Raw genomic sequence first — 49,889 nt, forward strand, 5'->3', positions numbered from 1 at the left:
AAAGCGAGCATCTGGAGGGGAAATCAACCACAACTCACTACCTGGTAAATAGCAACAAAGTATGTGAAAACAGCCTAGTTATAAGACTTATAAATCTTTAGGTTTTACCACTTTTGTATTATTTTGCTGGTGGGTATACTAATATGATTGAAGCTATAGGCCAATTAGGTATGGCTAACAAAAAAATATTCAGGATTATGAAAATGCTGGTAAATGACAGCTTGCAAGGGATACAGTGTCATGGGTTCCAAGAGAGTGGGGAGAGAAATTATGAAAGGAAGAAAGTGGACCCTACAAGCGACAATAACGATATTGGTTTGTAGTGTAGTAGCTCTTTCATTGCTCGTGACTGATTTATTAATCAGTAGAACAATAGCGGCGAGCATAGAAAAGGATCAGGAAGAAAAAGCAACCAATGTGGCGCGTATGGTAGCACATTCACAACTTGTAACGGAAACTTTGGGTAAGCAAGAAAAGGAAAGTTCTATTCAAGAGTTTGCAGAGGAAACCCGCCGTCTTACTAATGTACAATTTGTTGTGGTGATGGATATGAATAAAATCCGTAAGTCGCATCCCGATCCTGCCAAGATAGGAAAGCAATTCGTCGGCGGGGATGAGACGATTGCCTTACATGGAAAAGAACATATTTCTGTATCAAAGGGCACTTTAGGGACATCCCTTCGTTCCTTTACACCAATTTTCGACCGTAAGGGTAAGCAGCTAGGTGTTGTAGCGGTAGGTATTTCCTTAAATGACGTTCAAAAAGCAGTAAGTCAAGGTCGAAAAAATACCTATACGGGAACCTTATTTGGAATAGCAGCGGGTATTTTAGGTGCTATACTATTGGCAAGGTATGTCAGGAGAATTCTTTTTGGTCTGGAGCCCTTTGCTATAGCTAAGTTATTTCAAGAGCGAGATGCTATCTTGCAATCAGTAAGGGAGGGAATTATAGCCGTTGACCAGGAGTCCCGGATTACACTGGTAAACAAAACGGCTTTACGTTTATTCAATAAGGCAGGGTTAACTCAAGACCCGTTGGGAATGAAACTGGAAGAATACTTGTCGAACTCAAGACTGTGCTGGATATTGGAGACCGGGAAAACCGAGTTAGACGAAGAGATGGTTTTAAACGGTATCACTTTGGTGGTAAACCGTGTGCCGATCTTTTTAAATGACAAGATAGTGGGAGCAGTTTCGACATTCCGTGATAAAACAGAAATTCAACAACTGGCTGAACAATTGACTGGGGTACGTTCGTATGCAGAGGCGCTCCGTGCTCAATCTCATGAGTTTATGAATAAGCTGCATGTAATTTTAGGAATGTCACATATGGGTTATCATGATCAACTGTTAAATTATATAAAGGAATTGGTAAATCATCGAAACAATGAAATTGATGCTATAACCAGAAATATAAAAGATCCTGTCCTGGCAGGATTTCTGATAGGAAAATTAAGTCATGCTCGTGAAGCCGATGCGGAGTTAAATATAACGAGTGAACGTCAAGTGCCTGAGCCGCTTAATTCTTATATGTCCCACGAGCTAATTACAATATTGGGGAATTTAATCGACAATGCTCTAGAATCACTAACAAGCTGTCCGCGTAAGCAAATAGAAGTGCATTTTGATTACGGAGATGATATTTTAACAATCGAAGTAAAGGACACCGGAGTCGGGATGGAAAAGGGAACGCAAGATTATATGTTCGATAGAGGATTTTCTACTAAGGGAAAAGAAAGGGGATTAGGACTTTTTTTAGTCAGTCAAAGCCTGGAAAGGCTTGGTGGAGATTTAGAAATCTCCTCTAAGCCATCTCAAGGAACGAGATTTGTTGTTTATATACCATATGATTGCAAGGGTGATACAGAATGATACGTGTGCTCATCGTAGAGGACGATCCGATGGTAGCGGAGTTTAACAAACGCTATCTGGAGCAAGTAGAAGGATTTCAGCTAGTGTCTGTTGTTTCTTCTGTAAATGAAGCTTTAAACCTATTGGAGAAACAGACAATCGATTTAATTTTACTAGATATTTTTATACCTGGGATGAATGGATTGGATTTGTTGTTGCTTATAAGGGAAACAGGGATGAAAGCAGATGTAATTTTTATTACAGCTGCTTCGGATATGAATAGGATTCAAACAGCACTGCGGTACGGAGCAGTTGATTACTTAATTAAGCCCTTTGAATTTGACCGATTTAATGAAGCTTTATCAGCCTATCGAGAGAAATTCATGTTTATGAAAAATCAGCATGTATTAAGTCAAAAGGAGTTAGATCGGCAAATCCTTCACAAGAATCCTAGAGTAATGGCAGAAGAACTGCCGAAAGGATTGACACAAGGTACGTTACAAATAATATGGGAAACAGCACAAAGCATGGGTGGGTCTCCGTTTTCAACTGAAGAGATCGCAGGCCGTGTCGGCATCTCAAGGGTATCGGTAAGAAAGTATTTAAAATTTTTGAGTGACATGGATGCTCTTTATGTTCAAGTTCATTATGGAACCATAGGGAGACCGATTTACCAATATAAGTATAATGAAGCAAAAGAAAATATAATTAAAAAATTCCTTTAAGCGGTCAATATTGTCCGCTTACTTTTTTTAGTTAACATTCGGATATTTTGATATAGTAGGGTACCAAATGGACTCATTTAATATACGGGAATCAGGGGTTAAGAATCGGTGGACCGTGAATGACAGAATAACCGAATCCAAAAGGTGCTTGAAGGTGCAAATATCAAATTAGGCTCTGTCGTAGCATTGCAAGGTCAGTATCATCGAGGACAGATTAACTCACGACTTCGAGCAGATGGTTTTGAAACTGTTAATATTGACTTTATTCTTTTGTGAGATAGATGTATTCGGGGTAGCCTTGTTAAATATTAGTTTATGATATATGCGTCTATGTTCCCCTAACAGGTACGTTCGTATTATAAGATCGGCCATAACAAGCGAAGCTATGACACTACATGGAGTACTTGGGCTGCTGGTTAATTAGTAGCGGAGAAAAAATAATGAATTCAGGTAGTTGGTCTGGATGTGGATTTAGAACCTCATAAGATTAGAGGAAATCAGTTTTTAGACCTTCGGAATTTGACAAGACAACAGGAAATCGTAATAAATATGTATGTGGAAGCTAAACTTCCGTTTCATCCCACTTTAGATCAAGTGTTTCCTGAATATCGGAAAGTTTTTGCGATCTATATTCAAGGGCTTCTTTATTGATATAAAAGTACTTCTTTATCCATACTATTCCTCCTTCAAAATTGATACATACTTTATAAATAATCATGCTTATAGCAAATCAACTTTTATATTCAATACATGGAAACAACTATAGACATGGTGTCTGCTCAGTTCTAGGTGATTAAATCACATAGCTAATCCCATACTACCAATGAATATTTAGAACAGATTCACTACAAGCATGATCACTAATAAATTGTTCGGAATTCTTTATTTTTCATTCAGTGATTGACATTATGATTTCTTAAGTCTCTTTGATCATAACTTTTTGTATTTTAGCACCAGAATCTTCCTCAGAGACTTGCCCCACACGTTTTATAAAAAACGAAAGAATTAATCCAATTAGTCCAATTCCGATAATTACAACATAAGCATCATTAATGCCCTGAATGGTGGCTTCTGTTATCATATGTTTTTGACTTGCCATATTTCCGCCAGTGGACATCATTTCCTTAAAATGTGTTTCGGTGCGGTTCGTCATTACTGTTACAAGAAGGGAAGTACCAACTGCGCCTGCTACTTGCCTAATGGTATTGGAAATTGCTGTGCCATGAGCAGTCAAGCTTGAAGGCAATTGATTTAAACCTGCTGTTTGAATAGGCATAAGCATCAGCGCCATTCCAATTCGACGGCCCGTAGACATGAGAACTAAATAGGTATAGCTAGTTGAATCTGTCAAATCAATAAAGCCGATAGTTGTAATAATCGTAATTATTAACCCAATTATGGACAGCCATTTTGCACCATATCGATCAAACAGCCTACCTGTAATTGGCATTAAGAAGCCCATCACAAGCGCACCGGGGAGAAGTAACAATCCGGATTCTAAAGCTGTATAGCCGCGTGCACTTTGCAAGTACAGTGGAAGCAACATCATATCTGCATACATAACCATGGTAACCGCAATGTTGATAATGGTTGTAAGGGAGAACATATTGTACTTGAAGGCCCGCAGATCCAACAGGGGATTCTGAGAAGTTAACTGCCTCCGGGTAAAAAGTCCAAGTGCTGAGACTCCTACGGCAATAGATACAAGCACTTCACTGCTGGACCAGCCTTCACTGCCGGCTCGGCTGAAGCCATATAACAGAGTGCCAAACCCTATAGTAGAAAGGATTACACTTATAATGTCCATCTTGGTGATAACTTGTTCCGAGACGTTCTTCAGGTAAATGAAGCCGAAGATAATCACCAAAAGGGTAAACGGAATCATGCCGTAGAACATTAATTCCCATTCATAGTTTTCCAGGATATATCCTGCTAGAGTAGGACCGATGGCAGGCGCAAAAATGATTGCAAAGCCTACCATTCCCATGGCTGCACCTCTTTTATTGGGAGGATAGATTGTGAAAATGACATTCGTAAGTAGTGGCATAATAATGCCAGCTCCCGCTGCCTGAATCATGCGCCCAGTCAAAAGAACCGGAAAGGTTGTTGCTACAGCAGATACTATCGTACCTGCAAGAAAGATTAGCATCGAAGCTAGAAAAAGCTGGCGGGTGGTGAACCTTCGCATGAAATACGCTGTGATTGGAATTAGAATACCATTCACTAGCAAATAGCCAGTTGTCAGCCATTGTGCAGTTGCCGCCGAAATATTAAAATCAACCATTAGTTCTGGGGTTGCAACGCTCATGATTGTCTGATTTAGCGTGGCTAGAAAAGCCCCCAAAATCATAATGAACAAGATAGGTCCTTTTTTAATCGACCTACTAGTTGTATTGATACCTTTACTCAACCTACAAACTTCCTTTCTATTTCTCACTAGATTTATTTTACAATGTGTAAGATAATTAACACTGCATAAAACAGATTATAGTTAGGAATTCCCGTTCTTACAATTTACAATAAAATGCAAAATGTAAATTAGTTTACACTAAACCTAATTGTGTTGTTTATTTGGGGAATATAGTACATTACCTAAAGAAATTGTATATTTTAATACCAAGAGAAAGGAAAAGTAAAATGATGGATAATTACAAGGGTCATACAGATCCCCGAATTCTTCGTACGCGGCTTTTAATAAAAGAGGCTTTTATTGATTTGCTGCAGGAAATGGATATTGAGAGAATGTCTGTTAGCCGCATAGCGGAGCGCGCTACAATTAGCCGTGTTACGTTTTACCTCCATTATCGGGATATACCCGATATGTTAGAAAAAATGGCTGATGATATGATTGAAGATATTCAGCCCGCTGTGAACAGTCAGCCTGTGAACGAGGGTGCTGCCGACGATACGGATTTTGTAATGCTGGTGCGGATGCTTGATCATATTGCTAAACATGCTAAATTTTATAAAGTGATATTAGGTTCGAAGAGGGTACCTATCTTTACTGAACGCTTGTTAAATATGCTAACTGAAATAATAACTGCAAGGTTAGAGGTTTTGGGAAATGATTCTTTCTTTTATAAAGCAGGAATTCAAAAGGATATAGCTATTTGGCACGGATCTTCAGCATTGATAGGCACTATAGTTTCTTGGCTGCGAAACGACATGCCGTATACACCGCATTTTCTCGCAAAACAGCACTTCTTGCTCTACCATTTTCAAGATAAAAATTCTTAATTCGTTATAATTAGAATTCCTGGTATTTGTGGGCGATAAGAAAAGTCGTTCTTTTTAACGAAACAAGGTATGTAAAACAAATAATTTTTGGAAGATCTTCTTTACTGAATTTTTTCCAATATCGTGAGTTGGGTTATGATTTCCTGGATGCCTTCTTATTTGGTAAGTAAAGGGTTAGACTTGTTGTCAGTAAGTGCCTTGATGTCCATTCCATATCTCGCTTCCTTTCTTATGTTTAATGTGAACGGCTGGATTTTAGATAAATATATGACAGGAAGAGAAAATACCTGGAGCAGGATCCATATCATCTGACTCGAACTGCAACAATGTGGCAGGGAATGCATTGGCTACATGTTGAACAAGAGGAATAACAAGCTCTTAAGACTTTGAGCAGGCTTCCCCCTATGGGGAGTCTGCTTCATTTTATATATATGCATGGCTTCTACTCAGAAGCCATGGCCTTTACTTCTTGAAAAAATATAAATCCTAACATCGTCGAACATACTTGATAAAACGAATTATGTTATTCAATTTGGTCTTCTTTAATAGTTAGGACGGTTGTATAAAAAGTCAGAAAAATATAAAATATATTTAAGATTATTAGAGTATGTTCCTGTTACTATCGAATCATTACATTTTTTAGCATGAAATTACATTTAAAGAAAAGAGTGAGTTTAGTAATGAAAGACATTAAAAATATCTATTGTGTAGGTCGAAACTACGCTTTACATGCAAAAGAATTAAATAATGAAATCCCAACTTCCCCTTTTTTATTTTCAAAACCAACTCATTCACTTGCAGAAGCAAATGGCCAGTTAATTACGTTGCCAAGTAATCAGGGTTCCATTCACTATGAAACAGAACTTGTCATACATATCGCAAAGCAGTTCCAAACAGGAATGAAAGTAGATGAAATAGTTGATGCTATGGCCATTGGGTTGGATTTAACACTTAGAGATGTTCAAGCACAGTTAAAGCAAAAACAGCATCCTTGGCTTTTGGCTAAAGGATTTAAAAATTCAGCGGTTGTTAGTGATTTTATTCCATTTCAGGGTGTCGAAGCATGTGAACAATTAGATTTTTCTCTTTTAAAAAATGGAGAGCGTGTACAAGTCGGAAATATTAAAGACTTACTTTTTGATTTGCAAACGATAATCGAGTTTACAGCAGAGCATTTTGGGCTTGGAAAAGGAGATATTATTTTTACCGGAACTCCAAGTGGCGTCGGTCCTCTTTCAGATCAAGACAAGCTTTCACTAAACTGGGGTGGAAATGAAATTGGATCCTGTTCAGTCACACTATAACCATAAAGAAGAGCAGTCATTTTTGACTGTTTTTTTATTAAGTCCCCAGATGTCATTGCAACTAAATGGCAGGATAGAGTAGCTAATAAAGAGGTAATATCAGTACTCGGAAAATTAAATAAGGGAGCAAATGATGTAGAAAACCATTGGCTTTGTTGATAATAAGTCTAATATAGTAGTGAGGAATATAATTCACGTGATGGTATTCTAGTTCTAACGTCATTGGTCTGTTGTAATTATGTTTCCTGTATACAAAAATATCTGAAACAGTTTCTTCTGAATAGTCCATAAATCCTCTTTTTTTCATAAAGGCTCCCAGGCCTTTTATATTCCACGAACTCAATTTCCTTTGTTTGGATTGATAATAAAAACCATAATTAATGCATATCATTCTCAATGGTACTATTTTTGTGACTATGTTATAAGAAAATGACTACTTTTAAAAAAATGTCTAACACTATAATATTAGGTAAAGTTTAATAATCTAATGAAAATTATTGAATACTTGGAGGATATTTAAAATGAAGCACCTAGTTGTTAATGCACATCCAAACCCTGAAAGCTTAAATCACTCTATTTTGGAAACAGCAGTTCATGCATTAAAGAAAAATGGTCACGAAGTTGTTGTCCGTGATTTATATGCACTTGATTTTCAACCTGTACTGACACCAGAAGATACAGCAGCTATGAAAGCAGGAAATACTCCAAATGATATTAAAACGGAACAAGAATTTATTACGGATGCAGATGTTATAACATTTATTTACCCTATATGGTGGACTGGTCTTCCAGCAATTCTTAAAGGGTATGTAGACCGAGTATTTGCATTTGGGTTTGCTTATTCTGCTGGAGAAGAAGGTGTAATTAAGTTATTAAAAGGTAAAAAGGGTTTTATTATCAATACACATGGAGCGCCTAACGAGGTTTACGATAAGGTGGGTATGACAGCAGGCTTGAAAGTTACCTCCGACATTGGGATATTCGATTTCACTGGAATAGAACCTGTGGAACATTTACTATTCGGAAGTATTGGTTACCTTGATGAAGACTCATATAAAGGTATGTTAAAGAAAGTTGAAGATACAATTAATTCCCATTTCTCATGATCATATACAAATGTTGAAAAAAAGCCTGCTCACTACTGGGGAGTCTTGAAAGGTTTTGAACCACAGGTGCTTTATTAAAAGAAATTGCAGAGGCAGCTTTCTTTCTTTACAACAAAAGGGAAGCCCCCTCTTCAGAATGAGAAGAAGGGGCTTCCCTTTTGTGAAAAATTGCTTCATTAACCTTATGATCTCTTGTCTTAAGTAAAGGTTAATCTTATTTCCTTCAAATTAGGTTGGAGGAAAGCGCATAGTTCTGAATGAATAGAGCCGATGATTCTTTCGTAGGAATCATCGGCTTTTTACAATTAACCTGAAACTAATAGAAAGGAGAATTTTAAAAGAATTATCCCTCTCTCCTTCATTGACATCGCTTAGAAGCGGAGGACCTATCTTTTAGCCTCATTTAACTAATAAGGGCCTCCTACCTGAGTTTTTAATTCGCATACAGGCGATATTGGTCACTTAATGTATCTCCATTACCGTAAATATAGGCTTTTGAGCCTGATGTATAAGAAGAATCGTCGTACTTCCATTTGATTCTGAGACCCATGTACCCGCCTGCTCCATAGGTGTTCTCGCCATTCTTTTTAATATATTGCGAGAAACTGGTCCACGTCTTGGGGCCAACCACACCATCCACTATCAGATGGTTTTCTTTTTGATATTTCTTTACACCCGCTTCGGTTTTCGGCCCAAAAATCCCATCAACGTCAACCACTGCTGAATCAGTATAAAAACCCATGACATTGAGGATATACTGCATATTTTTGACTTCCACCCCATGAGTGTCCTTCCGCAAAATCGAGTTTTTATCCCAGCTTTGCGGGTGGTGAAATCCTCCGGCAGATGCTGAAGCAGTGGAAAAAGATATCCCCAGGACTATTGCTAATACTATCAAACAGGTAAGTAATTTCTTCAAAGCGCCATCTCCCTCTTTTTTATTTTCAATACACCTTACTAGTTCCCCTCAGATTTTATATTCCCCTTCCGACAAATGTCCTGTTTATTTTGAAACTGCTAAACAAACATAGTCACCAGTAGGACCACAAAATTGGATAAGTTGTACGAACAATAGAGAAAATCCTTAAAGCTTTAAAAGAAGATGCTAGCTCTTAATCATTGTGTTCAAAGGAGAAACAGATCATCTGATACCTTTTTACGCTGTTGGAGTATTTATCCCTTTTCCCTTATCCCAAACAGGAATGATGCTTAAATGGGTTAGAGAAAAACCTAAAGGTTGGATTCCAAAACTAATTATTAATTCAATTGGCGGGTTAATTAACTTTATCATCACAATGATGTTCTTTTTTTACTAAATTCCACAGGTTTTGTAGGTATTGGTATTTCTACCTATCATTATTTTAACCTTTCATCGAATTAGAAAGCACTATGAAGCTGTTGGCGATCTGTTGCGACTTACAACATGCGAGCCTTCTAACCTAAAATATATATATAAATTTTATAAAAATGATAATTCATGTAACTTAAACAGTATTATTTGATGGTTTCTAATTACCTCTCTAAATCTTTATCCAGTATAAAAACTTCAATTCTTTCACCTGTTTTAGTGCTAATATCACTATGGGAAGAAAGAACTTTACATCCAGTATGATCTTCAACTATTTTTTCGTAATCCTTAGTGTACATTTCACGAAGAAGCGAGCGCATTTTTTTTACAAGTTTTTTGCCGGAATTGTGACTGACAAGATGCTTTTCTTCCACAGTCAGGACCCCTTTAAAACGAGTAATCAACATGTCATTAATTATATATGTTTTTGCTTCCTGTGGTCCTCTGCCTATCAGATCACGCTGGAACTTAATAAATGCTGCACTTATTTCTGCTTCAAGTTTCTTTTTTGGATTTAACATAATGCCTCCATTTTATCTCGGGAATTTATGGGATTTATCATAATGCCCAACCTTAGTTATTGTCAATGTAAGTTTACAAACCTATAAAAAAATGTAATCACTAGAATTATTAAGTAAAGTTAGCTTTTGATGACTTATTCGGACTAAAATGACTTTATTTGGTCGATTTTGAATTAATATCGTGATTTTATGAGGTTTACAAACATTTAATGATGAGCGTAGAATAATCCACATAAATAACAATTTGATATCGGCCAAATCTCAAGAAATTGAGAACGGAGGACCCACTATTTTTGGGGTTAATTCTGCATTTGCAGAAGGGATGAGATACTCTTTCGCCATCCTACCCGTCAGCTAACTTCGTCGGCTAAAGCGAAGGAGGTCATAAGACCACCTTAATTCAGGAGGCTTTTTTTGTTATGTTTGTAGCAAGATAGCAACCTGTCATTTCCGTAGGTCTTTTTATTATGCCTATAAACGAAAAGGTGTCTTGGAAGACAGATCGCACAGAGAGCTGTAAAGCTTGCTGGGTGATAAGTAGACCAATGAGTACTTTTTCTCCAATTTTATATGTTTGCTTTGCAATTAATCCAATAACCGATGCGTGAATCGTATTTATTAACGCGGGGATATGGATAGCTACTGCATGGCTGCATACATGGGGAAAGAGTAAGCATTGGTCTATTTTTTTATGTTATCAACTGGCAGGCTTCTCTTCCCCAGAAAGAATGCAGATTGAAAATTAATAAGAGAAAGTACTAATGGGGTGGATTGTATGGGAAAAGTGCTGCTTGTTGGAAAAGGAAAATTATTTATATCTGTAAAGGAAAGTATAGGGGCCACCCACACGGATACAAGTAATGTAGAAACTGTAGACTATGATGAAGAATGGTTTAAGCCTACAAGAAACCTGAAGGAATGTGATGGAAAAATGGTTCATAAATCAGAGCAGGATAACTGTGTTTATCTATTCCCTAATTCTCTGTTTGATGGAATTAATCTTGTGAAAATATTTTCAGAGTTCAAATCTTATAGGTTTTTTGTTGTCACTCATGATCATCAATATTCTAGTCTATATAAAAAATGGGAGCTGATTTTGTCATCTTCAGTAAACCAGAATGTTACAGCTATAACTGGCTGCTAACAAGTGGAACCTAGTTTCTTTAAGAAACTCAAAGGGGGTGAGTACATTTTAGTTTGAAATTTTTATAGTTTGGAAGGAGAGACGTCAATGGATCTTATATCAGTTTCACTTACAGCTTTTTCATTCTTAACATTTTTTGGATTTATCCATTTTTGTAACAAAGTTATAGAAGAAAAAGGAGAGTAGAAACGATGTTTTTATTATTTATTGTTGGAGCACTTTCGTTGTATTTAATTCATGCTTTAATTTACCCGGAAAAATATTAATAGCTACAAAACGGAGGAAATGCAAATGGATTTTTTACAAATCGGTCTGGTATTGGCACTCGTCATTATCCTGGCAATACCACTGGCGAAATATTTAGCTAATGTTTATTCCCTTGAAACAACAAAACAAGATCGGATGTTTGGATGGTTAGAAAGGGGCATTTATAAATTATCTGGTATTAATACCGGTGATATGAACTGGAAGCAATATGTAAAGGCACTACTATTGAGTAATTTAGTCATGTTTATTATTTCGTACATGATCATTCGATTTCAAGGAATTTTACCGGGTAACCCAAGTAAGATAGACAACATGGATCCATTATTGGCATTCAATACTGCTGTAAGCTTCCTTACCAATACCAATTTACAGCACTACAGCGGGGAATCGGGACTTTCTTATTTATCGCAAATGGTCGTCATCATATTTTTGATGTTCACGACACCAGCTACCGGTCTTTCGTTATGTATGGCTTTTTTCAGAGGCCTGACCGGGCAGTTCAGTATGGGGAATTTTTATGTGGATTTAATTCGTTCCATCACCCGGGTACTACTGCCGTTATCTATCTTAATCGGTCTTGTCCTAGTATCTCAAGGGGTTCCGCAAACCCTTGATCCTACGGCCATTGCAACTACATTGGAAGGTGCGAAGCAGAATATTGCACGTGGGCCAGTAGCTGCGTTAGAGTCTATTAAACATTTAGGGACAAATGGCGGTGGATTTTTTGGTGTCAACTCGGCACATCCCTTTGAGAATCCTAATGGTTTCACCAATATATTAGAGATTTTATCAATGTTTCTGATACCTGTTGCCCTTCCATTAACGTTTGGATATATGGCAAAAAACAAGAAATTAGGTTGGATTCTTTTTTTAGCAATGGGATTAATGTTCCTTGTGTTCTTAGGTGTTACGTATTTCAGCGAACAAAATGGAAATCCAGCATTAGAGAGAATAGGGATTTCTCAAGAGAATGGAAGTATGGAAGGGAAGGAGGTGCGGTTTGGAATCGCACAGAGTGCCCTTTTTACAGCCGTTACGACAGCAGCTACTACAGGTACAGTCAATAATATGCATGATACGCTTACTCCACTTGGAGGATTAGTGCCATTGGCAGAGATGATGTTGAACTGTGTGTTTGGCGGTGATGGAGTAGGGACGGTCAATATTCTTATGTACGCAATAATGGCTGTATTCATTGCCGGGTTGATGGTTGGACGAACGCCGGAGTTTTTAGGTAAGAAAATTGAAGGTAGGGAAATGAAACTAATAGCGATTGCCATCCTTTTACATCCATTAATCATCTTAGTTCCGTCGGCCATTGCTTTAGCTACACAAATGGGCACTTCGGCTATTTCTAATCCGGGTTTTCATGGAATTTCGCAGGTTGTTTATGAGTTTACCTCTTCAGCAGCTAATAATGGCTCCGGATTTGAAGGTTTAGGGGATAACACTCCATTTTGGAATCTATCCACCGGCTTAGTCATGCTGTTTGGCCGTTACTTTTCTATGATTGCACTAATCGCTGTCGCAGGTTCATTACTTACAAAGAAACGAGTTCCCGAGACGATTGGAACGTTTAAGACAGATAATAGCACTTTCCTGGTCATTCTCTTAGCAACGGTATTAGTTATTGGCGCTTTGACGTTCTTCCCAGTAATTGCACTCGGACCAGTAGCAGAATGGCTCACAATTAGATAATGAAGAAAAGGAGTATTCTCAATGAGTACAACGCGTAAAGGGACTCTCAATAAGGAAATTGTCTGGCAAGCTATAAAAGATGCCTTTAAAAAATTAGATCCAAGAATAATGGCTCGAAATCCTGTCATGTTTGTAGTTGAAATAGGATTTGTAATCACTCTTTTACTATCCATATTCCCAAACTTTTTTGGAGGAACATCGGATAGGGGTTATAACATAGCCGTAAGCGTAATACTGCTTGTTACAATACTCTTTGCTAGCTTTGCCGAAGCATTAGCAGAGGGGCGGGGTAAAGCGCAAGCCGAAAGCCTGAAAAAGACGAAACAGGATACCAAGGCAAAGTTATGGCAAAAAGATGGTTCTATAATGGTTGTGGAAGCCACAGAACTTCGTAAAGGCGATATTGTCTTGGTGGAAACCAATGATTTAATCCCAACCGATGGTAATGTAATTGAAGGAGTAGCCGCAGTAGATGAGTCCGCAATTACTGGCGAATCAGCTCCTGTAATCAAAGAATCTGGTGGGGACTTCTGTTCTGTAACTGGAGGAACGAAAGTCATCAGTGACTTTATCAAAATTATCGTTACTTCAGACCCAGGTGAATCCTTTCTTGATCGAATGATTAACCTCGTAGAAGGAGCTAAAAGGCAAAAAACACCTAACGAAATTGCACTGAGTACCCTGCTTATTAGTTTGACCCTTATCTTTTTGCTTGTTTGCACTACACTAGTACCAATTGCTTCTTATATTAAAGTCACATTACCCATAGCAACCTTAGTTGCATTACTGGTCTGTTTGATACCAACAACCATTGGGGGCCTATTGTCTGCCATTGGGATAGCGGGTATGGATAGGGTTACTCAATTTAACGTCATTGCCATGTCGGGAAAAGCTGTCGAAGCAGCTGGTGACATTAATACCATAATCCTTGATAAAACAGGAACGATCACCCATGGGAACCGCATGGCTTCAGCTTTTTTACCGGTTAAGGGGATAAGCCAAGCTGAGTTAAATAAAGTGGCTGTTCATTCATCATTACACGATGAAACGCCTGAAGGCCGATCTGTCATCGAACTTGCTAAAAAAGCCGGTTTATCTGATAAAGAATTAGATAAAACCGGGACAGTAGGAATTGAGTTCACGGCTGAAACTCGGATGAGTGGTACAGACTTTTCTGATGGTAGAAAAATCAGAAAAGGTGCTGCTGATTCAATAAGACAATATTTACAGCAACAAGGTGAAAAAGTACCTGGGGATTTAGAGAGCATTACTAATGAAGTCGCATCTGCGGGTGGTACGCCACTAGTTGTTGCAGAAGGAAACCGTGTGCTGGGTGTCATTTACTTGAAGGATACAGTAAAACCAGGCATGAGGGAACGCTTTGATGAATTGCGGAAAATGGGAATTAAAACCGTTATGTGTACCGGTGATAACCCATTGACTGCTAATACCATTGCTAAAGAAGCCGGAGTAGATGATTTTATTGCCGAAGCCAAGCCTGAAGATAAAATTTCTGTCATTAAACAGGAACAAGCACAAGGCAAACTTGTGGCCATGACGGGAGATGGAACGAATGATGCCCCTGCATTGGCCCAGGCTGATGTTGGATTGGCGATGAATACAGGAACCGTCGCAGCGAAGGAAGCCGCGAATATGGTGGATTTGGATTCTGACCCTACAAAAATTATCGAGGTAGTGGCCATCGGGAAACAGTTACTCATGACACGGGGTGCCTTGACAACCTTCAGTATTGCGAATGATGTGGCTAAATACTTTGCGATCATTCCAGCTATGTTTATGTTGGCCATTCCGCAGATGAAGGCTCTAAATATTATGAATCTGGCTACACCACAAAGTGCTATTTTATCAGCTTTAATTTTTAACGCTGTTATTATCCCCCTTCTCATACCATTGGCAATGAAGGGTGTAAAATACGTTCCTATGAGTGCTTCAAGATTATTAACCAAGAATTTGTTCATATACGGATTAGGTGGAGTGATAGTTCCTTTCATAGGAATCAAACTTATCGATGTAATCCTAGTCATGTTTCATTTAGCTTAAAATCAAAAGTAAGGGTGAGAATCCATGTTGAAAAATATACGCGTAGTTCTGGTGCTACTTGTTATGTGTGGAATTGCCTATCCATTGCTAATGACAGGTGTTGCTCAAGTCATTATGCCTGCAAAAGCAGATGGCAGTTTAATAAAAAACGAATCAGGAAAAATCATAGGTTCTGAACTAATTGGTCAATCTTTTAAGGACCCAGGTTACTTTCATGGTCGTGTTTCTTCTATAGAATATGATGCGGCAGGCTCAGGTACACCCAATTATGCCCCATCCAATGAGGACATGATCAAGCGCACAAAAAAAGATTTGGCAACATTTTTAAAAGAGAACCCTACTGTCAAACAAGAGGAGATACCTGCTGATTTACTGACAAACTCTAGTTCGGGCCTTGATCCAAATATTTCACCCCAAGGGGCGAAAATTCAGGTATCACGCATTGCTAAAGAGCGAGGTGTATCTGAAAAAAGTATATTTAATCTTGTTGATAAATATACGGAAGGACGGTCATTAGGAGTTTTTGGAGACCCCCGAGTGAATGTATTAAAATTAAACATAGCATTGGACCAACTAAAATAACTTTTGAAAAGGAGAGTTTTTCACTCTCCTTTTAACCTTGAACTGGATTTAGGAGGTCAGTATTATGTTAGAACAATTCCGAAGAAAAACCCCAGATGAGATATTGAATTCCATATTAAAAATAAAAAAGGGCCGGCTGAAAATTATACTTGGCGCAGTCAGTGGTTCAGGCAAAACCTATCATATGCTTCTTGAAGGAAACGATTTGAAAAAGCGAGGTATTGATGTCGTTGTCGGTATTATTAGCGCATCTAATCGTCCGAAAACCTTGGAACAAGTGGGAGGTCTTGAAATCATTCCAGCTATCGAATGGGAAGTTAAAGGAGAGACTAAGCATGATTTAGACTTGGATGAAATATTCGCAAGAAACCCTGAAGTTGTGTTGGTAGACCTGCTTGCTCATAAAAACAGACCTTCTGCCAAAAACGCTACAAGACTAGAAGATGTACAGGAGTTAATTGACAATAAAATCAGTGTCATTACAACCATAAATATTTATGAACTTGCCGGTGTTAAAGAAGTAGCAGAACATCTCACGGGACTCCCAATTCATGTGAGTAATACTGTGCCAGAGGATACGCTTTCTCACGCTGATGAAGTGAAATTATTGGACGTAACCCCCGAAGCTATCCTAAAACGTCTACAAGAAGGAGATTTAGATGAAAAACATGAGCAAGTAAAAGGACATGCTCACCTTTTTAAAAGACATAACTTAGCTGTACTTAGGGAATTATCCCTTCGCTTCCTGGCAGGGGAGGTAGAGGATGATTTATACGAATATCGAGAGCGTAAAGGGTTATCTGGTCCCTCTGGTGCTTCAGAGCGAATCTTAGTATGTGCTCAATATCATTGGAATGGTTCCATTTTAATCCGAAGGGGAGATCAAATTGCCAAGCGATTAGGCAGTGATTTATTAGTTACTTGTTTTATCCCTAATCAAAAATCACTTTCCAAAGTAGAAGCCACATTTAAACGATCAATTGGGAAATTAATAAAAAAATTAGATGGGACGTTTGAAGAAATATCTATCAGTAAGGAAAACATTGCTGAAGAAATTGTGGCCTATGCTTTATTGCATAATGTCACTCGAATTATACTTGGTCAGTCTAAAAGAACTCGTTGGGAAGAGATTATTCATGGATCCATCGTCAATCGGATTTTACGTATAACAAAGAATATTGATGTATTTGTTGTTGCAGACCGAGCTGAAGTGGAAGGAGAACGGATCATACCTGCTATTCAAACACAGAGGAAAAAAGAAAATCCCTATCGCAGGCTATCTTCAACCGAATTAAAAGAGAAGATACAAAAAGTTAAAAGAGGTACCTTAAAAGTATATATTGGTGCTGCTCCTGGAGTAGGAAAAACATATACTATGTTAAGGGAAGCCAATCAATTAAGGAAAAATGGAATCGACGTAGTCATTGGCTTACTAGAAACACACGGGCGTAAGGATACGGGGAATCAGATAGGGTGTTTAGACATGATCCCTAGAAAAAAAGTGCAATATAAAAATGTAACCTTGGAAGAAATGGACCTTGATACTATCATTCTGCGTAATCCTGAAGTAGTACTAGTGGATGAGTTAGCTCATACGAACATTCCGGGTAGTAAAAATGCTAAACGGTATGAGGATGTAGAAGAGATACTAAGTGCAGGAATTTCTGTTATTTCCACTATGAATATTCAACATTTAGAGAGTTTAAATGACAGTGTCGAACAAATTTCTGGAGTCCGAGTAAGGGAAACTGTACCGGACCGGATCCTACATTTAGCAGACGAGCTGGAATTAATAGATATTTCGCCTAAGACATTAAGACAACGTATGCGAGAAGGTAACATTTATACAATGGATAAAGTAGAGCAGTCGTTAAGCAATTTCTTTAAAACTGGAAACCTAATTGCGCTCAGGGAGCTTGCATTACGTGAGTTAGCAGACGATGTAGATGATCGGTTGGAATCATATGAACGGAAAAATGGCGTAAGAGGACCTTGGCGAACAGAGGAAGTCATTTTTGTTTGTGTAAATTTACGTCAAGATTCAGAACGTTTAATACGAAGGGGATTTCGAATAGCGTATCGTTTGAAGGCCCAATGGTTTGTTGTTTATGTAAAAGACCATCAAAACTTGTCTAATGAAGAGGAAGTCATATTGAAAAGAGTCATGGTTCTAACGGAACGATTAGGAGGGATATTTGAAATATACCATGCCACACATCGGCGTTTAGTAGTAAAAGAAATAACGGGACAATTAAAAAATAAAAAAGCAACACAAGTAATTATAGGTCATTCAGCTAGGTCGAGGTGGCAAGAAATAAAAGAAGGCTCCATTGTTGAACGTCTTCTTCGCGAGACGAGGTATTTAGATGTACTAGTGGTAGCTGATTGATTGTTCAAGAAAGCTATCAAAAACCCGTTCGTAAAAGTACACTTTTACGAATGGTTATTTTTTTAATAAAATCCTCTTATTTTAACGTTCGTTAAAATGAAGGATGGCAACGTCAAGCTATGTTGGAAAATGGTCTCAATGAACGGGTTATCTTTTTAGAAAAACAAAGTGGAAAAATTTCAATCGAGTTCAATATCAATTATTAAAACGATTGATTCGTAAAGGTGATGTCCTTTACATTCATTCACTGGTGGTAGAAATAAAGAAGAGATCCTCCAGGAATGGAATGACATCACAAAAAATATTCAAGCAGATATCGTGGTGATGGATATGCCTTTGTTGGACACTACTCAATTTAAGGATAGTTTAGGGACCTTCATCGCAGATCTTGTTTTACAAATCCTCTCCTGGATGGCAGAAGAGGAATGGGCCGAAAACGGCAGCGTGAAGGAATTAATGTGGCTTTGCAAAACGGTGTACCCTTCGGCCGACCGAACGCCCAAGTAACGGAAGGGTTTAAAGAAGTGAAGTGTATGATCGTTGGAAAGCAAGTGAGATTTCAGCAGTTAACGCCATGGCGGAATTAGGCATTAAAAAGACGACTATTTATTAGTTAGTTAAAGAATACGAAAGAGACTTTTAATGTAGTTCTATATGTATAGAAGAAACTCGTCAAAAAGAAGCCTTTGCTCAACTGGAGCACAGGCTACTTTAGGTAGATTCTCTCATTTCCTATTATTAAAATGGCTGAAAGAACCTTTCATCAACAATATCTTTTTTAAAGTTTTCAAATGATTATGCTTACTATGCGAGATTTTATCTATAAAGTCGACCTATTTAGATGATAGTAACCTTTTTTTATCAATATAAACTTAAAGTTCCACTTATAAGTATGTTTAATGGTCTCTTGTATTTAAAACCAAAAATCAAAAACCAAAAAGCCAACAGTCAAAATGATTATTAATAATATTGCTCCAAGAACTATTATGGACATCTTTTTTAATAAACGATTTTCTTCGGATTCAATTCCACATAATGATGCACCTAACATAATTCTAGAGGGGCTGGCCATAGTTGAATGAGAAGAGCTCGTATTTTGAATACTAGCAATTAAATTTAATGGCAATCCGGTTTTCTTAGCAGTTTCAACTTGTAGTTGAGTAAACATAGCATTTGATCCTGTATTACTTCCCGTAAGAAATCCTCCAATTCCTCCAATAAAAGGAGAGACAAATATAAACATACTTCCGAAAATTAAACCTGCAGCATTAGCAATCGCAAATGTCATATTTGCTGTAGTCATTAGTTGAGAAATTGCTACAAATGCTGTGGTGGAAATTACAAAGGGAACCCATTGTTTTATAGAAATTTTAAGCGAACTCCAAATAATGCTTTTAGAGATTTTGAAAATGAATATGGTATATAAACATGTAATAAAAAGCCAAAATCCTGGTGAGTAAAGTAATGCTAATGAAAATGAAAAGGAAGGTAATTCAATGACAAAATGTGATTCTAGAAATTTTTTTATTGAAGGGATAAGTCTTGAAATGAAAATTAATAGGGTAAGTATTAAATAAGGACTCATAACCTTGATGATATTCAAATTTGTACCGTTATTTTCAGATACAGAGGTTTCGATAACGGTTTCATTTATCATTTTTAATGATGAAGAGTTTTTTATCTTTATAACCAGTAACCCGATACTACTAGTAACCAATGAACTGAGTACCCCGGCCAGTTCAACACTAACAAAAGCATTAAATAGAAATATTGAAATAGAAAAGATAACTGAAAGTAAAAAGATTTCCTTCCATCTATATTTTATTGCGTCTTTACCCCCAGCTAAATAAACAGCAATTAATAAAAAATAAATAAAAACAGGGATGCTTATAATTGCAGTTCCTGTACCAAGTTCCTGAAGGGGAATTCCCCCAATTTGTGCCCCAATTACTGTTCCCGTGGATAATGCTCCCCAGGGGACTGCAAGTAAACTAACAAGTCCAATAGATGCTGCTTTCATAGGACTAAACCCTAAAGCAATTAAAATGGGTGCTACAATCATAAATGCTATTCCAAAGCCACTCGTTGATTCTAAAAGTGGAGAAAGCCCTATAACTAATAGAATGACTTGCAAAATCTGATCAGTTGTTACTTCTGAAAGAAATGAAGCAATCGCCCGAATTCCACCAGTATTATTAATTAGATGAAAAAAGAGTATACCAAAGAATAAAACATACGCTGCTACAAAGGAAATTAAAAATCCTTTAAAGGAGGCATGTAAAGTACTTTCTACTGTTATATGGTAACTAGGATATACCAAAATAATAAGCAGTGTAACAATGTAAGATAAGAGTCCAGACCGGAGTGATGTTTGTTTAAAAACAAATAAAAGTACAAATATAGATATAAAAGGCAATAAGGCTATTATTAGATTCATAATGATCATCCTTTCGAAATTGAAAAAATACGTCTACGCTATATATAGCGTAAACGTTTAAATTTATGAAATGTCACTATATAAAGCTTGCAAAACTGATTGAGCGCTTGCAAATAGTGAAAATAATATTCTATCTGGTGGAGTTGAAACATAATTTAATCCATGAGGAGCCGCATGTTTAGATAGCCATTTTACTGATTGCCAAGAACCTGCTATCTCTCCGCCTAAACCCATTAGATATTCTCTTTCGTTCGATAGTTTTAAAAGTTTTGTCCTTCTTAGGCCTTGTACAATTGACTTTCCTACAATTTGTTCATTAATAATTTGAAATGGGCTACTTGGCATTATATTTAATTTAACGTACTCTGGAATAATAGACTTAGCTGAGTCTGCTCTATTCATATTAAGGCACGCTGCAGTAAAGTCGTTACCCCCAAATAATGCACCATTTAGTTCTATATTTGTTCCTTTAACGTCTAAAATATCTTCTAATACATGGAAAGAACCAGATGTTTCAATCATTATAGATACTCCACGAACTAAATCTTGAATACCGTATGATTGTACAAGTTTTTCAAAAGTTTCTATAAACATAGAAACCTCTTTTGGAAAGGTAACCATCGATAATAAAATTTGAAGTGTAACATCAATATCATTGGTTTGTGCTTTGTGTGCTGCTTTAATAATACCTTCGCACCAGATCTCACATATATCTTGTCTTTGGACGGTAACTCTCACTCCCCGACAACCGTGGTATGTTTCCGATTCATTCGCAAGAATGTTAACACGATCACTAACAGCTTTATTATTTAAATTATATTTTTCAGAGAAATTCTCTGTGTTAAAATCTTTCGTAAAGATCATGTTATAGGGCATACATAATAATCTAACAACAGCGATTTCTCCTGTCCCTACTTTAAACACGTCATAAACCATGTCGGTAAATCTTTTTAAATATTTCTCTCTATAATGAGAGAAATTTTCACCAACAATTTCTTCACCTAGAAATATGATTCTCATTAAATCAATATCAGTGGATTGATTCCACATCCGTTCATCTCTTAATAATCCTAATCCGTATCTTTCAGAATAACCCTTTAAGCAAATATCACCATTTACTAGTGAGATATCACTTCCATACATTCGGGTGAGAGTCATTGTTCTAGCAGTATGTGCTGTCGATAATACTTTGAGTTCCGAAACTTCGTATGCAGCCCTTAATAACTTTTGGAAACCAACAAACTCTGAAGACTCAATAGTTTCAATAAGAAATTGTTTATTATGTTGATATGTACTTGAATGAATAATATTTTGTTCTGCATTAGCTGGACCATAAATCTCTAATGACTCTAGAAAAGCTTTTGAAAGAATTTGATAAACTTTAATGATAGTTGAAGGATTAGCCGATAAATTACCTTTGAAAATTAATCCTTTATTAGCATTTAATGAAATGTAATCACCTTCATTTATCGTATCTTTTTCAAAAATGACTTCTCTTAATGGTTGTTCAATATAAAATTTACTACCATCATTAAATGTATAAGTTAACATTTTAGGTTCTATATTAAATTGGTATTGGCAGTTAACATCAACTAACGTTGGAATACCTTCACAACTAGCTTGAACAGGGCAAAATGTAGTACGTGCCTTCTGGTTAGTGAAAAAACCTTTAGATGATGTTAAAACATAAAAATCTTCTAAATCCCCAGTTGTTAGAGAATAGATTAAGTTAATAGTTGTGTTTCTACTTTGGGCTTCTTGTAACAATAGCTCCCCTAATTTTCTATCAAGAACTAGTTGACCGGATACATCCCCAGGTAGAATACTTTCCCCCTGTCCGATGGGGGATTGATCATTTTCCTTAACAAAGTTAGGAGAAAGGAGATCTGTTAACTGTTCTTCCTCGATTTCAAATAACACATCTCTTGGAGATAAAAAACCTTGTGCTATTTTATGTAACTTTTCATTTAATGTGTTTTTATTTTTAGTTAGCAATTGCATTAGTTTGTCACCTTATCCTTATTAATATTTTTATATACAGGCGTACTATATTTAGGGTTTAATGTTTTTTCTTGAAATTTATGTATTAAATTTCTTGTTATTTCTCCAATTTTACCTCCAGATAATTCAATGTTATTAATACGAGCAACTCCAACAATTTCAGCATGTGTTCCTGTTAAAAAAACTTCATCTGCATTAATCAATTGAAAGGGTGTAATATCACTTTGTTTAACTTCCATATTAATTTCTCTAGCGATATCCATAATCATTTGTCTCGTTATTCCTTGTAAGATTCCGTTTGATGGACTAGGGGTTACAAGTGTATTTTTATCTATAATAAAAACATTACATATAGTTGATTCTGAAACAAACCCTCGGGGGTCTAGTAAAATTGCATCATCTGCTCCATATTCATTCGCTTCCATTCTAGCAACAACACTATTAAGGTAATTAAGTGATTTAATCTCATGTGAGGTGGCATCCACAGCATCTCGGCGTGTAGAGGCAATTACTAGAGACAACCCATTCTCTTTAACAGACTTTCCATGGACATTTGGTAAATCTTCTACAATGATAATTAAACTAGCGCTCTTGCAAGTACTAGGATCTGGACCTATGTGACCTACACCTCTTGTAACAAGTAAACGAATGTAGGCATTCTGAAGTTCGTTGATTTTCAGTGTTTCTAAGATGAATTCACCTATTTGTTCTAATGAGTATGGAAGCTGAATTCGAAGACTATTGGCTGAACGTTTTAACCGATTAAGATGTTCCTTCATTTGGAATACATGTCCAGAATAACAGCGTAACCCTTCATATATTCCATCACCATATAATAAACCATGATCATACACACTGATTTTTGCATCATCTTTATTGTAGAAAGCACCATCAACAAATATTTTTGTAGTCATTTAAATAACCTTCTTTTCTTTTTATTAGAAATTAAAATCCCTATTATCTACTTTGAATATTCAGACTTTATTAAGTGAAGACATTTAGACTTAGTTGTGCAATAATGTCCCTTCTTTTTCCTTTCTTTGATTTTATTTCCAAATTCACTATAGTGAATTTGATTCCATGATAAATCCGTTATAAACTAAAGTCAAGAATTAAATTCACTATAGTAGAATGCAGGGGGCTTTTATGGAATTTTCAACTAATGTAAAAAATGTAAGGAAGTCAAAAGGCTACACACTAGAAGAACTAGCTAAAAAGTCGGGAGTTAGTAAGTCTATGTTATCTCAGATTGAAAGAGGTGATAAAAATCCAACAATTCATGTTGCTTCACAAATTGCGGAAGCACTGGATGTAACAATATCGTCTTTGTTGGGGGAGGATCAAAAAAGAAGTGTGTCTATTATTCGTTCGAGTAACAGATTAATATATAAGGACGAAAACACAAAGTTCGAAAGACATCTTTTATCACCGCCGGCTAATGATATTGAATTCATTTTAAATAAAATTCCTCCTTTAGAGGAAACCGGAATTTTTCCACCTCATAAAAAGGGTGTAGAGGAATACATCTATGTTTTAAAAGGAAAAATACAAGTTGAATTAGGTGAGGAACCTGAAATTTATAAGTTAGAAGAAGGGGATTCAATATATTTTGAAGCAGATATAGACCATAGGTTTCTGAATTTATCAGAAGAAGAGTGTAATTACTTTTTAATAATTAATTCAACTAAAAAAAATATGTATAGATAACTTCGTTAATAAACAGTGGTGTACTTAAAAAACTATAAAAAGAATACATGCTTATAAGCTGAACTGCCCCGTAAATGTTAGTTTGGTGTCTAACATTTACGGGGCAGTTCACTTTTGCCTACAGTCTTTTTTGTTTTAAAATAATTTCTTCATCTTCATCTAAACAGTGAAAAGCTAGGAAGGGCACATTTAACATCGCACTTGTTTCTTTTGTATATACTCCGATTCCCTCTAATCTATGCTGACCATCCATTAGTGAAGCTTTTTTTTTTGCATATTAATCTGCCTATATTTGGACGGAGTTTATCATAAGCCTGAAAATCCCATTATTCTCAGGATTTAAGCAATTATTTCAAGCTTTCTTAGATCAATTGAGTTAAACCGAAGTCATATCTAGCCGATTTTGATAATTAAGGTATAATAATAGGGTAAGATATTTTGTAACGGATTAGGTGAAGATGATCATGAAGCTAATCATTGCGGAGAAACCAGATCAAGGTTCAACGTTAGCAGCTCAATTTAAAACGAAGAAACAGCAAGGATATATAGAAATCATGCCGAATGAACTTTTTCCCGACGGAGCTTATGTAACTTGGGCCGTCGGGCATTTATGTCAACTCGTTTCGCCGGAAACCTATCATTCAAAATGGAAAAAATGGTCGATGGAAACGTTGCCGATGATTCCAGAGAAATTTCAATATGAAGTGACCCGACAAAAGGCAAAGCAATTCAATGTAGTGAAGACTTTGCTTAGGAAACCGGATGTCGATGAAATCATTCATGCAGGCGATGCTGGGCGTGAAGGAGAATTGATTGTACGTAATATCGTTAATCTATGTAATGTCAATAAACCGATGAAACGTTTATGGATTTCCTCTTTGACCCCAAAAGCGATTTATGAGGGATTCCAAAACCTGATGGGCGAGGAAAAAACCAGGCCACTCTATCATGAAGCGTACACGAGAGCTTGCGCAGACTGGGTTGTGGGAATGAATGCATCGAGAGCGTATAGTATTCTATTGAAACAAAGGGGTGTTTCGGATGTGTTTTCAGCTGGTAGGGTTCAGACACCGACTCTCGCTTTGATAGTGAAACGGGAAATGGAAATTGAACAATTCAAGACTGAACCGTTCTGGGAAGTGTTCGCTGACTTCAAGATGGATGGTAAGGAGTATCAAGGAAAATGGCAGCAGAACAATGATCCGAGAATCAAGACAAAAGAACTTGCTGATAAAATTGCCGCCTTTTGCAAGGGTAAAGAAGCTGAAATTGCGGAAATGGCTACAGAAAGAAAAGAATTTCAGCCACCTTTGTTATTTAATCTATCGTCATTGCAGGCAACCGTAAACAAGATTTATAAATATTCACCGAAACAGACGCTTGATATTGTACAAAGTTTATATCAAAAAGGGATCGTTTCTTATCCACGTTCAGACTCCAATTATGTTACGGAGGGGGAAGCCGAAACATTTCCTGATATATTGCAAAAACTAAGTGGATTTTCAGAATATGAATCCCTGTTTCCTTTACCACAACCGAGCATCATGAATAATAAACGGTTTGTAAATGAAAAAAAAGTGACTGATCACTATGCAATTATCCCGACGGAACAAGTGACCGACCCAAAGAGGCTTTCTGCTGAAGAACGGAATATTTATGACTTGGTGGTCCGCCGGTTGATTGCGGCACATTACGAGAAAGCCATTTTCGATTACACCACCATTAAAACGCTTGTCGATAAGCGTGCCGAATTCATTTCTAAAGGCAAGCAGCAGATCCAAGAGGGATGGCGCAAAGTGATTTTCCAAAATGAGAAGGATGATGATGATATCCTTTTGCCTGCCGTTTCAAAAGGGGATTCTGGAAAGGTCGCCAAAATAAAGGTGAAAGAAGGAAAAACTCAGCCGCCAAAGCGCTATACAGAAGGTCAGTTGATCACTTTGATGAAAACGGCCGGAAAACACTTGGATAATGAAGAGTTAGAAAAGGTGCTGATGAAAACCGAAGGCCTTGGCACAGAAGCAACTCGAGCTGGTATCATTACCATGCTCAAAGACCGTAAATACATTGATGTCAAAAAAAACCAGGTGTTTGCGACGGATAAAGGGAAAGTGCTGATCACTGCAATTGGGGAGAAAATCCTGGCTTCACCTGAAATGACAGCCAAATGGGAACAGCGTTTAAGGGAAATTGGTGAAGGGAAGGCCTCAGCCGGCGTCTTTATGGAAGCTGTTAAAAAGATGTCAGCAAAAATTATCAGTGATGCCGTGGAATCATCTGAAAGCTGGGATTTTCAAGGGCTGGACACCGAGTCGATTCAACGGAGCGGCCCTAAAAAGAGAAGCTCGGCATCTGTGGGCAGCTGTAAGCTATGCGGTTCTAAGATTGTCGATAAAGGGGAATTCTATGGATGTGTAAATTATCAAAAAACCAAGTGTAACTTTACGATCTCCAAAAAAATCCTTAATAAGAAAATCAGTCAAGCAAATATAAAAAAATTATTGTCGAGCGGTGAAACGGATTTGATAAGTGGTTTTAAAAAAGGTGAAAAAACCTTTGATGCCATTTTATCTTGGTCCGATTCTGAAAAGAAGATCAGCTTTACATTCCAAACAGAACAGAACATCAAACAAACATGAGAAGAAACTTCATTTAAAAGCGCCCTGAGACGTTATCTTCTTGTTTCAGGGGCGTTTATATAGTAAAATTTTTAGATATGCGTTTGAATGGGAGGATTCCGAATGCCTACACCTAGCATGGAGGATTACATAGAACAAATTTATTTACTTATTGAAGAAAAAGGATATGCAAGAGTTTCGGATATTGCCGAAAACCTTTCCGTCCACCCATCTTCTGTTACAAAAATGGTTCAAAAACTGGACCAGGAAAAATATTTGATATATGAAAAGTACCGGGGTCTCGTTTTAACTGCAAACGGGAAAAAGGTTGGTAAAAGGCTCGTATACCGCCATGAACTTTTAGAACAGATGCTTAGATTGCTTGGGGTCAAGGAAGAAAATATTTATCATGATGTTGAAGGGATTGAACATCACCTTAGTTGGAATGCCATCGATAGGATTGGCGATCTGGTTGAATTCTTTGAGGAGTCTCCCGATCGTGTCGAGGATTTACGAAAGATACAAAAAAGAAATGAAGAAAATTCAAAATAAGCTGCCTCAGGCAGCTTTCAGACTGTAGACAAACTCGATGAAAATCGAGTTTGTCTACAGTCTTTTTTGAGGGTTTTAAAAATTCGAACGTTGATTTCCACTTCAGGCACTCACTTTCCGCGGGCGGTCCGGGAGCCTCCTCGGCGCCTTTGCGCCTGTGGGGTCTCCCTTGGACACGCTTTTCCCGCAGGAGTCTCGCACCTTCCGTTCCAATCAACTCTGTTTTAACAATTAGATATAACCGCTTTTGCCTACAATCTTTTTTATTTTTATGTTAATTGAAATTTTTCAGATGACATCACCTGTTTTCTGGAACCGGGCATTCATCATTATAAAAGTATTTTAAAAAAGGATTTTTTAATTAAGAGCAGAATAGCTATAATGAAGCCCTGTATTTTGATTCGGGAAAACTGTGTGTTAGTTAACGAATGGGATTGTAATTTCCGTAATGCTTCAAGTACTAATATAATTTGAGATTAAATGGGAGGGGGATTGTTTAATGAATTTACATACTTGGCATAAAGAGTCGGAAAAGGAATGGGATGTCTTTGCACCTATGTGGGTGAAGAATTCGCAAGAAATGTGGGAATCGGGGAGCCGAAAAAACATTATTCCGTTCTTTTCTGAATATGTACCTTCGGGAGTGAAGGTAGCTGACATAGGCTGTGGAGATGGAGTTGGTTCTTTAAAATTGGCCGAAGCGGGATTTGAAGTAACTGGAGTCGATTTATCCAATGTCATGATTGAATTTGCAAAGGGGAAAACAGCTCTACTACCTGAACTTTCTTTCATTCAAGGAGATTTTTATGATCTTCCATTCAAGGATGAGGAAATGGATGCGGCATTGGTCATTAATTCTTTGGAATATACAGGTGAACCATTAACGGTGCTGAAGGAAATTCAACGGGTAATTAAGCCTGGCGGTTATGCCTGTTTTGGAATTCTTGGTCCGACGGCTGAACCACGAAAAAAATTCAGTTTTCAACGGCTATTAGGAGATAAAGTCATTATGAATACAATGCAGGCTTGGGAATTTGAAAAAATGGCAACAGAAACGGGATGGAAGGTGGTCGCTGACACCGGCGTTGCGAAGAGAGGGGTGGACTTTGCAAAATTGGGGCATTTTTCAAAGGAACTAAAACAAGCTGTATCGTTCATGTGGCTGTTCCTCCTTCAAAAAAAGGTGGATCAGTGATGGAGAAGTATCAAATCGATCAATTCGTTGAAAAGACGAAACAGCAGGATAAAGGGCAAGGCTTATTTGAACTTGAAACGGAACGAATTCTGGAAATTAATCTGGAACAGCAGATCTGGGCAAAAATGGGGACGATGATTTCTTATCGCGGACAAATTAAATTCGAGAGGGAAGGTATCTTGGAGCATGGTCTTGGTAAACTCTTCAAGAAAGCCTTGACTGGTGAGGGTGCATCCTTGATGAAAGCGACCGGCAGCGGCAAGCTATACGTCGCGGATCAAGGGAAGAAGATATCAATTTTACAGTTAAATGGTGAATCGATCTGTGTTAATGGTAATGATTTGCTTGCCTTTGAGCCGGGTATTCAATGGGATATAAAAATGATGCGGCGCATTGCAGGGTTATTGGCGGGTGGATTGTTCAATGTAAGACTCGAGGGGAGAGGGATGGTCGCATTCACTTCCCATTATGAGCCACTCACTTTAATGGTGGAAGCTGGGAATCCAGTCTATACGGACCCGAATGCCACAGTAGCTTGGTCAGGGGAGCTTCAGCCTGAATTCGTAACGGATGTTTCATTAAAGTCGTTTTTTGGAAGGGGAAGCGGCGAATCCGTTCAAATGAAATTCGAAGGGAAAGGGTTTGTAGTCGTCCAACCTTTTGAAGAGGTATATTTCGGTAATAAAGAATCATGAAAGAAACAACCTGAGTCAAAAACTCAGGTTGTTTCCCATGATAGCCGAAAGTTGCTGCCTACAAAAAAGCTAGTCACTTAAAAGAGAAAGCTTCTTTTTCCTTACCCTTTCAATCCCACTCATATGGGGTTGATTGGTAAACATAATAGTTCAGCCAATTCGAGAACATCAGACTGCAATGGCTCTTCCAGCGGTGAAGGGGTACCTTGGTCGGATCGTTATCAGGAAAGTAATTTTCAGGGAGTTGCGTATTGATCCCACGCTCCCTATCACGCTTATATTCTTCACCGAGGGTATCGGCATCATACTCGAAATGGCCGGTCACCATGATTCTTTTTCCATCAACTGAAGCAGCTATCAATACCCCAGCTTGATCGGACTGTGCCAGAACCTTCAATTCTGGACGGTTAACTAATTTTTGATAGTCAATATCCGTATAGCGCGAATGAGGGGCCATAAAATAGTCATCGAATCCGCGGACTAGATTTTCAGTTGGTTCAAGTACCTCATGAGTGTATATGCCGAAGCATTTCACTGGCAGTTCATGTTTGCCTATTCCATAATGATGGTATAGGGCTGCTTGAGCTCCCCAACAGATATGTAGGGTGGATGTGACATTTTCTGTTGACCAATTCATGATATCCTGCAGTTCTTCCCAATAATTAACGTCTGAAAATTCCAGCTTCTCGACTGGAGCGCCCGTAATGATCAAGCCGTCATATTTCTTCGTGCGAATATCATTAAATGATTTATAAAACTGATCTAAATGAAATTTACTAGTGTTTTTTGATTCATGTGTGCTCAAACGCAGGAATGATATGTTTACTTGAATGGGAGTATTGCCAAGAAAGCGCAGTAACTGAGCCTCTGTTTTTTCTTTCTCTGGCATAAGGTTTAAAATTAATATATTCAATGGACGGATTTCCTGATTGGTAGCTCTATCCTCATCCATAACGAAGATATTTTCCTGTTCTAAAATTTCTTTAGCTGGCAGTTGTTCCGGAATTCTGATTGGCATGATTAGCCTCCTTCTCCAAAAATCATAATATTTTAATTATATAGAAAATTACTGAATAGAAAAGCTATTTTAATAATTTCTTCTAAATCCTGAGGGAAATGGCTCGGGGATGGTAAAATGGTGAGATCATGATTACATAAACTTATGAAGTTGGAGAGGTGTATGGAGATTGTTCGATCCTACAGCATTTGAGAACATGAAAGTGGTATTGGAAGGTGCGGTCTATGATCGTGACTTCATTGGAGATATATTGGTCATAAACCGTGATGATATAGTGAATCTCGCAAACATGTCCAGAACATATAAGATTGAAATGGAATTGAAAGAATCGCTGGCGCCTATTTCGGTTATCGGAGTCATCGAGTTACACGCTTCACTCCAGAATCTAAGTTCGGAGTTACTTGATTCCACTATTAATGAAACACATTCCGGTTGCACGGTTAATATTTTCATTTCTTTTCCTAAAAAGCTTGATGAAGTGACTGCTGAACAATTCTTGATCGATCTGGAAAAAATTTGGGGGGATCAGAGAATCATTACAGTGACGACCAGCGAAACGGTCAGTAAAAAAGTGCAACCCGTTCATTCTTCTTTATTTAAAGTTTCATTTGGAAGGCTTATAAAAGAAGAGCAAATGGAGGATTTGGAAGATATGGTAGAATATTTGATACAATCCATTCAAGCGATGAAGATTCCGGGATAATTGGAAAAGGTAAGATTATAAAAGTTGGTAAACGTACCTTTAAATACTGTAAAATGACATCATCATACTAAAGGGAGAGATCATACATGTCCATTTACGAATTTGAAGTCAATAAAATCAATGGCGAAACCATCTCGCTTGAGGAATATAGAGGGAAAGTGATGATTATAGTGAATACCGCAAGCAAATGCGGTTTTTCGCCACAGTATGATGATTTGCAAAGCCTGTATGTACAATATAAAGAAGATGGGTTGGCGGTGCTTGGTTTTCCATGTAATCAGTTTTTGAATCAGGAGCCTGGAGATGATCTGGAAATCGATTCTTATTGTAAGTTGAATCATGGTGTAACATTCCCGATGTTTGCAAAAGTGAATGTCAATGGCAAGGAGGCCCATCCTTTATTCAGCTATCTGACTGAAAATGCTCCTGGAGTGATGGGGTCTAAATCGATAAAATGGAATTTTACAAAGTTCTTGATTGACCGTGATGGAAATATCGTAAGTCGGTATGCCCCTAAAACAAAACCACTGGAAATCGAAGAGGATTTAAAAAAATTATTATGATGATATCGAGTTCAACGGAAGAGGTACTTTCTGTTGGGCTCTTTTTGTAAGGCAAGATATTTATCCACAACGCTTTCTAAAAGGGACAAATGGGGGGAGAGTTGAATATAATAGGAGACACCAATTGAGGGGGGAAACCATGGAACGAATTGCATGGGTAACGGATAGCACAGGAACTTTAGATGAAGAATTATCATTGAATGAACATGTTTACGTCGTTCCGATGATCGTTATCATCGATGGGAAGGAATATGAAGATGGTATCGACCTATCACCTGGGGAATTATACCGAAGAATGAGTGAGGAAAAGAAAAACGCGACTACATCACAGCCCTCGGTCGGTACATTCCAAGAGTTATATAAGAAGCTTGAAAAACGTTATGATCGAATCATTGCGGTTCATCTTTCAAGTGAATTGAGCGGGACCGTTTCCGCGAGCAGGCAAGCTGCACAAATGGTTACGATCCCCGTTGACGTTTTTGATACTCTGCTTATTTCCTTTCCAATGCTTTTAATAATGAAACGGCTCATGCATTATATTGATAATGGCCATTCCGTCAATGAGGCCTTCGTTAAAACGAGAATATATGCGGATAATCATGAAACCTATGTATTAATAGGTTCTTTGGATCAGCTGCATCGCAGTGGAAGGTTATCGAACGCACAGTATATTTTAGGAAGCCTATTGAGCTTTAAACCCATCATTTCAATCGAAAATGGCTTGCTTCATACTAAATCTAAACCCCGGAACCTTAAAAAAGCGGAAAAACAGATCTTCACTGATTTTCGCAGATCAGTCGAAGCAGGTAAAGTAAAAGAATGCACCATATTATATGGAGCTGTGTCGGAGCAGTCACAAAGATGGAAAAAGATGATTTCTGAAGAATTTCCTCATGTGTTGACACATGTATCCCCACTGGGCAGTGCAATCGGGGTGCATACCGGTGAACAGACGATTGGACTCAGTTGGTTCAATGAAGATTAAAGCACAACATTATTGAGAACCATGGTAAAATAGAAAGGACATGGAGTGGTGAAATGAATCAAACGATGATTGATTTAACGGAGAAGTATGTATATGACCAATTGAAATCTGATGCCAGCGGCCATGATTGGTTCCATATCGATCGGGTTCGTAAGCTGGCTTTACATATTGCAAAAGAAGAACGCAAAGGGAATGAGTTTATAATTGAATTGGCGGCACTGCTTCATGATATCCCGGATGATAAATTAAACCGGGATGCTGATGAGGGATCGAAAAAGCTGGACGAATGGTTTGATGAAATAAAATTGGAAATTGATAGCGTGAATGCCATTAAGCAGATCATCAACACAATTTCCTATAGTTCCGGGCAGTTGAAGCTTCCTTCCATCGAGGCTGAAATCGTTCAGGATGCGGACCGCTTGGATGCAATTGGCGCCATAGGGATAGCAAGGACATTTGCATTTGGAGGGAAAAAGGGACAACCCATGTTTGATCCTTCATTGTCAATAAGGGGAAATATGACAAAAGAGGAATACAGGACGGGGAAAAGCTCTTCCATTCATCACTTTTATGAAAAACTATTACGTTTGCAAGATATGCTCAATACTTGTACAGCCAAGAGGATTGCAAGTGAAAGGCATGAATATATGGTTAGATTTTTAGAGGAATTTAATAAGGAATGGGATGTACGATTATGAAAGTTTTTAGCATGGAACATGTAATGAAAACCCAAGGGGAAAAGCTTCTTTTTAAAGATGTATCTTTTTCCATTACCGAAGGGGAAAAAATCGGGATCGTTGGTATAAACGGCACCGGTAAATCGACATTATTGAATATCATTGCAGGATTGGAAGACAGTGATTTAGGAACGAAGGATCATCCGAATGATTACACGATTTCCTACCTATCCCAAGATCCGCAATTTGATGAGAAATTGACGATCATGGAATATATGTATGAAAGTTCAACGCCTGTATTTTCATTGATTAAGGAGTATGAAAAGACGCTCGTCCAACTCCAGGTAGATCCACAGAATAGTGCAATACAGGACCGTTTGTTAAAACAGCAACAGGATATGGACACGCTTGGCGCCTGGGATACAAGTGCCAATGCCAGAACGATACTGACCAAGCTGGGCCTTCCTGATCACTCAAGGAAATTGGGGGAAATGTCAGGCGGCCAAAAAAAGCGGGCGGCACTGGCAAAAACCTTGATTGAGACTCCGGATTTACTGATTTTGGATGAGCCTACGAACCATCTTGATTTTGAAAGCATTACCTGGCTTGAAGAATATTTGGGAAAATATCAAAAGTCCGTTTTATTTGTAACACATGATCGATATTTCTTAGATCGGGTTTCTAATAAGATTTGGGAAATTGCCCAAACGAAGCTCTTCGAATACAAAGGAAACTATGCAGACTATTTAGAATCAAAGGCCATTCGTGAAGAGAATGAATCGACGGAAAGAACGAAAAAAGAAAGTCTATTCAAAAAAGAACTGGCCTGGATCCGTAAAGGTGCCAAGGCCCGTACAACGAAACAAAAGGCCAGAATCCAACGCTTCGAAACATTGGAATCAGGTGTAAAGGATAAGCAGAAAACCGAGAGCCTGGAAATGGAATTAAGCGGTGCCCGTTTAGGGAAAAAGGTACTGGAGATGCAGGATGTCTCTAAATCTTTCGGGGATCAGTCCATCATCAACCATTTTTCCTTCCTCTTCAAACCAGGTGATAGGATTGGAATTGTTGGTAATAATGGCAGTGGAAAGTCCACCTTGTTAAATATTTTGGCCGGACGGGAATCTATAGATGATGGAAATCTGGAAATAGGGCAAACCGTGAAAATAGGGTACTATACGCAAGAAAGCGTCGATATGGACGAGAATCTGCGCATGATAGAGTATATTCGGGAAACGGCGGATTCAATCGCCCTTAAAGATGGTAGCTACATATCAGCTGCCCAGATGCTTGAAAGGTTCTTGTTTCCAATGGGCTCGCATGGGACGCCGATTCGCAAGCTGTCCGGAGGGGAGAAAAGGCGTTTATATCTCCTTAACATATTGATGTCGGCACCTAATGTCCTGCTTTTGGATGAACCGACGAATGATTTGGACACGCAAACCTTGACCGTTCTTGAGGATTATTTAGAAACATTTTCAGGTGTAGTCATTACCGTATCACATGATAGGTATTTCCTGGATAAAACGTGCCATCAGCTCCTTGTCTTCAAGAATAAAGGTGAAATTGATTTCTATTACGGTAATTACTCGGAGTTCTTGGAGGAAAAGACGGAAGAGGCCGTACCAGTGAAAACACCAGAACCTCCACTCAATCGCACAGAAAAGAAAAAGAAAAAACTAACATATGCGGAAAGTAAGGAATGGGAAGAGATAGAAGGGAACATGGAACGGGCCGAGCTGCGTCTGAAAGACATCACGTCTGAAATGTCAGCTGCGGGAAGCGATTTTGAACAAGTCCGCCTGTTACTTGAAGAAGAAAAGGGACTAACGGATAAATTAGAGCATTTGATGGAAAGATGGACGTATTTAGCGGAAAAATTGGAAGAGGAATGAGCGGGGGACTGGTCCAAGGGAGCAAACTTGGACCAGTCTTTTTTTAGCCAATCTCAATTGCATGAGAATCTTTTGCCGTTGTGATAATATCTAGTACATGGAAACGTCTTGTAAAAGGAGAGAAACGCATTGAAAATCAAATCAATAGAACCTACACCAAGTCCGAATACAATGAAAATCAATTTAACTGAAGAGTTATTAGCAGGTAAAAGTAATAACTATAAGAAGGACCAAGCTGAACAAGCACCGCAGCTGATTAAAGATTTATTTAAGATTGATGGGGTGAAAGGGGTATATCATGTTGCGGATTTCTTAGCGGTTGAGCGCAATGCGAAATATGATTGGAAAGATATCTTGGTCCAAATCCGTCAGGTGTTCGGGGAAAAAACCGAAGAACAAAGTCAACAAACGGTTTTAAATGAACATTACGGTGAAGTAGCGGTTGCCATTCAACAATTCAAAGGCATTCCGATGCAAATTAAAGCAAGTGATAGCCAACACGAAAAACGTTTTGCCTTACCGGAATATTTCATAAAGGGCATTGCCGCAGCCCAAAAAGAAGATGATAATGTAGTCATGCTTCGAAAATGGAAGGATTATGGCGTAAGATATGGTGATATGGAAGATATCGTGAAGGAAGTATCGGATGAGCTGATTGCAGCATATCCGGAAGAACGAATTAATCGGCTAGTAGCTGCTGCTAAAGAAATGGTGGATACAAAAGAAACATTCTTGAAACGGCCAAAAATTAAACTGACTGCAGAAATGCTGAATGACGAAAGTTGGGAAAAGCGATATCAGGCTTTAGAACAAATGGAAGATCCAACTGTGGGTGATATTCCAGTATTGGACATAGCACTTTCCGACAATAAAGTCTCCATTAGAAGGCTCGCGGTTGTATACTTGGGTATGATCGAAGATAGAAAAGTGCTTCCGAGCTTGTACAAAGCAATGAAAGATAAAAGTGCAGCAGTAAGACGAACGGCTGGTGACTGTTTATCCGATCTGGGCTTTGAAGAAGCGATGGGAGAAATGTCGCAAGCACTATCGGATAAGAATAAATTGGTTAGATGGAGGGCGGCGATGTTTTTATATGAAGCTGGAAATGAAACGACCCTTCCTCTTCTAAAGCAAGCGGAACAGGACCCTGAATTCGAAGTGGCCCTACAGGTCAAGATGGCCATTGATCGTATAGAAAATGGGGAAGAAGCAAAAGGTTCAGTTTGGAAGCAAATGACAGAATCAAGGCTAGCGAATGAAAAGTGAAATTTAATTGGAATAACTTAATGGGCTTCAAAAAAGGCATCCGGGTGATTAAATCCGCATGCCTTTTTTGAAGCTGGTCAATTCCAATTGCTTGACCCCGTGGTCCGGTGGAACTCCGAAACAGCAAAATGGCTAATTTTCGATGAGATACAGTATTTTAAAGTAAATAAATCTGTTTTCTATTATTTTAGTAAAATGATATTTGCAGATATTTAACGTTGAAAGGTTGCATTTGTCTATAGATATGTTAGAATTTTTAGAGTATACTAAAAATTATATTATATTGAATTATCAAACATTAGTGAAAATTGGGGGTACAACGAATGTCTACATCAAATATGAGAAGTGACATGATTACTAAAGGAGTCGACCGTGCTCCGCACAGAAGTCTGTTGAGGGCAGCAGGGGTTAAAGAAGAAGATTTTGGAAAACCGTTCATCGCGGTTTGTAACTCATACATCGATATCGTTCCGGGTCATGTCCATCTTCAGGAATTCGGAAAAATAGTGAAGGAAGCGATTCGCGAAGCAGGCGGTGTTCCTTTCGAATTTAATACGATTGGGGTAGACGATGGAATTGCAATGGGTCATATTGGTATGCGCTATTCATTACCAAGCCGTGAAATCATCGCGGACTCCGTGGAAACTGTTGTATCTGCACATTGGTTTGACGGTATGGTTTGCATTCCAAACTGTGACAAGATAACGCCGGGAATGATGATGGCAGCTCTTCGTGTCAATATTCCTACAATATTCGTAAGTGGCGGACCGATGAAGGCAGGCAAAGACAAAAACGGTAAATCTCTTTCATTAACATCTGTTTTTGAAGGGGTGGGCGCCTATCAAGCTGGTAATATCAATGAAGAAGAACTGCAGGAAATCGAGCAAGTTGCATGCCCTACTTGCGGTTCTTGTTCAGGAATGTTCACTGCAAATTCCATGAACTGTCTGGCAGAAGGTTTAGGACTTGCGCTTCCGGGAAATGGTACGATTTTGGCGGTAGCTGAAGAACGCAAAGAATTCGTTAAGAAATCCGCTAAACAATTGATGGAGATAATCAAACAGGATATCAAGCCTCGTGATATCGTGACGATTGATGCAATTGATAACGCATTTGCCTTGGATATGGCGATGGGCGGTTCGACCAACACTGTTCTGCATACACTTGCATTGGCACATGAAGCAGGTTTTGAATATCCGATGGAGCGCATAAATGAAATAGCTAACCGTGTACCGCATCTAGCGAAAATTGCTCCGGCATCCGATTATCATATTGAAGATGTACATAATGCCGGAGGTGTAAGTGCCGTCATTAATGAGTTACTCAAAAAACCAGGCGCCTTTAACGGTGACTGCCTTTCCGTTTCAGGTAAAACGCTCCGCGAAAATGTTGCCGGTTGTGAAATTCTGGATAAGGATGTTATCCATCCGTTAGATAATCCGCATTCCGAGCGTGGAGGGCTTGCGGTATTGTTTGGCAACCTTGCACCTCAAGGTTCCATCATAAAAGTGGGAGCAGTTGACGAATCAGTTGGTGGCTACCATAGGGGTCCTGCCATTTGTTTCGATTCCCAGGAAGATGCACTTTCCGGAATCATTACTGGAAAAGTAAAAGAAGGGAATGTAGTGGTCATTCGTTACGAAGGACCTAAAGGGGGGCCGGGTATGCCGGAAATGTTGGCACCAACTTCCCAAATTGTCGGGAGGGGACTTGGAGCCAAAGTCGGTTTGATCACTGATGGCCGCTTTTCAGGCGCATCTCGGGGCATCAGCATTGGTCATATATCCCCCGAAGCAGCTGAGGGAGGCCCAATCGCTTTCGTGGAAGATGGAGATATCATCGAGTTGGATTTGAACAATCGTAAAATCGAATTGGAAATTTCCGATGAAGAATTCGAAAAACGTAAAGCAAATTGGAAAGGCTTCGAGTCAAAAGTTAGAACAGGCTATTTAGCACGTTATTCCAAACTTGTGACGAATGCCAGCTCAGGCGGAGTGATGAAAGTTTAATTCAAGGAAGATACTAAAACATGGTGGCAGAATGAAATGGATTCTGTTACCATGTTTCTTTTTGCGGCGTAAATGAATCTTTGATCATTGATACATAAACTTGAACGCCGAATTTGCAAAGCTCTAAGCGTCATTTTTGCATGTGCACATAAGAATATAGTATGATTAATCTAATTGAAGAATTGTAATCAAGGGGGTTTTTTTATGTCGATGGCATATGATGAATATATGAAACAAATGGTGAAGCCAATGCGTGCGGAACTGGTGCAAGCAGGTTTTGAGGAGTTGGAATCCGCTGAAGCGGTTGAAAACTTTATGGATTCAGTAGAAGGTACGACACTTGTCGTCGTAAATTCTGTTTGTGGCTGTGCTGCCGGGTTAGCCCGTCCAGCTGCTACCCAAGCCGTACTCCAGGCAGACAATAAGCCTGATCATCTCGTAACAGTATTTGCCGGACAAGATAAGGAAGCTACAGCTAAAATGCGGGAATACTTCAATGGAATCGAACCTTCTTCACCATCCATGGCTCTCTTAAAGGGCAAAGAGGTTTTACATTTCATTCCTCGCCATGATATAGAGGGACAGCCAATGGAAGCTATTATGGAAAATTTATTGGCAGCATTCAGTCAAGTAAATAAGTGATGAAGCGGAATGTCCTGGAAACAGGGCATTCTTTTCAAATTTATAAGAGTATGAAGGGGTAGGATTCATGTTTGTCACTACAGTAGGAAGAGCCGATAAAGAAACGATTATATTAGCCGAAAAGTTAGCTGAAGAATTACAGATCCCCTTTATAGCGCGAAGAAAACGATCGGTGAGAGCTATCCAATCGGAACATAATGAGGAGGATTGCCTCGTTTTTGGTAAAAAGCGGATGGAGTTATATCGGTACCAAGAAAAAGAACCATTCTTTTTTCACCCTAACCTTGCAATGATCCGTTTAAAAAGAATACTTCGGGGCGAAGGTGATCCATTTCTCATTGCCGGAGATATAAATGAAGGGAATTCTGTGCTTGATTGTACAATGGGCTTGGGCTCTGATGCGATTGTCGCAAGTTTTGCAGTGGGTGAAAATGGACAGGTTGTTGCATTGGAAGGAAATCAATATTTGGCCTTGCTCGTGGACCATGGTATGAAGACATGGGAGAATGCAGAAGAAAAGATGATTTCTGCGATGAGAAGAATAGAGGTCATTCAAGCGGATCATTACGAAATATTGAAGTCAATGCCGGATAATCATTTTGATGTCGTATATTTCGATCCCATGTTTGAGGAAACGATTCAGGAATCAAATGGAATCAAAGGATTGACTCATTTTGCGGAAGGTAAGGATTTATCAATGGAAATAATGAAAGAAGCCAAGCGGGTTGCGCGAAAGCGAGTCGTGTTGAAAGACCATTTCCGCAGCTCCCGCTTCGAGGAATTTGGGTTTGAGGTAGTAAAGAGAAAAACATCCAAATTTCATTTTGGCTTCATTTCCATTCTGTGATCAGGATTTATAATCTGTCTCGTCCAGACCCATGGCACAGCCTTCCCGGCTTGAATCTGCAGCACCATAATTCGAGCCATCAGGGTTGATTTGAATGGCTTGGACATTCCCTATAGAGTGGGGAACTTCATTAAAGGCAAAGCCCATTGCTTCCAAGTGACCTTTGCTGGTCATATCCATTCCTGCTTCCCATTCAATATGAGGGCCCATTGGAGTGAAAATTCTAGGTTCTTCAATGGCTGCTTTCAAGTCCATTTTTAAATCGAGTACATTGATGATTGTTTGAACGACAGAACTGATGATGGTTGGTCCTCCAGGGGATCCCAGCGTCAAGATCGGCTCGCCGTCTTTAAAGATGATGGTCGGGCTTTTACAACTGACAGGGCGTTTATTGGGCTGTACTTCATTCATGCCCCCTGGAATGGAATCGAAATCAGTCAGTTCGTTATTCAGCATGAAACCATAGTCGGAAACCATTATGCCCGAACCGAATGGATGCTCCACTGTAGAAGTGCATGCTGCGATATTCCCCCATCTGTCACGGACAGTGAAATGTGTCGTTTCACTGATATCTTCGTCATTTGGTTGTAGAATGACTTCCCTTTCTTTCACGGAATCATATATCCAAGGGTTTCCGAAGTCAATGGCATTATTCCTTGCTTTGAAATTAATGAACGAGCGGCGTTTAGCTATATATTCATCATGCATTAGACCCGCCAATGGCAATTCGGCAAATTCGGGATCAGCAAGAAATGCCTTTTTGTCTGTAAATGACAGGCGCATCGCTTCTGCAATTAAGTAATATTTTTCCCAAGAACGGACGTCATATTGTTCGATCTGGAAGCTCTCCAATATTTTTAGGATTTGGATGACCGTGAATCCGCCCGCACTAGGGGCCATAGATGATGCAATTCGATAATCCTTATAAGTCCCATACATTGGTTCATCAATGGTCGCTTCATAGTCCTTTAAATCAGAAAGTTCCATGAACCCTCCAAGTTCCTGGATACAGGAAATGATGCCCTCTCCGATTTCACCCTCATAAAAAGCGGAAATCCCTTCTCGTTGTAATATCCGATAGGTATTCGCCAATTTTTCTTTTATCAGTAAATCGCCATCCTGATATGGCTTTCCGTTTGGCATGAAGAACTTACGGGCTTCCTCGCCCAATCGGTATTCAAAGTTTTTAAGGGCATCGCAAAGAACCCAATTGACGGGAACCCCCTTTTCTGCGAATTCAATGGAGGGCTCGATAAGGTCAGCTAATGGCTTACTTCCATATTCGTTGAGTGCTTTATCCATAGCTTTCAGTATTCCAGGAACGCCAACTGCTGTAGCCTTGATCGAACGTTCTTTAAATGGGATGACTTCCCCTTTTTCATTTAGAAACATGTCTGGATGCGCGGCTTTAGGTGCCCTTACATGGCCATCGAATATTTTTGTATCCTTATCTTTAGCGTTATATACCATAAGGAAACCACTGCCGCCGATACCAGTCATCATGGGTTCTACAATATTTAGGGCAAATTGGATGGCGACCGCCGCATCGACTGCATTTCCACCTTCACGTAATATTTTTTCCCCGATGGAAGTGGCTACGGGATGAGCGGTAACGACCATTCCGGCCTTCCCTGTGGCGGTTTCCTTCTTGTAATCCTTATCTTTAGTGTTTTCATTGTTGTTTTTCAAAATGATTCCTCCAGTATTCAGTCCTTTTATCTGCCAAAATGTAAGCTTTATGTGAAAGAAAAACCTTGCCATTGGAGATAAATGACAAGGGATTTTTCGTAGGTATTTATTCTTAATCAGTAAATGTTAAATATACGAAAAATGCTAATGTTACAAGACATAAAGCCACCATGGCAGTCGTAGTTAAAGCCATATAAGACCCCTCCTTAAAAAGACTTGAATCTAATTATGTTCTCCAAATATCGTCAAAATCCTTCATCAAAATGTAGAATTGTTGATATTTAGTAAAAAGTTAGGGTTAATAAAGTTTATATAGGTATATATCCTTTTTTTTGATTTTTAAAACATGGGTACCTATATATTAGTAATTACTAAAAAATAAAAGTATACTAAATATAAAGATAATACAAAAAAAGGAGGGGGAGTGTGAGTTGAAAGCAGCGATTTGGATCAGGAAAAGTCTCGTCATTTTATTATCCGTTTTGACGTTTGGTCTTGTCACGCCTTCAGAGCTGGCGTGGCTTGCTGAAGCCAATTCGTTAAAGGATACTAAAAAAGGGTTAGTGGATGAAGAAGGGTTAGCCTACCTTTCTTCACAGCAACCGATTGAACTTAAGGAGGAATTCAACCGGGAAGAATTTTTATCGGGCATACTGAATAAAGCAGAGGTAAACGCATTTATGAAGTTTGGCGATAAGATCAATCCTAAAATTGGCGATGAGTTCAAAATGACCATCTTACCAAAAATGGAAGAAGCCATTACGGAAATGGCTGCCCAATTTCCAGATGAAAAATTACAGCAATTAACGATCACTGAGCAGCCGAGTGCGGGCAGGGCCGAGAAAATTTTTCATATTTATGATTCAAACAGCGGCAAGGATATTATCAGATTCCATGTCAGGCAGGAAAATCCACCAATGGAAGGGTATTGGTTCGATTTTCACTATCATACCCATCATGATTCATTTGCCACCCATTATGATTTAGGGAAAATATATTGGGACAAAAATACGCCCCCAGAGTGGACGAGTAAACAAAGGCTCTCATAATGGATCGATTCTTTGATTTTATATATGTGTAAGAGTATGATGAGAATGAAATTTCTAATAGGCATTAAATGATACGTTGTCATGCAACGTATTTATTTTGTGTTTAAAATAAAGTAGAGTTTTTAACATTACTGGGAACAATGTTATTTTATACGGTTTTCTAATTATGCAGGTATAGTAGCAGAGGAGTCTTTATCATGTCAGAGTTGTTAAATAATATCATTCAAACATATGCCCAATTTTTTGACTGGCATATGTGGGTGGAGGTTTTATCCGACCCAGTAAGCTGGGGGTTGATCGGAACGCTCGTTTTAATGGAAGGATTACTATCGGCGGATAACGCTTTGGTATTAGCTGTAATGGTCAGGCACCTTCCGGATAAACGACGGAAAAAAGCACTTTTTTATGGTTTATTAGGCGCATACGCTTTTAGATTTATAGCGATTGGAATCGGTGTTTTCCTCATTAAGCTTTGGTGGGTGAAGGTGATTGGAGCAGCCTACCTTGGTTGGCTCTCATTTAAATACTTTCGGGATAAAAGAAAAAAACAAGCTGGCATTGATGAAGATATCCAGGGAATGAGTAACAACAGCTTGTTGATCCGAATCTTTGGTACATTTTGGGGGACGGTTGCGGCAGTGGAATTGATGGATATAGCATTTTCCGTCGATAGTGTCTTGGCCGCTTTCGGGGTGAGTGAAAAAGTCTGGGTCCTTTTGGCCGGTGGGATGATTGGTGTCTTGATGATGCGGGGAGTGGCGGGGTTATTTTTAAAATTGATAGATAAGGTTCCTGAATTGGAAACTGCCGCTTACGTTCTTATCGGATTCATTGCTATAAAAATGCTAATTGCCGTTGCAGGGATCGAAATCCCGCCTGCGATATTTTTTACCCTTATTTTAATGATTTTCGGCACCACGATTGTATTTCATTTGAAGAAAGGGAAAAAGCGTAAAGAACATGGTTGATCACCATTTAAAAAAGCAGACATCAAAAATGATGTCTGCTTTTTTTTTGGAGAATATCAAGTAATTGAAGAAGGGCGGTAAATGTAGTGAAGAAAAGCAAAGGCAATAAGAAGGTAAGCCAAAGAGAAGGGAGTAGTGGATGCAGTAGTAGGCCAAAGAAAATGGAGAACAGAAAAAGGTCGAGAATGATGAACACCTTCAAACTGTAAATATCAAGGACTTCATCAGCAAGTTCCCGGTTCTCATTCAAGCTGGCTTTTTTATTATTGGTTTCCATGCAATCACCCTAAACCTTATACAATTATATACTATTGATATATGAAAAGACTGGAAAAATGGTTCTTCTCAAGGAAGAGCTGCGACAAAATTACCATAAAAACATAGAGTTTTTACACTAAGTTAATATGTTATACTAATATAATAGTGTGGAAGATTCAGAGACTTTAAAATACATATACACTCTTAACGATTATGAGAAATGAAGAAAGGGGAGAAGATTGTGAAAAGTAAAAAATGGTTAACTTTACTTGCATTATTTGCCTTTCTCCTCTCAATGCTCTCCTATTCCCTAGCGAAAGATGAAGGAGTAAAATGGCGGAATTTGCCCAAAGATAACCTCTTAAGACAAGCTGAATTTTTTAAGGATAATAAAGAATTACAAAGAATATTTTTATTTCCAGAAGGGGAATACGATGAAAAGGAAGCACTGAAAATTGTAGGAACCATTGATAAATTGCCTCATTCCCTTTTAGTAAAAACTGCTGACAGCGGTGTAAGGATCAAACTCTTTAATGGTTCTTTAACTGAAAATCGATCTGCGGCTAAATTAAAGGGGAAAACGCCGCGTGGTTATTTGAATAAAAAAACAACTTGGGATGATGTGCCTGGGATGGGGGGATCTCATACTGTATTGGTTAAAATCGGAGCGAGCGATAAAGGTAAAGGGCATGGCTCCGTAAATCTGGAACTGCATGAGTTAGGGCATTCCATTGATAATATAGTTTATGGTGGGATTCGTGAAGACATGGATTACTTGAAGATTTGGGGTAAGGAAGTGAATGGACTGTTCCCTGGACAGTCGTATTTTTCCAATTACCCTGAGGAATACTTTGCAGAAACGTTTGCCATGTTTTATGTGAATTTCGAACAAAATCAATTACTTAAACAAAAAGCACCCGAGACTTATAATTTTATTAAACAATTAGATTAACCATTGGACTATAATACGTTAAAATAAGGAGAATGAAAGAAGAAAAGGTGGTTTATCATGAAGCAATATTTAGATTTATGTAAGCATGTGCTCGAGAATGGCACTCAAAAAGGAGATCGTACGGGAACAGGAACGATCAGTACCTTTGGATATCAAATGAGATTCAATTTAAAAGATGGATTCCCTGTACTTACAACGAAAAAGGTTAGTTTAAAAGCGATTATCCATGAACTATTATGGTTTTTGAAGGGCGATACAAATGTTGGCTACCTTCAGGAAAATAACGTGCGCATTTGGAATGAATGGGCTGATGAAAAGGGAGAATTAGGTCCGATTTATGGCCATCAATGGCGTTCTTGGGGAACGGCTGATGGAAGGCAAATCGACCAAATCAGTGAATTGATTGAACAAATCAAAACGAATCCAAATTCAAGAAGGCTGATAGTGAGTGCTTGGAATGTTGGGGAACTGGACGAAATGGCCTTGCCACCTTGTCATGCATTCTTTCAATTCTATGTGGCTGATGGCAAGCTTTCGTGCCAGCTATATCAACGTTCAGCAGACGTTTTTTTAGGTGTTCCTTTTAATATAGCTTCGTATGCGCTATTAACAATGATGATCGCCCAGGTGTGTGATTTGGAAGTTGGCGAATTTGTACATACTTTTGGGGATGTCCACATCTATTCTAACCACCTTGAACAAGTTGAACTGCAGTTGACACGTGATCCCAAACCATTGCCGATCATGAAAATAAATCCGGAAGTGAAAAATATCTTTGATTTTAGCTTCGAGGACTTCGTTCTGGAAAATTACGAAGCTCATCCCCATATAAAAGGTGAGGTTAGCATATGATATCGTTGATAGTCGCTATGGATCAAAACCGTGTAATCGGGAATAATAATCAACTGCCATGGCATTTACCGGCAGATTTGCAGTATTTTAAAAAAGTGACGATGGGCCATCCAATCATCATGGGCCGAAAAACATTTGAATCAATCGGAAGGGTACTGCCTGGCCGTGAAAATGTCATCGTTACCCGTAATCCGGAGTATAAAGCGGAAGGCTGTTTAGTTTTACATGATACTTTAGAGATCAAAACGTTTGCAGACAACAGTAGGGATGAAGTATTCGTTATTGGCGGAGCCGAAATCTTCAAGGAAATCCTTCCTTATACCGATCGCCTGTATATAACGGAAATTCATGAAACCTTTGAAGGTGATACGTTCTTTCCCGTGATTGATGAAAATGAATGGGATAAAATCTCCTCAAACCCAGGAAGCATCGATGAAAAAAATCGATATGCACATGATTTTATTATTCTACAAAAAAAATAAACGATAAATCCGATTATGGAAAAATGACCATAATCGGATTTTTTTGTATGGAACGAACAAAAGAATGAATTTTTAGAAAAATCAATTACATTAATGTCAGTAAAGTGCTATAATGATTGAATCGATTAGGAAGGAAATGAGGTATTGTTATGAATCAGACTGCATCCATGAATAGGGGGATCCAATTGGAAGATATTCTAATTGCCTATAGAGAACTAAAAGAGATCGTTTTACACACTCCTTTACAAAAAAATCAGAGGCTCTCTGAAAAATATGAATGTAATGTATATTTAAAACGCGAGGATCTTCAACATGTACGTTCCTTTAAATTAAGAGGGGCTTACTATAAAATGAAAAGCTTGACCGAGGAAGAGACGAAGAATGGAGTCGTTTGTGCCAGTGCAGGAAACCATGCACAGGGAGTTGCGTTTTCATGCAGTCAATTAGGTATCCACGGGAAGATTTATATGCCTGCTACGACACCAAGGCAAAAAGTCGATCAAGTTCAGCTATTCGGTAGGGATAATGTGGAAATCATCCTGATTGGAGATACATTCGATGATGCATTTGCCAAGGCGATGGAATGCTGTGAAAAAGAAGAACGTTCCTTTATCCATCCATTTGACGATGAAAAGGTAATCGCAGGGCAGGGTACAACGGCCGTAGAAATCCTGAATGATTGTGAAGATGGAATCGACTATGTATTTGCAGCTATCGGCGGTGGTGGTTTAATGGCCGGATTATCAAGTTATTTCAAATCGGTTTCACCAAAAACGAAATGCATTGGAGTGGAGCCGCTTGGTGCTGCTTCGATGAAATACTCCTTTGATGAAGGAAAAGTTTCTGAACTTGAAAGCATAGATACATTTGTTGACGGAGCAGCTGTCAAGTGTGTGGGGCAGATGACATATCAGCTCTGTAAGGAAAACCTGGAAGATATCGTTGTCGTTCCTTCAGGGCAAATCTGCACGACGATTCTCGATTTATATAATCAGCATGCGATTGTCGCTGAGCCGGCAGGGGCTATATCTGTAGCCGCTTTGGATTTGTACAAAGAACAAATCAAAGGCAAAACGGTTGTTTGCATGGTCAGCGGAGGGAATAACGACATTGGGCGCATGCAGGAAATTAAGGAAAAATCCTTATTATATGAAGGACTGCTTTATTATTTTATCGTGAATTTCCCACAACGCGCTGGAGCTTTAAGGGAATTCCTTGATGAGGTGTTAGGACCGAATGACGATATTAGCCGTTTTGAATATACGAAGAAAAACAATAAAGAAAGCGGGCCGGCCCTTGTTGGTGTTGAGCTGAAGGATAAGAATGATTATGAAGGTCTCATTCTAAGAATGAACAAAAAAGGATTCTCTTTCGTTGAAGTCAATAAGGACAGTAATTTATTTCATTTATTGATTTAATCATGGACAAAGTGTTAAATTAGGATAGAATAATACTTATGTTTTTACATTTTATTCTACCTCCCAGTCGATCCGGGCTTACTGTCGATAATTGTTACCATTCTATGACGAATTGCCAGTGCTCTTTCAATTGGTTGGAAGTGGTATTATAATCGGGGTAGGGATAATTACAACACCAAAGGGGATGTATCCATGTCGAACATTGGAGTACCTGGTCTAATTCTCATCTTAATATTGGCATTAATTATTTTTGGACCGAAGAAACTTCCAGAGATAGGCCGTGCTTTTGGACAGACACTTCGTGAATTTAAAAAATCCACGAGTGACTTAACAAAAGATGATTATGAAGAAGATAAAAAAATAAAACAAAAAAATCATGAATGATTGAATGCTGGGCGTAAGATGGAATCGTCTTGCGCCTTTTTGCTGGAACAAAGATACGGATTTTCAGATGAAGGCGTGATCAACTTTGGAAGATAAAGAATTAAATATTATCGATCATCTCGATGAATTGAGAAAACGGCTCATCATTACAGCTGTTGCTTTTGTCATCTTTTTTATTGCCAGTTTTATTTATGTAGAAGAGATTTATAAATGGTTCGTGAAGGATCTAGATTTTGACCTGATGGTATTGGGACCAAGTGATATTATCTGGATTTACTTTATGCTCTCAGGCGTCGTAGCCATTGCGGCAACGATACCGGTAATTGCTCTGCAAATCTGGTTATTCGTTAAACCCGCTTTGATGCCAAATGAAGTAAGGGCGACCCTTGCCTATATTCCAGCGCTTTTCTTGCTTTTTATCGGAGGGCTTGCTTTTGGTTATTTTGTCATCTTCCCGACCATTCTTCAATTTTTGATTCAATTGGGCGATGGGATGTTCATAACCAGTTTTACAGCGGATAAGTACTTTTCATTCGTATTTAATATGACGATACCTTTTGCTATTTTATTTGAGCTTCCTGTCGTTACCATGTTTTTGACCTCCATTGGAATAATTAATCCTTATGTGCTTCAAAAGCTAAGGAAGTATGCTTACTTTGTACTGGTTGTCATTGCGATATCGATAACGCCGCCTGACTTTATGTCAGACTTTATGGTAATGGTTCCACTGCTGTTATTATACGAAATCAGTATTTCATTATCTAAAGTTGTCTATAAACGCAGGGTGAAGCGTGAAAGTTTGCGGGAAGAATCATTAAACAACGAGGAAGGTTTATAAAAAAAGACCCTTGAATGCATTTGGCCTGCAGTATCCCGAATAATGGACACTTAAAAAAGATCCCTTATTGGACTTACCCCCTTCTAGTAGACAGTTTAAAAAAGACTAGGTAACCATCGAGATTCGATATTCAATCGGAGCTCGATGGTTCATTCGTTTTTGGAACCGTTTGCGTTATGGAAAGATGTAAATTTTAATTGCTAGAATCTGTTCTTCTTCTATTTGAAAATGATTGAGATAAAACATATCAGATATAAAATGAGAGCAGAATGATTCGACACAGGCGTTGTCATGGCAGTTTCCTTTGCGAGAGTGGCTGCAGATATGGGCACCTGCCTGTTGAAGTCTAGGATGATAAACATGAGATGTGTATTGGAATCCTTAATCTGTTCCGTATACATCTCTTTTTTTGTGGTTCACAAAAAAGCATTCCCTCGTAAGGGTAATTGTCATGCGAGGGTAACCTTATTCCTTGTGCTATATGTTAATCTGTTGTATCCGTTCACGAATATATCGTCCTTTGAAAGACGGAATTGTCTTTGAGTATTTGTTGAACGCCAATTATAGTAGCTGGAGCGATTTAACTGAGCATTGATAATAAGCCAGATTACTTTGAATGGAGAATGTAGTCCTTCAATAATCTCGTACTTATTCGTCTGAAAAAGGAGACCTCCTGATAGATTTGGATACTGCTTTTTTAAGTAAGGCACCTGGGCCTTAGTATTCCAATACTTCTTCCACGCTATCGAATTTTTTTTACGAGAAACCGACCCCTACAAGGTTTTTTTAGCCCTTGTTACCACTGCTTTTTCCCGTTGAGTCTAAAAAAACCGTCAGTATCTTGATATTTTCGCACCCAATCCATTAACTGCGTTTTACTTTTAGGCTCTTTTCGTAAAGATTGTTGTTTTTAAAACGAAACTATTTAAGGTTGATTGGAGCGGAAGTGCGAGACT

Annotated in this window: 42 protein-coding genes, 3 pseudogenes and 1 riboswitch; of the genes and pseudogenes, 36 read left to right on the forward strand and 9 right to left on the reverse strand. The window is 38.5% G+C overall.

Going from position 1 to position 49,889, the window contains the following annotated elements; translation table 11 throughout:
- The first annotated feature begins 270 nt into the window (after positions 1-270).
- The 3 genes and pseudogenes from dcuS to ACFX4L_RS16915 all read left to right on the forward strand — a co-directional run.
- The gene (dcuS, locus tag ACFX4L_RS16905; protein ID WP_377382010.1) at positions 271-1,872 is read left to right on the forward strand and encodes a DcuS/MalK family sensor histidine kinase; all 1,602 of its coding nucleotides are present in this window, start codon (positions 271-273) and stop codon (positions 1,870-1,872) included.
- Positions 1,869-2,576 carry a response regulator gene (locus ACFX4L_RS16910; RefSeq protein WP_089363443.1) on the forward strand — a complete coding sequence of 236 codons (708 nt, stop codon included), beginning with the start codon at positions 1,869-1,871 and terminating at the stop codon, positions 2,574-2,576. Before dcuS ends, ACFX4L_RS16910 begins: the two co-directional genes overlap by 4 nt.
- Positions 2,577-3,044: 468 nt before the next feature.
- Positions 3,045-3,229: pseudogene (locus ACFX4L_RS16915) on the forward strand (IS110 family transposase); the annotation flags it as partial.
- Positions 3,230-3,492: 263 nt separating this feature from the next.
- Here ACFX4L_RS16915 and ACFX4L_RS16920 read toward each other — a convergent pair.
- Positions 3,493-4,926: a DHA2 family efflux MFS transporter permease subunit gene (locus ACFX4L_RS16920; RefSeq protein WP_284472039.1), complete on the reverse strand. Its 1,434-nt coding sequence runs from the start codon at positions 4,924-4,926 to the stop codon at positions 3,493-3,495.
- Between the two features lie 290 nt (positions 4,927-5,216).
- On the opposite strand from ACFX4L_RS16920, the gene ACFX4L_RS16925 reads away from it, so the two are divergent.
- The 3 genes from ACFX4L_RS16925 to ACFX4L_RS16935 all read left to right on the forward strand — a co-directional run bounded on the left by ACFX4L_RS16925 (position 5,217) and on the right by ACFX4L_RS16935 (position 8,223).
- Complete coding sequence (locus ACFX4L_RS16925; RefSeq protein ID WP_284470413.1) at positions 5,217-5,813, forward strand: TetR/AcrR family transcriptional regulator; 597 nt, start codon at positions 5,217-5,219, stop codon at positions 5,811-5,813.
- Positions 5,814-6,493: 680 nt separating this feature from the next.
- Positions 6,494-7,117: a fumarylacetoacetate hydrolase family protein gene (locus ACFX4L_RS16930; RefSeq protein ID WP_284470415.1), complete on the forward strand. Its 624-nt coding sequence runs from the start codon at positions 6,494-6,496 to the stop codon at positions 7,115-7,117.
- Positions 7,118-7,638: 521 nt separating this feature from the next.
- Positions 7,639-8,223, forward strand: coding sequence for an NAD(P)H-dependent oxidoreductase (locus ACFX4L_RS16935; protein ID WP_377405703.1), 585 nt, complete (start codon positions 7,639-7,641; stop codon positions 8,221-8,223).
- 433 nt (positions 8,224-8,656) lie between these two features.
- On the opposite strand, the gene ACFX4L_RS16940 is transcribed toward ACFX4L_RS16935, so the two are convergent.
- Positions 8,657-9,142 carry a peptidoglycan-binding domain-containing protein gene (locus ACFX4L_RS16940; RefSeq protein ID WP_061463678.1) on the reverse strand — a complete coding sequence of 162 codons (486 nt, stop codon included), beginning with the start codon at positions 9,140-9,142 and terminating at the stop codon, positions 8,657-8,659.
- A gap of 190 nt (positions 9,143-9,332) precedes the next feature.
- Here ACFX4L_RS16940 and ACFX4L_RS16945 point away from each other — a divergent pair.
- A pseudogene (locus tag ACFX4L_RS16945) lies at positions 9,333-9,656 on the forward strand (amino acid permease); the annotation flags it as partial.
- Positions 9,657-9,735: 79 nt separating this feature from the next.
- Here ACFX4L_RS16945 and ACFX4L_RS16950 read toward each other — a convergent pair.
- Positions 9,736-10,092 (reverse strand): Na-translocating system protein MpsC family protein, encoded by a 357-nt coding sequence (locus tag ACFX4L_RS16950; protein ID WP_371748431.1) that lies wholly within the window; start codon positions 10,090-10,092, stop codon positions 9,736-9,738.
- A 242-nt stretch (positions 10,093-10,334) separates the two neighbouring features.
- A riboswitch (cyclic di-AMP (ydaO/yuaA leader) is annotated at positions 10,335-10,476 on the forward strand.
- Between the two features lie 391 nt (positions 10,477-10,867).
- Here ACFX4L_RS16950 and ACFX4L_RS16955 point away from each other — a divergent pair.
- From ACFX4L_RS16955 to ACFX4L_RS16985, 7 genes and pseudogenes are all read left to right on the forward strand, one after another.
- Entirely contained in the window at positions 10,868-11,236 is a 369-nt protein-coding gene (locus ACFX4L_RS16955; protein WP_377382003.1) for a hypothetical protein, read from the forward strand.
- 191 nt (positions 11,237-11,427) lie between these two features.
- Positions 11,428-11,502 (forward strand): potassium-transporting ATPase subunit F, encoded by a 75-nt coding sequence (locus ACFX4L_RS16960; RefSeq protein WP_081109011.1) that lies wholly within the window; start codon positions 11,428-11,430, stop codon positions 11,500-11,502.
- A 25-nt stretch (positions 11,503-11,527) separates the two neighbouring features.
- On the forward strand, positions 11,528-13,201 hold the full coding sequence (gene kdpA / locus ACFX4L_RS16965) for a potassium-transporting ATPase subunit KdpA (RefSeq protein WP_377382000.1): 1,674 nt from the start codon (positions 11,528-11,530) through the stop codon (positions 13,199-13,201).
- Between the two features lie 21 nt (positions 13,202-13,222).
- Positions 13,223-15,262 (forward strand): potassium-transporting ATPase subunit KdpB, encoded by a 2,040-nt coding sequence (gene kdpB / locus ACFX4L_RS16970; protein ID WP_377381997.1) that lies wholly within the window; start codon positions 13,223-13,225, stop codon positions 15,260-15,262.
- A 24-nt stretch (positions 15,263-15,286) separates the two neighbouring features.
- Complete coding sequence (kdpC, locus tag ACFX4L_RS16975) at positions 15,287-15,844, forward strand: potassium-transporting ATPase subunit KdpC (RefSeq protein WP_061463672.1); 558 nt, start codon at positions 15,287-15,289, stop codon at positions 15,842-15,844.
- A 64-nt stretch (positions 15,845-15,908) separates the two neighbouring features.
- A complete protein-coding gene (locus ACFX4L_RS16980) occupies positions 15,909-18,233 on the forward strand; it encodes a histidine kinase (protein WP_061463671.1) in 2,325 nt (774 codons plus the stop codon).
- Positions 18,234-18,352: 119 nt separating this feature from the next.
- Positions 18,353-18,846 (forward strand): annotated as a pseudogene (locus ACFX4L_RS16985) (recombinase family protein).
- A gap of 300 nt (positions 18,847-19,146) precedes the next feature.
- Here ACFX4L_RS16985 and ACFX4L_RS16990 read toward each other — a convergent pair.
- The 3 genes from ACFX4L_RS16990 to ilvE form a co-directional block, all read right to left on the reverse strand.
- Entirely contained in the window at positions 19,147-20,670 is a 1,524-nt protein-coding gene (locus tag ACFX4L_RS16990; protein ID WP_377405705.1) for an L-lactate permease, read from the reverse strand.
- A 63-nt stretch (positions 20,671-20,733) separates the two neighbouring features.
- A complete protein-coding gene (locus ACFX4L_RS16995) occupies positions 20,734-22,671 on the reverse strand; it encodes a putative PEP-binding protein (protein WP_289337423.1) in 1,938 nt (645 codons plus the stop codon).
- Entirely contained in the window at positions 22,671-23,585 is a 915-nt protein-coding gene (gene ilvE / locus ACFX4L_RS17000) for a branched-chain-amino-acid transaminase (RefSeq protein WP_061463668.1), read from the reverse strand. Before ilvE ends, ACFX4L_RS16995 begins: the two co-directional genes overlap by 1 nt.
- 232 nt (positions 23,586-23,817) lie before the next feature.
- Between ilvE and ACFX4L_RS17005 the strand changes: the two genes are divergently transcribed.
- The 5 genes from ACFX4L_RS17005 to ACFX4L_RS17025 all read left to right on the forward strand — a co-directional run bounded on the left by ACFX4L_RS17005 (position 23,818) and on the right by ACFX4L_RS17025 (position 29,438).
- Complete coding sequence (locus ACFX4L_RS17005) at positions 23,818-24,378, forward strand: helix-turn-helix domain-containing protein (protein WP_289320195.1); 561 nt, start codon at positions 23,818-23,820, stop codon at positions 24,376-24,378.
- 464 nt (positions 24,379-24,842) lie between these two features.
- Positions 24,843-27,017, forward strand: coding sequence for a DNA topoisomerase III (locus tag ACFX4L_RS17010; protein WP_377405707.1), 2,175 nt, complete (start codon positions 24,843-24,845; stop codon positions 27,015-27,017).
- 102 nt (positions 27,018-27,119) lie between these two features.
- Positions 27,120-27,548 carry a transcriptional regulator MntR gene (gene mntR, locus ACFX4L_RS17015; RefSeq protein ID WP_377405709.1) on the forward strand — a complete coding sequence of 143 codons (429 nt, stop codon included), beginning with the start codon at positions 27,120-27,122 and terminating at the stop codon, positions 27,546-27,548.
- Between the two features lie 499 nt (positions 27,549-28,047).
- A complete protein-coding gene (locus ACFX4L_RS17020; protein ID WP_377405711.1) occupies positions 28,048-28,743 on the forward strand; it encodes a class I SAM-dependent methyltransferase in 696 nt (231 codons plus the stop codon).
- Positions 28,743-29,438, forward strand: a complete 696-nt coding sequence (locus ACFX4L_RS17025; protein ID WP_061463658.1) for an AIM24 family protein — start codon at positions 28,743-28,745, stop codon at positions 29,436-29,438. The genes ACFX4L_RS17020 and ACFX4L_RS17025 overlap by 1 nt, the downstream gene beginning before the upstream one ends.
- Positions 29,439-29,547: 109 nt before the next feature.
- Here ACFX4L_RS17025 and metA read toward each other — a convergent pair whose 3' ends face one another.
- Positions 29,548-30,456 (reverse strand): homoserine O-acetyltransferase MetA, encoded by a 909-nt coding sequence (gene metA / locus ACFX4L_RS17030; RefSeq protein ID WP_061463655.1) that lies wholly within the window; start codon positions 30,454-30,456, stop codon positions 29,548-29,550.
- A gap of 169 nt (positions 30,457-30,625) precedes the next feature.
- On the opposite strand from metA, the gene ACFX4L_RS17035 reads away from it, so the two are divergent.
- From ACFX4L_RS17035 to ACFX4L_RS17075, 9 genes are all read left to right on the forward strand, one after another.
- Positions 30,626-31,159, forward strand: a complete 534-nt coding sequence (locus ACFX4L_RS17035) for a hypothetical protein (RefSeq protein ID WP_061463653.1) — start codon at positions 30,626-30,628, stop codon at positions 31,157-31,159.
- Positions 31,160-31,245: 86 nt separating this feature from the next.
- Positions 31,246-31,722, forward strand: coding sequence for a glutathione peroxidase (locus ACFX4L_RS17040; protein WP_061463651.1), 477 nt, complete (start codon positions 31,246-31,248; stop codon positions 31,720-31,722).
- Between the two features lie 139 nt (positions 31,723-31,861).
- Positions 31,862-32,707: a DegV family protein gene (locus tag ACFX4L_RS17045; protein ID WP_377381979.1), complete on the forward strand. Its 846-nt coding sequence runs from the start codon at positions 31,862-31,864 to the stop codon at positions 32,705-32,707.
- A gap of 53 nt (positions 32,708-32,760) precedes the next feature.
- Entirely contained in the window at positions 32,761-33,405 is a 645-nt protein-coding gene (locus ACFX4L_RS17050) for an HD domain-containing protein (protein ID WP_061463647.1), read from the forward strand.
- A complete protein-coding gene (locus tag ACFX4L_RS17055; RefSeq protein WP_061463645.1) occupies positions 33,402-35,279 on the forward strand; it encodes an ABC-F family ATP-binding cassette domain-containing protein in 1,878 nt (625 codons plus the stop codon). Before ACFX4L_RS17050 ends, ACFX4L_RS17055 begins: the two co-directional genes overlap by 4 nt.
- A gap of 129 nt (positions 35,280-35,408) precedes the next feature.
- Positions 35,409-36,545, forward strand: coding sequence for a conserved virulence factor C family protein (locus ACFX4L_RS17060; RefSeq protein WP_377381974.1), 1,137 nt, complete (start codon positions 35,409-35,411; stop codon positions 36,543-36,545).
- A gap of 323 nt (positions 36,546-36,868) precedes the next feature.
- The gene (gene ilvD / locus ACFX4L_RS17065; RefSeq protein ID WP_317777022.1) at positions 36,869-38,554 is read left to right on the forward strand and encodes a dihydroxy-acid dehydratase; all 1,686 of its coding nucleotides are present in this window, start codon (positions 36,869-36,871) and stop codon (positions 38,552-38,554) included.
- Positions 38,555-38,758: 204 nt separating this feature from the next.
- On the forward strand, positions 38,759-39,196 hold the full coding sequence (locus ACFX4L_RS17070) for a BrxA/BrxB family bacilliredoxin (RefSeq protein ID WP_089363415.1): 438 nt from the start codon (positions 38,759-38,761) through the stop codon (positions 39,194-39,196).
- A 67-nt stretch (positions 39,197-39,263) separates the two neighbouring features.
- A complete protein-coding gene (locus ACFX4L_RS17075) occupies positions 39,264-40,043 on the forward strand; it encodes a class I SAM-dependent methyltransferase (RefSeq protein WP_377381970.1) in 780 nt (259 codons plus the stop codon).
- Here the strand turns inward: ACFX4L_RS17075 and ggt are convergent, their stop codons facing one another.
- Positions 40,044-41,732 carry a gamma-glutamyltransferase gene (ggt, locus tag ACFX4L_RS17080; RefSeq protein ID WP_377381967.1) on the reverse strand — a complete coding sequence of 563 codons (1,689 nt, stop codon included), beginning with the start codon at positions 41,730-41,732 and terminating at the stop codon, positions 40,044-40,046.
- 431 nt (positions 41,733-42,163) lie between these two features.
- Between ggt and ACFX4L_RS17085 the strand changes: the two genes are divergently transcribed.
- Together ACFX4L_RS17085 and ACFX4L_RS17090 are read left to right on the forward strand one after the other, a co-directional pair.
- Positions 42,164-42,781 (forward strand): YpjP family protein, encoded by a 618-nt coding sequence (locus ACFX4L_RS17085; protein WP_377405714.1) that lies wholly within the window; start codon positions 42,164-42,166, stop codon positions 42,779-42,781.
- Between the two features lie 197 nt (positions 42,782-42,978).
- Positions 42,979-43,749 (forward strand): TerC family protein, encoded by a 771-nt coding sequence (locus tag ACFX4L_RS17090; RefSeq protein ID WP_377405716.1) that lies wholly within the window; start codon positions 42,979-42,981, stop codon positions 43,747-43,749.
- Positions 43,750-43,771: 22 nt separating this feature from the next.
- Here the strand turns inward: ACFX4L_RS17090 and ACFX4L_RS17095 are convergent, their stop codons facing one another.
- The gene (locus ACFX4L_RS17095) at positions 43,772-44,026 is read right to left on the reverse strand and encodes a hypothetical protein (RefSeq protein ID WP_061463633.1); all 255 of its coding nucleotides are present in this window, start codon (positions 44,024-44,026) and stop codon (positions 43,772-43,774) included.
- Positions 44,027-44,248: 222 nt separating this feature from the next.
- On the opposite strand from ACFX4L_RS17095, the gene ACFX4L_RS17100 reads away from it, so the two are divergent.
- The 6 genes from ACFX4L_RS17100 (at position 44,249) to tatC (ending at position 48,933) form a co-directional block, all read left to right on the forward strand.
- Positions 44,249-44,959 carry an anthrax toxin lethal factor-related metalloendopeptidase gene (locus ACFX4L_RS17100; RefSeq protein ID WP_286141010.1) on the forward strand — a complete coding sequence of 237 codons (711 nt, stop codon included), beginning with the start codon at positions 44,249-44,251 and terminating at the stop codon, positions 44,957-44,959.
- Between the two features lie 57 nt (positions 44,960-45,016).
- Entirely contained in the window at positions 45,017-45,811 is a 795-nt protein-coding gene (locus ACFX4L_RS17105; protein WP_061463631.1) for a thymidylate synthase, read from the forward strand.
- On the forward strand, positions 45,808-46,293 hold the full coding sequence (locus ACFX4L_RS17110) for a dihydrofolate reductase (protein ID WP_284470432.1): 486 nt from the start codon (positions 45,808-45,810) through the stop codon (positions 46,291-46,293). The genes ACFX4L_RS17105 and ACFX4L_RS17110 overlap by 4 nt, the downstream gene beginning before the upstream one ends.
- A 149-nt stretch (positions 46,294-46,442) precedes the next feature.
- Complete coding sequence (ilvA, locus tag ACFX4L_RS17115; protein ID WP_125163544.1) at positions 46,443-47,711, forward strand: threonine ammonia-lyase IlvA; 1,269 nt, start codon at positions 46,443-46,445, stop codon at positions 47,709-47,711.
- A gap of 192 nt (positions 47,712-47,903) precedes the next feature.
- Positions 47,904-48,095 (forward strand): twin-arginine translocase TatA/TatE family subunit, encoded by a 192-nt coding sequence (locus tag ACFX4L_RS17120; protein ID WP_377381961.1) that lies wholly within the window; start codon positions 47,904-47,906, stop codon positions 48,093-48,095.
- Positions 48,096-48,180: 85 nt separating this feature from the next.
- Positions 48,181-48,933 carry a twin-arginine translocase subunit TatC gene (gene tatC, locus ACFX4L_RS17125; RefSeq protein WP_377381958.1) on the forward strand — a complete coding sequence of 251 codons (753 nt, stop codon included), beginning with the start codon at positions 48,181-48,183 and terminating at the stop codon, positions 48,931-48,933.
- Positions 48,934-49,889 lie beyond the last annotated feature (956 nt).

Source organism: Peribacillus sp. YIM B13482 (assembly GCF_042787975.1).
GTDB lineage: Bacteria > Bacillota > Bacilli > Bacillales > DSM-1321 > Peribacillus > Peribacillus simplex_A.

Coding starts and splice junctions, on each gene's coding strand:
- dcuS (WP_377382010.1), top strand. CDS start 271: ATGAAAGGAAGAAAGTGGACCCTACAAGCGACAATAACGATATTGGTT.
- ACFX4L_RS16910 (WP_089363443.1), top strand. CDS start 1,869: ATGATACGTGTGCTCATCGTAGAGGACGATCCGATGGTAGCGGAGTTT.
- ACFX4L_RS16920 (WP_284472039.1), bottom strand. CDS start 4,926: ATGATTTTGGGGGCTTTTCTAGCCACGCTAAATCAGACAATCATGAGC.
- ACFX4L_RS16925 (WP_284470413.1), top strand. CDS start 5,217: ATGGATAATTACAAGGGTCATACAGATCCCCGAATTCTTCGTACGCGG.
- ACFX4L_RS16930 (WP_284470415.1), top strand. CDS start 6,494: ATGAAAGACATTAAAAATATCTATTGTGTAGGTCGAAACTACGCTTTA.
- ACFX4L_RS16935 (WP_377405703.1), top strand. CDS start 7,639: ATGAAGCACCTAGTTGTTAATGCACATCCAAACCCTGAAAGCTTAAAT.
- ACFX4L_RS16950 (WP_371748431.1), bottom strand. CDS start 10,092: ATGTTAAATCCAAAAAAGAAACTTGAAGCAGAAATAAGTGCAGCATTT.
- ACFX4L_RS16955 (WP_377382003.1), top strand. CDS start 10,868: ATGGGAAAAGTGCTGCTTGTTGGAAAAGGAAAATTATTTATATCTGTA.
- kdpA (WP_377382000.1), top strand. CDS start 11,528: ATGGATTTTTTACAAATCGGTCTGGTATTGGCACTCGTCATTATCCTG.
- kdpB (WP_377381997.1), top strand. CDS start 13,223: ATGAGTACAACGCGTAAAGGGACTCTCAATAAGGAAATTGTCTGGCAA.
- kdpC (WP_061463672.1), top strand. CDS start 15,287: ATGTTGAAAAATATACGCGTAGTTCTGGTGCTACTTGTTATGTGTGGA.
- ACFX4L_RS16980 (WP_061463671.1), top strand. CDS start 15,909: ATGTTAGAACAATTCCGAAGAAAAACCCCAGATGAGATATTGAATTCC.
- ACFX4L_RS16990 (WP_377405705.1), bottom strand. CDS start 20,670: ATGAATCTAATAATAGCCTTATTGCCTTTTATATCTATATTTGTACTT.
- ACFX4L_RS16995 (WP_289337423.1), bottom strand. CDS start 22,671: ATGCAATTGCTAACTAAAAATAAAAACACATTAAATGAAAAGTTACAT.
- ilvE (WP_061463668.1), bottom strand. CDS start 23,585: ATGACTACAAAAATATTTGTTGATGGTGCTTTCTACAATAAAGATGAT.
- ACFX4L_RS17005 (WP_289320195.1), top strand. CDS start 23,818: ATGGAATTTTCAACTAATGTAAAAAATGTAAGGAAGTCAAAAGGCTAC.
- ACFX4L_RS17010 (WP_377405707.1), top strand. CDS start 24,843: ATGAAGCTAATCATTGCGGAGAAACCAGATCAAGGTTCAACGTTAGCA.
- mntR (WP_377405709.1), top strand. CDS start 27,120: ATGCCTACACCTAGCATGGAGGATTACATAGAACAAATTTATTTACTT.
- ACFX4L_RS17020 (WP_377405711.1), top strand. CDS start 28,048: ATGAATTTACATACTTGGCATAAAGAGTCGGAAAAGGAATGGGATGTC.
- ACFX4L_RS17025 (WP_061463658.1), top strand. CDS start 28,743: ATGGAGAAGTATCAAATCGATCAATTCGTTGAAAAGACGAAACAGCAG.
- metA (WP_061463655.1), bottom strand. CDS start 30,456: ATGCCAATCAGAATTCCGGAACAACTGCCAGCTAAAGAAATTTTAGAA.
- ACFX4L_RS17040 (WP_061463651.1), top strand. CDS start 31,246: ATGTCCATTTACGAATTTGAAGTCAATAAAATCAATGGCGAAACCATC.
- ACFX4L_RS17045 (WP_377381979.1), top strand. CDS start 31,862: ATGGAACGAATTGCATGGGTAACGGATAGCACAGGAACTTTAGATGAA.
- ACFX4L_RS17050 (WP_061463647.1), top strand. CDS start 32,761: ATGAATCAAACGATGATTGATTTAACGGAGAAGTATGTATATGACCAA.
- ACFX4L_RS17055 (WP_061463645.1), top strand. CDS start 33,402: ATGAAAGTTTTTAGCATGGAACATGTAATGAAAACCCAAGGGGAAAAG.
- ilvD (WP_317777022.1), top strand. CDS start 36,869: ATGTCTACATCAAATATGAGAAGTGACATGATTACTAAAGGAGTCGAC.
- ACFX4L_RS17070 (WP_089363415.1), top strand. CDS start 38,759: ATGTCGATGGCATATGATGAATATATGAAACAAATGGTGAAGCCAATG.
- ACFX4L_RS17075 (WP_377381970.1), top strand. CDS start 39,264: ATGTTTGTCACTACAGTAGGAAGAGCCGATAAAGAAACGATTATATTA.
- ACFX4L_RS17090 (WP_377405716.1), top strand. CDS start 42,979: ATGTCAGAGTTGTTAAATAATATCATTCAAACATATGCCCAATTTTTT.
- ACFX4L_RS17095 (WP_061463633.1), bottom strand. CDS start 44,026: ATGGAAACCAATAATAAAAAAGCCAGCTTGAATGAGAACCGGGAACTT.
- ACFX4L_RS17105 (WP_061463631.1), top strand. CDS start 45,017: ATGAAGCAATATTTAGATTTATGTAAGCATGTGCTCGAGAATGGCACT.
- ACFX4L_RS17110 (WP_284470432.1), top strand. CDS start 45,808: ATGATATCGTTGATAGTCGCTATGGATCAAAACCGTGTAATCGGGAAT.
- ilvA (WP_125163544.1), top strand. CDS start 46,443: ATGAATCAGACTGCATCCATGAATAGGGGGATCCAATTGGAAGATATT.
- ACFX4L_RS17120 (WP_377381961.1), top strand. CDS start 47,904: ATGTCGAACATTGGAGTACCTGGTCTAATTCTCATCTTAATATTGGCA.